Below are 48,041 nucleotides of genomic sequence, written 5' to 3'. Positions count from 1 at the left end.
CTATATCAAGACGGTGGGTGCGTGGGTCTACGGGGGGGGGGGCGTTAACACTACAAACCTGCCGATGGTAATGGGGGGCGCGCAACCCCGGCCCGGGCGGGGTGCGCGCACCCGGCCCGTCGTCGTGTCCGTCTCAGGCGACGGCCGCGGCCTTGAACGAGCCGTAGTATTCGGCGATCGCGTGGAACGACGCCTTCGGTTCGTACGTGTACGGCGACGCGGGGTCGGCGATGCGCTCCCGGATCGTCTTGACGATGCACAAACTCGCCGTGTCCAGGTCCAGCCGCGGGTCGTCCGGCGAGTGCGGGTGCGTCGGGTGGATGAAGTCGGTGACCGTCACCCCGCGGATGCCGGCCTCGTCGAAGATGCCGAACATCTTGGTGTGGAAGGCCGCCTGCGCCTCCTCGTCCCGCACGATCCCGTCGAGGATCTTCAGCTCGTCGAAGTCGCTGCGGTCGACCACGTCCCAGAAGAAGAACGCCTTCTCCTCCGCGCCGCGGTACGTGGCGGTGCCGAAGCCGGCGATGTCGATCGGCTTGCCCCAGCTGCGGTACCGGTCGATCTCCGCCGCGTGCTGCTCCGGCGTCAGGTACCGCGGCTGGTAGTAGTACATGAGCCCGATCGCGTCGAACGGCGTCCAGTCGACCTGCTCGAAGGGCGCCGCCGAGTAGCTGAGCTCGCCGTTGAAGACGCCGCGGGCCACCGTGGCCGCCTCGGAGAGGAAGGCGTTGAGCCGCGGCGCGGCGTCGGCGAGGTCGGCGGCGCTCTGCGGGCTCAGCAGGTAGTGGTCGTTGTCGGAGTAGATGTTGGCCATGCGCTGGTGGTAGTGCTCGCCAGGGGTGATGCCGCCGGTGAAGATGGTGTGCGCGGCGCCGACGGTCAGCGCGACGCTCGCACCCTCCAGGCGCAGGGTCTCCGCGAGCCGGCCGACGTCGGCCAGGTGCCGCAGGATCTCCTCGCGCGGGTGGTCGACCAGCCGCGGGTCCAGCAGGACGTGCAGGCCGTGCCCGATCGCCGCCCGGGCCGCGGTCTCGAGGCGGCCGAGGTCGGTGCCGTAGACGGTGACCGCGTTCGCGTTGAGCGCCTGCGCGATCATCGCGATCTGGGCGCGGATCTCGTCGTCGCCGACGGTCCGCGACAGTTCCCCCTGGCCGGTCGCGAAGTTGGAGCCGACGTCGTAGGCGACGCCACGGTAGGTGAACATGTCTGCGTCCTCTCTGGGGTTGCGGGTCAGGGGTTCAGCTCGTTGCGGCGGGGGCCGGTCGAGGTGAGGCTCCAGCCGGCGGTGAGCTGCCGGGTGTTCGGGCCCGGCAGCAGCCGCTCACCGGGCGCCGGCGGCAGCTGGGCGCTGCGCTGCTGGTCGGGGGTGAGGAAGACGTTGCGGGCCAGCTGGCTGCGCGGGATGTCGGTGTTGCGGGCGATGACGTCGCCCAGGCTCACCCGGTAGTCGATGCCGAAGAGGTTGCGCACCAGCGGCAGCAGCGGGTCGTTGGCGAAGAAGAACCGGTCGCCGTCGCGCAGCGCCTGGAACTGGTGCTTCCAGATCGCCAGCTGCAGCTCGCCGAACTCGGTGCCGGGCACGTGCTTCTCGGCGATCAGCCCGGTGAACGCGTCGACCTGGTCGACCGTGCCGTAGATCGCCTTGAGCCGCGCCGCCGTGGTGGTGCGCCGCACGCCGCGGACCGCGTTGTCGGCCTGGGCGGTCGTGGCGTGGCCGTTGATGTCGTACAGGGCGGTGTAGTCCATGATGTTCGGGTCGTTGATCTCGTTGCCGGCGGTGAGCAGCGGGTCGGCCGGGAACTCCTGCGTCGCCTCGCCGGTGATGGCGGTGAACGACGTCTTCGGCGGCAGCCCGTACGCGGCCCGCAGCTGGTTGTAGGTGCCCAGGCCGTGGTCGCGGCCGCGCTCGATGTCCACCGCGGCGAGGTCGTTGACGCCGGCGATGCAGGTCGGGCCCGACGGGTCCTCGGCGCAGCCGGGGTTGCCGGAGAAGTCGAACCTGCCGTTTCGCATCAGGTCGTTGATGATCTCGTCGTTCTTGTTCTGCGGGATCGAGCTCACCCCGCGCAGCACCGGGCCGAGCTGGAGCCGCTCGAGCAGGTCGGGGTTGAAGAACGTCTCCTCGCCGATCGGCACCGACAGCACGACCTGGTTGCCGGTCTTCTTGACGGTGACGCCGACGGAGGCGAAGTAGTCGAGGTCCGCCTGGCTCCACCGGCCGGGCTCGCCCTTCATCGTGTAGTGCGTGCCGATCATGCTGTGCGCGCGGTACCCGACGGTGGCGAACTCGTTGGTGACCCCGGCGTCGACGCCCGGCTTGTAGCCGCTGTAGGCGGGCAGCCGCACGCCGAGCGACGGCAGGAACTCCTGGTAGGTGATGTACTGCATCTCGGCGATGAGCACCGCGCGGGCGACCTGGAACTTGTCCTGCTCCGACATCCACGACGGCAGCTTCGACACGATCCGGTTGTGCTCGCGGTTGAACAGCGTGTGGGTGGCCAGCAGTCCGGGGTTCTCGTTGGCGCGCTGGTCACCGGCGACCGCGACGACCTCCGGGGTGGCGAACAGCGACCCGACGACCATCGGCGGCGCCGTCTCCCAGTTGCCGCGGCTGGCCGCGCGGGGCAGGTAGCCGCCCGGCATGAGCAGGCGCGCCCCGTTGTTGGCCGGGTTGCCGTCGACGGTGCCCTCGCGGATCCAGTCCAGGCGGGCGTCGGCGTTGCTGTAGACGGTCGCCGCGTCGATGTAGGAGCTGATCGCGTTGATCTGCTCGCGCGGCACCGTGACGCCGGTGCCCTCCTCGGCGATGGAGCGCTCGAAGAACAGGAACCCGAGGTCGTTGCGGGACGACTCCAGCGGGTCGGCGTTGTCGAACGGGATGTTCGCCTCCTCGCCGGACGGACCGGTCTGGCGCCGGCCGACCCGCTGGGCGATCGTGTGGTCCAGGAACTGGCCCCAGACGAAGCCCCACTGGCTGACCCCGCGCTCCGAGTACAGCTGCTGCGAGCCGCCGTTGATCACGCGGTTGCTGATGTACCGCGTGTTCGGGCCGCCCTGCGCCTGGTTGACCCCGTCGGCGTAGTGGTGGTCACCGACCCGCGGGTAGATGGTGTTCGTCCGTCCCCACTCGGGGTGCGACCGGTTGTTGGTCCCGCCGTCGAGGCCCTGCGCCTCGACGATGCCGAAGATGCCGCCGCCGGGCGCGGCGGCCTCGGCCGACGCGCCGGTGCCCATGACGCTCGCGGTCACGAACGCGAGGACCAACGCACCTCCTCGGCGGATCCGCTGCCCGCGGGCGCGACTGGACTGACCCATGGCTCTCCCCTCTCAGATGCACGGTTGGCGCCCGGCACCACGGTCCACATCGGACCCTCACCGCTGAGGACCGCTTCGGCGTGCCGGCGTCCGGACGTACCCGAGTCTTCACTGCATCAACGGTCATCGAGTTCTTGTTGCGTGCGGCCTCGCCCGCTTGGACCGGCGCTCCAGAGCCGCTCGATCCGTGGTCGATCCCTTACCTGACGCCGCGGATGGGGCGCACGAGCACGGCCGATCCGACGCCGACGACGGCGGCCAGCCAGAACAGCGTCGAGTAGCCGCCGAGGTGCAGGATCACCGGGCCGGACAGCGCCGGGGCGAGCAGCCCGGCGAGGGTGACGGCCAGGTTGATCAGGCCCATGTCCTTGCCCCGCCCGGCCGCCTCCGGCAGCACCTCGGTGACCAGCGCCTGGTCGACCGACATGTAGACGCCGAAGCCGAGGCCGAGCAGCACCGCGGCGATCAGCGCCGCCGTCCACGTCAGCGACACGGCCAGGGTTGCGCACGCGGCCGCCTGGAGCGCGGCGCTGACGATCGTCAGGTTCTTGCGCCGCAGCCGCCGGTCCGAGATCCGCCCCATCGGCACGCTGGCGAGCGACGCGACGATGACGTACACGGTGTTGAGCAGCAGGACACCGACGGCGGGGTCCGCGTAGTGGATCTCGTCCTGCAGGAAGAAGTACAGATAACCGGAGAACAGCCCGTTGGCGAGGAAGAACAGGAAGCGCCCGCTCATCGCCCACCAGAAGTCGGGGTGCTGCCGCGGGCTGACCCACAGCGAGCCGGTGAGCGCCCGCCACGTGAACGGCGCCCGCTGCGCGCGCGGCAGCGCCGTGCCCCGGGTGAACAGCGCGAAGGGCAGCACGCCCAGCACCATCAGCACGCCCATCGTCACGTAGCCGGCGGTGACGCCGGTGACCGCCACCGCGACCAGCGAGATGCACACCAGCAGGCCCAGCGAGCCGCCGACGCCGCCGCCCCAGGCCGACACGGTCGCCCGCTGCCGGACCGGCACGTCGTCGGGCACGACCGCGACGAGGCTCGTGCTGAGCACCGCGATCGCCACGCCCGCGGCGACGGCCGTCAGCAGGTAGCCGGCGACCGTGGTCTGGAACGCCTGCACGGCGAAGACCGCGCCGGTGCCCAGGGCGCCGGCCAGGATCCACGGGTGCCGGCGGCCGGAGCGGGCCGTGGTGCGGTCCGACAGCGCCCCGAACAGCGGGCTGAGGAGCAGGGCGACGAGCCCCGTCAGCACCCCGGCGAGGGCGAACATGCCGACCTTGCCGGCCGGGTCGACCCGCTCGGCCAGCTGCGGGCCGACGACCGAGGCAGCGCCGTACACGAGGCCGGACAGCATGAAGTTGGCCAGTGACCACAGCAGGATCCACCGTCCGGTGACGCGACGGGTCGGCTCCTCCAGCGCGGGGACGGCGGCAACGCCGGTCTGTTCCGAGGCCGCTTCGGAGATGGTCATCGTCGATCTCCTTTCATAGACGCACACCAGGGCGAGCCCGGGACCCTCCGTCACCGCTGCACCGCTCACACCGCACTGTCGCCGCAGCGGGGGCCGCCCGCATCTCCCGCCGTGCCGAGCCGTGACGCCCCCGGCGGCACGCATTTCAGGAGATGCGGCCCGCCGCGCGGCGGTGTGACGCTACTTGGACGAAATTGCCCGGCGATTGCAGGAGGTGACCCGCTGTGGCCGATCATGTCGGAGGCCGTGCCGTGGTGCTGGGCGGAGGCATGGGCGGGCTGCTCACCGCCCGCGTCCTGGCCGAGTCGTTCAGACAGGTGTCCATTGTGGACCGTGACGCGCTCATGGGCGTGGACCGGCCGCGCCGCGGCGTGCCCCACGCGCGGCACGCACACGCACTGCTGGCCCGCGGGCAGCAGATCCTGGAGGAGCTGTTCCCGGGGCTGCGCCAGGAGCTGATCGACGCGGGCATCCCGGCCGGCGACATCGCCGGCAACCTTCGCTGGTACTTCAACGGGCGCCGGCTCGCCCCGGGCAGCGCCGACCTGCTGAGCGTGTCGGCGACCCGGCCGCAGCTGGAGGCGCACGTTCGAGCGCGGGTCGCCGCGCTGTCCAATGTGGACTTCATGGAGCGGTTCTCCATCAACGGGCTCGTCACCGGCGCCGGCGGCCGCGTCACCGGGGTGCGGGTGCAGAGCGACGACTTCGGCATCGCGGCGACGCTCGACGCCGACCTCGTCGTGGACAGCACCGGCCGCGGCTCACGGACCCCGGCGTGGCTGGAGGAGCTCGGCTACGGGCGGCCGGCCGAGGACAAGGTCAAGGTGGACCTCGCGTACACCACCCGGCACTTCCGCCTGAAGAACGACCCCTACGGCACCGACCTGTCCATCAACCCGGTCGCCAGCCCGGCGAACCCGCGCGGCGCGTTCTTCCCGAAGCTGGCCGACGGCTCGTCACAGCTGTCGCTCACCGGCATCCTCGGCGACCACCCGCCGACCGACCCCGAGGGCTTCATGGCGTTCGCCAAGACGCTCGCCGCGCCGGAGATCTACGAGGCGATCCAGGACGCCGAGCCGCTCGACGACCCGGTGACGTTCAAGTTCCCCGCCAGCGTCCGGCGCCGGTACGAGCTGATGCGCGCCTTCCCCGCCGGCCTGCTCGTGCTCGGCGACGCCGTGTGCAGCTTCAACCCCGTCTACGGGCAGGGCATGACGGTCGCCGCGCTGGAGGCGTGGACGCTGCGCAACATGCTCGCGCACGGCTCGATGCCCGACGCGCGCCGCTTCTTCCGCGAGATCGCCAAGGTCGTCGACGCGTCCTGGACCATCTCGGCCGGCGCGGACCTGGGCTTCCCCGGCGTCGAGGGCGACCGCACCTTCCAGGTGCGGATGGGCAACGCGTACATGGCCCGGCTGCACGCCGCGGCCGTCACCGACCCCACCGTCACCGCCGCGTTCTTCCGGGTGGCCGGCCTCGTCGACCCGCCCACCGCGCTCATGCGCCCCACCATGATGCGCCGAGTCCTGGGCGCTCCCAAGCTCGCCCGCGCCGCCTAGGCGCTGCGCGTCTTCGCCCCCGCCGCCTAGCCCCACGAAGGAGTTCCCGATGCGAGTCCTGTTCACCCCGTACCCCTCGGTCGCGCACCTGCTGCCGATCGTGCCGCTGGCATGGGCGTTCCAAAGCGCCGGGCACGAGGTCCGGGTGGCGTCGCATGCCGGCTTCATGCCGCAGATCGCGGCGACCGGCCTGACCCCCGTGCCGCTCGGCGACCCTGACTCGCACGAGGCCCGGCTGCGCGACGACGCACGCCGGCCGGCCGAGGCCGCCGAGGTGCTGCGCTACGCCGACGTCATGGGCCTGGACGCCGTCGAGCGCGAACACTGGATCACCTTCTACCAGTACCTGCTCAACCCGATCGCCGACTACGTGCGCACCGACCTGCCGGAGTGCGCCGACCTGGTCGCCTTCGCCCGCGCGTGGAAGCCCGACCTGGTGCTGTGGGACGAGCTGTTCTACGCCGGCCCGGTGGCGGCGGCGGCCAGCGGCGCCGCGCACGCCCGCTTCATGCTCGGCCCGGACGAGATCGCGTGGAGCGTCGACCGGCTGGAGGAGCACGCCGCGGAGCTCGTGGCGGCCGGCCTGTCGGCCAACCCGCTCGCCGACGTCATGCGCCCGATCGCCGAGATCTACGGTCTCGAGGTCGACCGGGAGCTGATGCTGGGCCAGTGGACGCTCGACCCGATGCCGGAGCGCTTCGGGCCGCCGACCACCGAGAAGGTCGTGCGGATGCGGTACGAGCCCTACAGCGGCGCGCAGACCGTGCCGGCGTGGCTGAACGAGCCGCCGCGCCGCCCGCGGGTCGCGCTGACCCTCGGCGAGTCGACGCGCCGCTTCGTCCCCGGCGACTGGGACCGCACCCCGAAGATCCTCGAGGCGGTCGCCGGCCTGGACATCGAGGTCATCGCCACCCTCAACTCCCTGCAGCTGCAGGGCCTGGAGTCCATCCCGGACAACGTCGTGGTGGTCGACTGGCTGCCGCTGACGCAGCTCCTGCCGACCTGCTCGGCGATCATCCACCACGGCGGCATGGGCACCTTCGCGGCCAGCCGCGCCTTCCGGGTGCCGCAGCTCGTCTGCGACACCGAGGAGTCCGTGCTCATGCGGCAGGAGAAGGTCGAGGCGCCCACGTACACGATCGGCCGGGAGTTCGGCGTGCGCGAGGAGACCGAGGTCGAGACGACCCAGTGGATCGTGCCGGCGAAGAAGCTGGAGGCGACCTGGACGTCGGAGTACGTCATCACCAACCACGCCGGGGCCCGGCTCAACCACCGCACACTGACGGTCGAGGAGATCGGCAAGCTGATCCTCCAGGTCGCCGGCGAGGGCGTCTATCAGGACGGCGCCAACGACATCTACGAGACCTGGCTCGCCACCCCCGCGCCCGCGCAGGTCGTCAAGATCTTCGAGGGCCTCGTCTCCTTCCGAAAGGGCCGGTGAGCGATGCAGCCGCTGTTCGCTGAGCACCTCCACGTGGGCCGGCCGAACGTCGGTGACCGTGGCCGCTTCCTCGACCGGATCAACGGCGCCCTGGACCGCCTCTGGCTGGCCAACAACGGGCCGCTCGTGCAGGAGTTCGAGGCGCAGGTCGCGGCCGTCGCCCAGGCCCGCTACTGCGTCCCGGTCGCCAACGCGACCGTCGGCCTCCAGATCGCGGCGAAGGCGGCCGGGATCGGGCCCGGCGACGAGGTGATCGTGCCGTCGTTCACCTCGCCGGCCACCCCGCACGCCATGGAGTGGATCGGCGCGGTGCCCATCTTCGCCGACGTCGACACCGAGACCGTGACCCTCGACCCGCACCACGTCGAGCGGCTCATCTCCCCGCGCACCAAGGCCATCATCGGTGTGCACGTCTTCGGCCGCCCCTGCCACATCGACGAGCTCAGCGCCCTGGCCGACCAGCACGGCCTGATCCTGCTGTTCGACGCCGCGCAGGCACTCGGCTGCACCTACCACGGCCGGCCGATCGGCGGCTTCGGCGACGCGGAGATCTTCAGCTTCCACGCCACGAAGTACCTCAACAGCTTCGAGGGCGGCGCCATCGTCACCAACGACCCCGACCTAGCCGAGGCCGCCCGGGCGATGCGCAACCTGGGGCTGGACGAGCACCGCGAGCAGACGTACCTCGGCATCAACGGGCGCATGACGGAGGCGTCGGCCGCGATGGGCCTCACGTCCCTCGAGTCGATGCAGGACTTCATCGACGTGAACCGCCGCAACGCCATGCTCTACCAGGACGGCCTGGCCGGCGTCCCCGGCGTCACGCTGCGCCGGCAGGCCCCCGGCGAGCGGGCCAACCACCAGTACGTGGTCATCGAGACCGACGCCCGCGACGCCGTGCACGACCTGCTCCTGGAGCACAACGTCCTGTCCCGCAAGTACTTCTACCCCGGCTGCCACGACATCGAGCCGTACCGCTCGAAGCGGGCCCGCCACACGCCCCTGCCGCTCCCGCGGACCGAGGCACTGTGCGACCGCGTCCTGTCCCTGCCGACCGGCACCTCGATCGGCCCGGCGGAGATCGCCGGCATCTGCGACATCATCCGCACCGCCTGCCGCCCGCTGCGCCAACGCCTGGCCGCCTGACCGCTCCTCCCCTCCCCCCGAAGCCGCCCCGCCTCCCCCAGGCGGGGCGGCTTCGCCTGCCTTCCCCACCCACGAGCCTGCCCCGGCGTGCCAGCCCCTGCCCCCGGCTCAGCGTTGATCGAAGGACGCCCCTGGCCGCCCGGACGACCACCCCGCGCCTTGGATCACGCGGCACCGGCAACGCCCCGCAACGACGCCACATGCCAACACTGACGCGAAGCACCAGATGATGCCCTCGACGGCGCCGGACCAGGTGAACGGTGGCCGGGGAACAGCACCGCGACACCGGCACGGACCGCAACCAAGCCGCGCCGCGAACCGCGAAGATCGAAGGATGGTCCTGGCCGCCTGGACGACCACCCCGCGCCTTGGATCACACGGCGACGACCCACAACGGCGGCACAGGCCACGAACCCAACGGCGATGCGGAATCGCCGGCAGCAACCCGGCATGACTCCGCGGGCGCGAAGATCGAAGGACGGTCCTGGCCGCCCGGACGACCACCACGCGACTTGGATCACGGCCGCGGAACGGGGTCGGAGCGGCGAGCGGAGAAACGGGACAGGGCGGCCCGGCACTGGAGAGTGCCGGGCCGCCGTTCGGGACCGAAAACAGCGTCAGACGGGCTGGACCTTCTCGGTGTCGGGGGCGGGGGTGTCCTCGACCGTGTCGGCCGGGGCTCCGTGGCCGTGGCCGCCGCCCTGGCCTGCCATCGGGGGCACGCCGCGCAGGGTGGCCACCGACAGGACCGCCAGGCCGAGGAAGACGACGCCGCAGACCGCGGCCACCGTGTTGAGCTCCGTCGTGAAGGCCGTGCGGGCCGCGGCGACCAGCGCGTCGCCGACCGCGCCCGGCAGGGACTGCGCGACGAAGAGCGCGCCGTCCGCGGTCTCCGCCGCGGCGTCGCCGGCGGGGGTGCCGGCGATCTCCGGCGGGACGACCATCTCGCGGGAGTAGACGGCCGCGCCGATGCTGCCCATGGTGGCGATGCCGACCGCGACGCCCAGGTCGCCGCTGGTGGTCTGCAGCGACGACGCCGAGCCGGCCTTCTCCGGCGGGGCGGCCGGCACGACCAGCTGGCTGACCACCGGGCCGACCGGGCTGACGCCGAAGAAGACGATGCTGAAGCCGACGATGAGCATGGCCAGGCCGGCCGCGACGGTGAGCTGGCTGAGCACCGTCATGCCGATGGCGGCGATGACCGCGCCGCCGGCCACGACGTACGCGGGGCGGACCTTCTGCGCGATGCCCTGGCTCATGCCGATGCCGATCAGCAGCGCGAAGGTCGGCACCAGGATCCACAGGCCGCTGCTGAGCGGGCTGCGGCCCTCCACGACCTGCAGGAACTGGGCCAGGAAGAAGCCGGCGCCGCCCTGGACGGCACCGATGAGCAGGGCCAGGACCAGCGCGCCGCTGACCGCCTTGATCTTGAACAGGCGGACGTCGAGCAGCGGGTCGGCGAGCTTGCGCTGGCGCTGGACGAACAGGGTGCCGAACAGCAGGCCACCGACGAGCGTGACCACGGCGATGGCGGTCCAGCCGTGCGCGGCCAGCTCCTTGAACGCGTAGATGACCGGCAGGATCGCCAGCAGCGAGAGCGCGACGCTGAAGAGGTCGAGCCGGCCCGCGTTCGGGTCCTTGAACTCCGGCAGCAGCACCCGGGCGGTCGCGACGACCAGCAGCATGACCGGCGGGCCGATCAGGAACACCGAGCCCCACCAGAACCACTGCAGCAGGACGCCGCCGACGACGGGGCCGAGGGCGACGCCGAGCGTCAGCGCCGACGCCCACACCGCGATCGCGATGCCCATCTCCTTCGGGTTCTTGAACATCTGGGTGATCAGCGCGAGCGTCGACGGGATGAGCGTCGCGCCGGCGATGCCCAGCAGCGCGCGGCAGACGATGAGCATCTCCGGCGTGGTGGCGAACGCCGCCACGGCCGACACCAGGCCGAACGCGGTGGCGCCGATGACGAGCAGTTTTCGCCGGCCGATGCGGTCGCCGAGCGTGCCCATGGTGACCAGGAAGCCGGCGCTGAGGAAGCCGTAGATGTCACCGATCCACAGCTGCTGGCTGGCGCTCGCGTCGAGGTCGGCCGTCAGGTTCGGCAGCGCCAGGAAGAGCACGCTGATGTCGATCATGCCGAGCATCGACGGGAACCCCAGGACGGCGAGCCCGAGCCACTCGCGCCGGGTCGCCTTCACCTCCGGGCCTTGCGTATGTGTTGCCATGTCCCCTCCTCGTTCGAAGCCGCGTCACCGCAACGACGAGGCCCTCGCAGCCATTGTTCGGGGGGCACATGGACCGGACATCTTCACAAATGCGCTCTCTACGCCGCGGCTTCCAGCTGGCGGGCCACGTCGTACCGCCAAGAAGGGAACGTCGAGCAGAACTTCACGAAGTTGTTCAGCAGGTGCGCCCCGTTCTGCGTGCAGATGCTCTCGGGGTGGAACTGCACCGACTCGACCGGCAGCCACCGGTGCCGCATCGCCATGATGTAGCCGTCGTCGAGGGACCGCGCGCTGACCTCCAGGCATGAGGGCACCGTCTCCTCGACGACCACCAGCGAGTGGTACCGCGTGGCGTGGAAGTCGTCGGCCATGCCGCGGAAGAGCCGCCGCCCGTCGTGCCGGATCCGGCTGGTCTTGCCGTGCATGAGGTGCTCGGCGGGCACGACCGTCGCGCCGTAGGCGCGGCCGATCGCCTGGTGCCCCAGGCAGACGCCGAGGATCGGGACCTCCCCGGCGAAGGCCCGCACGATGTCCACGTGCCCCGAGTCGTCGGGGCTGCCGGGGCCCGGGCCGAGCAGGATCGAGTCGGGCCGCACCTCACGCACCTCGTCGAGCCGCAGCGCGTTGGAGCGCACCATGATCGGCTCGGCGCCGGCCGACATGAGGTACTGCCGGATGATGTAGACGAAGCTGTCGAACGCGTCGACGACGAGCACCCGCACGATGTCAGTCCTCCTGTAACAGTTCGCGGCCGGTGACCGCCCAGAAGGCGGCGCTGAGCTTCGCCAGCGTCTCGGTCCACTCCCGCCCGGCGTCGGAGTCGGCGACGACACCCGCCGAGGCCCGGGTGCGGTACTCGCCGTCGTGGTGGATCAGCGTGCGGATGCACAGGGCCATGTTCAGGTAGCCGCCCACGTCGATCAGGCCGAGGGCTCCCCCGTACAGGCCGCGCCGGCTGTGCTCCATCGCCTCGATGATCTCCATGGCGCGGATCTTCGGCGCGCCGGTCATCGTGCCGGCGGGGAACAGCGCCGGGATGATGTCGTAGCTGTCGACCTGCTCCTCCGCCTGCCCGGAGACGGTGGACACCAGGTGCTGCACGTGGGAGTACCGCTCGATGCTGAAGTGCTCCGGCACGTCCAGGGTGTCGCGCCGGCAGATCCGGCCGACGTCGTTGCGGCACAGGTCCACCAGCATCGTGTGCTCGGCGAGCTCCTTGGGGTCGGCGCGCAGCCGCCGGGCCGCCGCCTCGTCGCCGTCGGGGCCGCCGCGCGGGACGGTGCCCGCGATCGGCCGCATCAGCACGTTGCCGTCCTCGACCCGCACGAAGAGCTCCGGGCTCGCGCCGACGAGGGTGTGCCCGCCGAGCGCCGTCAGGTACATGAACGGCGACGCGTTGCGCTCCCGCAGCCGCTGGTAGGCGTCCAGCGGCGGGGTCGGCGTGCGGACCGTCAGCTCGTGGCCGATCTGCACCTGGTAGATGTCGCCGATCGCGATGTGCTTGAGGCACGCCTCGACGGTCGTGAGGTAGTCCTCGCGGGCGGTGTCGTCGCTCCACCCGGTCACCTCGGCGAGCCGGGGCGGGTCCACCGGCGGGGCGCCGGCCAGCAGCCCGGCGATGTCGTCGGGGAGCGCCGGCCAGGCGTCGCTGTCGAACAGCAGCAGCTCGGACTCGACGGCGCCGACCTCGTGGGTGAGGCAGCCGCGGTACAGCACGAGGTGGACGTCCGGCAGCGACGGCTCCTGCTCGATCAGGTACGGCAGCTCCTCGATGTACCGCACCGCGTCGTAGCCGAAGTAGGCGAGGAACCCGAAGCTGAACCGCGAGGCGGAGCCCTCCGCGTCGAACGTCCCCTGCACCGCGCGCAGGAACGGCCACAGGTCGGTCATGGCGGGCAGCCGCAGGGTGTCGCCGTCGGCGACCAGCAGGCCGCGCGTGCGGTCCAGCACCGCGTCGCGCAGCGCCGGGACGCCGCCGACGTGCACGGCGCCGCGGGTCACCGAGACGGTGAGCAGCTCGCCGAAGCCGATGAACTCGTGCCGGGCGTCCTGTCCCGGACCCGTCGCCGACTCCAGCAGGTAGACCTCGCCGGGACCGAAGCGCGCCGCGAGCGCGGACCACGCGGGCAGCGCGCCGGGCCTCAGGATCCGGTGCCGCCGGGTGTGTACGCGTACCTGATCAGACAAAGAAGGCATCGAAGTCCCCGTTCACGTCGTGATCGCGTAGCGGTGCGCAACCTCCCGGGCGGCCAGCACCGCGGCGTCCGGTGCCGTGCGGTTGTCCAGGATCCGTGCCGCCTTCCAGCTCACGAACGAGCCGGTGCTGGTGACCGGGTCGAGGTCGGCCTCCACGGTGAGGCCGGCCCGCACGCCGGTGCGCTCCCGCAGCCGGGCGGCGACGGCCGCGCCGATCGCCGGGGCGTCGCCGGCGAGCGCCGGCACCAGGTCCAGCCGGACGGTGACGGTGTCCTGGGTGCCGTCGTTGTCGAGCACGATCTGGTAGCCGAGGCAGCCCCGGACGTCCTCGAGGACGAGCGCCTCCAGCTCGGCGGGCTGCAGGTCCGCGGCGCCGACCCGGATCCGGTCGGCGGCGCGGCCGAGCACCTCCACCACCGGCCCCGGCAGCGGCGCGTCCGGCCGGCCGGGCCGGACCCTGACGAGGTCGCCGGTGCGGTACCGGATGAGCGGCTTGATCCCGTCGACCAGCATGGTCAGCACGAGCTCGCCCTCGCCGAACGGGCCCCGCGAGGCGCCGGTCCGCGGGTCGACGACCTCGGCGATGTAGTTGAGCCCGGCCAGGTGCATCTCGCCGGTGTGCGCCCCGGTCGCGATGCACAGCGCCTCCTGGGAGCCGTACAGCGTCGGGTACACGGTCGCGTCCGGCCACAGCGACGACACGTTCGCCCGCAGCTGCGGCGTGCAGATCTCGCCGAGCACGAGGAACATCTTGATCGGCAGGCGGCGCAGGTCGTACCCGTAGTGCAGGGCGGCCTTCGCCAGGCTCAGGCACAGCGCCGGCGCGCAGACGACGACCTCGACGCCGAGCTCCTCGATGAGCCGCAGCGCCTTGCGGAACCCGACCCGCGGCGACTCCGGCCAGATCTTGACGTGGCAGGCGCCGACGGACTCCGCGACGGCGGTGAACACGTCGCCGAACGCGTACAGCTCCGACGGACCCATGAGCCCGATGACCGGCATGCGGTCGCCGAAGCGGTGGCGCAGCAGCCGGCGCCACGACTGCTCGACGGCGCGGTTGCTGGTCAGGATGTCCTTCGGGCCGCGCGGGCAGGGCGTCGAGGCGCCGGTCGTGCCCGTCGTCTCGTAGTAGATGGCGGCCTCGGACATCGGGCCGGACAGCACCCCGTACATCTCCCGGCGCAGGTCCTCCTTCGTGGTGAAGGGCAGCGCGGCGAGGGTCGAGGTGGTGACGGCGTCGACGACGATCCCGGCGAGGTGCCTGCGGTAGAACGGCGAGCGGGTCGTGACGTGCTTGAGCACGGTCGTCAGCCGCTCGTCGTGCCAGGCGCGCAGGTCCGTCTCGGACAGCGCGCCGGCGTAGTACCGCACCGACAGGTCGTCGTAGCGGGCCCGGAAGCCGGCCGGCAGCCGGACCCCCGCGGTGGTGGTCGCGGCGGTCACAGGCTCGCCCTGAGCTCGTCGAGGGCCAGTCCGACCCGCTCGTTGCGGTCGCCGACGTCGAGCACGTCGGCCCGGCCGGTGAGCTCGCGGTAGTTGTTCAGCAGCTCGATCATGTCGACCATCCGCTCGACCATGCGGGTGACGTTGGTCAGGCCCTCCTCGTCGTTGGCGTAGTCGCCCTTGTGCAGCGCCTGCACCTCGGCGGGGAACCCGCTGCCGACGACGATCATCCGGTTGAGCAGGACGTTGGCCATGAGCTGACCGGTCACGTCGCTGTTGTTGTACCGGCGGGCGACGGCGATGACGCCCGCGACCTTGTTCGACAGCGGGCGGTCGAAGCGCAGGTAGCCCACGCCGGCCCGCTCGATGAAGGTCTGCATGAGGCTGGAGGTGCCGAACCCGTGCACGGGCGCGGCGTAGATGATCCCGTCGGCGGCGATCATCTTGTCCACGACGGCCGGGATGTCGTCGGTCTGCTCGCAGCGGATCGGCCGGTCGTTGCAGTCGCCGCACGGGCCGCACCGCAGCATCCGCAGGTCGCGCAGGTCGATCGTCTCGAACGCCGCGCCGCGGTTCGCGGCCACCGCGGCCGCGTGGCGCAGGACGCCGGCGGTGTTGCCGTCGCGCTCCGATCCGTTGATCGCGACGATCTTCGGCTCCATGGGTGGCGCCTCCTCGAAGTGGCACGGGACGTGGCTTCGAGCGTCGTTCGGGGCCGCCCGCCGCCGCATCTTGCAACGTGCGGTGATCGTCAAGCGCCGGCGTCCGCCGGGGACGGGCGCCCGCGACGAACGCGGCACGCAGCGAGATGCGCGCGCCGCCCGCGGCAAGGCGCGCACGCAGCAAGATGCACGGCCCGGCGCCGCGCCCAACGATGAACGATGAAGATCAATCGAGGGCGAGGGAGCCACCCATGGGAGGCGAATACTGGAACCGCAGGACCGAGACGATGCCCCGGCCGCAGTTGCGGGAGTGGCAGTGGCGCAAGCTGCAGGTCGCCCTGCAGCACGCCCAGCGCTCGGAGTTCTGGAGTGAGCGGATCCCGGCGGGCATCGGCTCGCTCGATGACTACTTCGCGCGGATGCCGCTGACGTACAAGAAGGACCTCATCGCCGCGCAGGAGGTGGCGCCGCCGTACGGGACGCTGCCGTCGACCGACCCGGCGCTGGCGATCCGGCACCACCAGACCAGCGGCACCAGCGGCAACCCGCCGGTGCGCTCGTTCGACACGATCCGCGACTGGACCTGGTGCGCGGACGTGTACGCCACGGCGCTGTACGCGCTCGGGGTCCGCGAGCACCACCGCGGCATGGTCGCGTTCGGCTACGGCATGTTCGTCGGGTTCTGGGGCATGCACTACGCCCTGGAGCGGATCGGGGCCACGGTCATCCCGGCCGGCGGCTTCGACTCGCAGGCCCGCATCAAGCTGATGATCGACCAGCGGGTGTCGGTGCTGGGCTGCACCCCCAGCTACGCGCTGCGGCTGATCGAGACGGCCAAGGAGATGGGCGTCGACCTGGCCCGCGACGCCAACGTGGAGATCATCATGGCGGGCGGCGAGGCCCGGTCCAAGGCGACCACCCAGGCGATCGCGCACGGCTTCGGCGCCGAGGTGTTCAACGCCGCCGGCACCACGGAGCTCGGCACCACCAACATGTTCGAGTGCCGGGCCAACCGCGGCGGCTGCCACAGCATGGAGTCCACCGTCATCGACGAGGTGCTCGACCCCGCGACGTTGCAGCCCGTCGCGTACGGCGAGCAGGGGGTCCGCGTCTCGACCGGGATCGGCCGGGAGGGCATGCAGCTGTTCCGGCACTGGACCGAGGACCTGGTGATCCGCCGGCCGTGGCACGAGTGTGCCTGCGGGCGCAGCTGGGACTGGTTCGACGGCGGCATCCTCGGCCGCGCCGACGACATGCGCAAGATCCGCGGCGTGTCGGTCGAGCCGGTCATGTTCGAGGAGGTGCTGCGGCGCTTCGACGAGGTCGGGGAGTTCCAGACGGTGCTGCGCACCGTCCGCGGGCTCGACACCGTCGTCCTGCGGGTCGAGCCCGCCGACGTGCCCGGCGCCGACGTGACGACGCTCGCGGCGCGCATCGCCGACACCGTCAAGCGTGAGTGCAGCATCCGGCCCGATGTCGAGATCGTCGAGCCCGGCAGCCTGCCGCGGTTCGAGCTGAAGGGAGCGAGGTTCCACGATGAGCGGTGAACTGACCGGACCGCAGGAGCAGCAGCTGCTGGAGTGCTACCGGACCCTGCACGGCCTCGCCGAGGTCGACGTGCCGGCGGTGCGGGCCGCGGTGCGCCGCGCCGTCGCCGAGCTCCAGGTCGCCCTGGAGGGGCAGGCGCTCGTCTTCGAGTTCTACTCCCACCAGTGGGACGAGGCGGCGCTGCCCGTCGCGGCCTAGCCCACACACCGTTCGTGCCCCGGCCCGTCTTCGGGCCGGGGCACGAACCTTCAGGTGGCACCGGCCGCCGAGGCCGACCGGCCCACCGAGTCCTCAGCGCAGGATCACCGCAGGGTCCGGGCGAACGTGCGGATGTCCGCGACGAGCGCCTCCGGCTGCTCCAGCGCCGCGAAGTGCCCGCCGTCCGGGTGCTCCGTCCACTGGGTCAGCGTCGGCAGGGCCTTCTCCGCGAAGGTCTTGATCGGGCGGGTCGCGTCGTGCGGGAACACCGCGACGGCGACCGGCATCGCCAGGTTCCACGGGCCGCCCCAGGTCGCCACGAAGTCGCCGGTGGTCGGCGTGGTCTCGTAGTAGATCTGCGCCGACGACCCGGCCGTCGCGGTCAGCCAGTACAGGGTGACGATCGACAGGATCGTGTCCCGGTCGATCACCTCCTCCGGCCGCTCGACCGCGCCGGTCCACTCATAGAACTTCTCGACGATCCAGGCGAGCTGGCCCACCGGGGAGTCGGTCAGCGCGTACGCCAGGGTCTGCGGCCGGGTCGACTGGATCTTCTGCCAGCCGATGCCGTCCTCGGCGAAGTGCGCGCCGTGGCCGAGCCGCTCCAGGTCGCCGGCGTCCAGCGACGCGACGGCGGCGGGGTCCGGCGGGAAGGTCACGAGCATGTTGATGTGCACCCCGGCGGCGTGCTCCGCGTCGGCGAGCCCGAGCTGCAGCGAGATGACCTTGCCCCAGTCGCCGCCCTGCGCGATGTACTGGTCGTAGCCCAGCGAGCGCATGAGGTCGGCCCACGCGCGGGCGACCCGGGTGACGCTCCAGCCGGGCTGGCCGGTCGGGCCCGAGAAGCCGAACCCGGGGATCGTCGGGATGACCACGTGGAACGCGTCCTCGGCGGTCCCGCCGTGCGCCTCCGGGTCGGTGAGCGGCCCGATGAGGTCGAGGAACTCCAGCACCGACCCCGGCCAGCCGTGGGTCAGGATGATGGGCGTCGCGCCGGCGTGCCGGGACCGCACGTGGATGAAGTGCACCGTGGCGCCGTCGATCTCGGTGACGAACTGCGGGTGCGCGTTGAGCTTCGCCTCCGCGGCCCGCCAGTCGAAGCCGGTCCGCCAGTACTCGGCGAGCTCCTGCAGGTATGCCAGCGGGACGCCGCGCGACCAGCCGGGGCCGGGCCCCGCGTCGGGCCACCGGGTGGCGGCCAGCCGGCCGCGCAGGTCGTCCAACTCGGACTCGGGTATGTCAACCTGGAACGGTCGCATCGGCGCACCACCTCGACTCGGTGTGATCTCCTGCTGTTGTCCGTAGCGTCGCACCCGGGCCCCGGCTGCCCCATCTCCTGTTGTGCCCAGGTGCATCCGGTGCGCACGGCATGAGATGCACGCCGCCGCGACCTCGGACGACAGTGATGCCATGACGGTGACCCATTCGACCGAGACCGATGTCGCGCCCGATGCGGCGCCGGCGTATCCGCTGCAGCGCGAATGCCCGTACAAGCCGTCGGCCGGCACGGCGAAGCTGCGCGAGCCCGGCCCGATCATCCGGGTCCGGCTGTACAACGGCCGCACCGCCTGGCTGGTGACCGGCCCCGCCGAGGTCCGCGCGCTGCTCGCCGACCCGGCGATGTCGAGCATGGCGACCTGGGATGACTACCCGGTCATCGACGAGAGCCACCTGCACATGCGGGCCAGCAAGGAGATGGCGCAGGAGGTCGAGGGCGGCTTCCCGGAGGTGCTGTTCGGGGTGGACCCGCCGGTGCACACCCGCCAGCGCAAGATGCTGCTGCCGAGCTTCACCAACCGCAAGGTGCAGACGCTGCGCCCGATCATCCAGCGCATCGTCGACGAGCGCCTCGACGCGATGCTCGCCAAGCCGCAGCCGGCGGACTTCCTCGCCGACTTCGCCGCGCCGGTGCCGATGATGGTGGTGTGCCTGTTCCTGGGCGTGCCCTACGCCGAGCGGGACTTCTTCGAAGGGCCCATGCACGACCTGGTGGTGCCGGAGAAGGCCGAGGCGGCGTGGGAGGAGTTCACCGTCTACCTGGAGCGGCTCGTCGACAAGAAGATGACCGAGCCGGGCGAGGGCCTCATCGACGACCTCATCGCGAGCCACGTGCGCAGCGGCGAGCTGTCCCGCGACGAGCTGGTCGCGTTCGCGATGGCCATCCTCATGGCCGGGACGGTCACGACCACCAGCGCCATCGCGCTCGGCACGCTCGCCCTGCTCGACCACGAGGGCCAGTACGAGGCGCTGGTCGCCGACCCGAGCCTGGTCCCGGGGGCGATCGAGGAGATCCTGCGCACGGTCAACCTCGTCGAGCAGCTGTCGCGGGTCGCGACCGCCGACGTCGAGATCGGCGGCGTCACCATCAAGGCCGGTGACGGCATCCTGCTCAGCTGCGCCGCGGCCAACCTCGACCCGAGCGTCACCTCGCACCCCGACGAGTTCGACATCACCCGCCCGCCGACCGGCGCCCTCGCCTTCAGCTACGGGCTGCACCACTGCATGGGGCACAACCTGGCGCGCCTGGAGCTCGAGGTGGTCCTGCGGACCCTCGCCGACCGCGTGCCGAAGCTGCGCCCGGCGGTGCCGACGGCCGAGATCCCCTGGTACTTCGACTTCACCGTCTCGCGCCTGACGTCCTTCCCCGTCACCTGGTAAGGGGCCGGTGCGATGGAGTCCCAGCCCGCAACCGGGCCCGCCGCAGAGCCAGACATGGAAGACCCGGCCGGCGACGCCCGCGTGACCCGGCCGTTCACCGGCGACGAGTACGTCGAGTCGCTGCGTGACGGCCGGGAGGTGTACCTGTACGGCGAGCGCGTCGCCGACGTGACCCGGCATCCCGCGTTCCGCAACCCGGTCCGGATGACGGCACGGCTCTACGACGCCCTGCACGACCCGGCGACGCACGACGTGCTCACCGCGCCGACCGACACCGGCAGCCGGGGCTACACCCACCGCTTCTTCCGGACGCCGCGCAGCGCGGAGGATCTCGTCGCCGACCAGCAGGCGATCGCCGCGTGGGCCAGGCTGAGCTACGGCTGGATGGGCCGCAGCCCCGACTACAAGGCGTCGTTCCTCGGCACCCTCGGCGCCAACGCCGACTACTACGAGCCGTTCGGCGACAACGCCCGGCGCTGGTACCGCGAGTCGCAGGAGAAGGTCCTGTACTGGAACCACGCGATCGTGCACCCGCCGGTCGACCGGTCCCGCCCGCCGGACGAGGTCGAGGACGTCTTCGTGCACGTGGAGCGGGAGACCGACGCCGGTCTCGTGGTGTCCGGCGCGAAGGTGGTCGCGACCGCGTCGGCGCTGACGCACTACAACTTCCTCGCGCACTACGGGGTGCCGGTGCGCAAGAAGGAGTTCGCGCTCATCGCGACGGTGCCGATGGACGCGCCCGGCATGAAGCTGCTGTGCCGCCCGTCCTACGCGGCGACGGCCGCGGTGATGGGCAGTCCGTTCGACTACCCGCTGTCCTCCCGCCTCGACGAGAACGACACGATCCTGGTCCTGGACAAGGTCCTCATCCCGTGGGAGAACGTGTTCGTCTACGGCGACCTCGGCAAGGTCCAGATGTTCTCCGGCCAGTCCGGGTTCACCGAACGCTTCACGTTCCACGGCTGCACCCGCCTGGCGGTCAAGCTCGAGTTCCTCGCCGGCCTGCTGCTGAAGGCCGTCGAGATCACCGGCACCGACAGCTTCCGCGGCGTGCAGAGCCGCCTCGGCGAGGTCCTCGCCTGGCGCAACCTCTTCTGGGGGCTGTCGGACGCCGCCGCCCGCAACCCGGTGCCGTGGAAGGACGGCGCGGTGCAGCCGAATCCCCAGTACGGCATGGCGTACCGCTGGTTCATGCAGATCGGCTACCCGCGCATCCGCGAGATCGCGCTGCAGGACATCGCCAGCGGGCTCATCTACGTCAACTCCAGCGCCGAGGACTTCAAGAACCCGGCCGTGCGCCCCTACCTGGACAAGTACCTGCGCGGTTCGAAGGGCGTCGACGCCGTCGACCGGGTGAAGGTCATGAAGCTGCTGTGGGACGCGTTCGGCTCCGAGTTCGGCGGTCGGCACGAGCTCTACGAGCGCAACTACTCCGGCAACCACGAGAACACCAGGGTGGAGCTGCTCAACGGGCAGATCGCCGGCGGCCAGACCGAGCAGTACAAGGCCTTCGCCGACGCCTGCCTGCGCGAGTACGACCTCGACGGCTGGACCGCGCCGGACCTCGCCTCCTTCGACGAGCTGCGCAAGCTCTCCTACGGCGGCCTCAACATCTGATCCTCCTTCCGCGCCCCGCCCCTCATCCTCCGAGGGGCGGGGCGTTTCCGTGTGCGGAAATTGGACAGCGGACATTCCCCATCGGCAATTACCACACAGCGTTACCGGATGACTACGAGAGCATTTTGAAAGAAGCTGGAGCGTCGCTGGAGTGCCAGTATTGAACCAGCAGAGAAATGGACGGAGGTGAATAGAATGAAGAAGATCGAGGTTCGCAAGCTGGAGGAGATCAAGACCAGCGCCAACATCACCGCGAACGCCGCGTGCCCCGGCACGGACCCCGTCTGAACAGGACGGTAACGGCATCAAACCAAGTGGGGGACCGGGAAAGTTCCGGTTCCCCACTATTGGTGTGCTGAAAAGTAATCGCAAGATTGGAGTGACCAGTGACCCAGCTCCGCGCCCCTTACAACGCCGACACGACCGTCGCCGTCCTGCCGTTCCAGCGCCGCCCGGAAGGGGACGAGGTCGTCATCGGCGACCCGTCCCGCGGCGCGTTTCTCGCACTGCCGAAAGACGGGGTCGACCTGCTCGACTGGCTCGCCGCCGGCGACACGGTCGGCGAGGCGGCCCGCCGCTACGAGTCCCGCTACCACGAGACCCCGGACATGGAGGACTTCCTCGCCGTCATGACCGCGGAGGGATTCATCGAGGGATTCGTCGAGGGGTCCATCGCCGGCGACCGCCCGCGGGAGGAGCCGCACCACCACGGGCCGAAGGGGCGCCGGCTGCGCAAGGTCAGCCTCGACTGGATCTCACCGGCCGTCGCCCGGCGGCTGACCAGCGCGCCGGTCCTGGCGGCCTGCCTGCTGCTCATCGGCGGCGCGACGGCGATCATGCTGGCCGACCTGTCGCTGTTCCCGAGCACCGAGGTGCTGCTGTACCCGCACGGCAACTTCGCCGTGCTGAGCCTCACCGTGCTCGCGCTCACGCTCGGCGCCACGTTCCTGCACGAGCTCGCGCACGCGACCGTCGCCCGCGCCGCCGGCGTGCCCGTGACGCTCGGCATCAGCAACCTGATGTACGTGATGGTGGCCCAGACCGACATCAGCGGGCTGCGGATGGCGTCGAAGGGGCGGCTGTTCCTGGCCTTCCTCGCCGGGTCGATCGTCGACCTGGTCTCCGCGTCGCTGCTGGTGCTGACGCTGTTCGCGGACCGGCACGGGGTCATCGCGATAGCGCCCGTCGGGCGCGAGTTCGTCGGCGCGCTGCTGCTGAGCTACGTCTTCCGGGTCTTCTTCCAGTGCTTCTTCTACCTGCGCACCGACCTGTACTACCTGGTGTCCACCGCGCTCAACTGCCGCAACCTCATGTCGGACACCGAGACGATGCTGCGCAACGGCGTCCTGCGGCTCATCGGCAAGCGCGCGCACGTGACCGACCAGTCCGGGATCTCCCGGCGCGAGCGCACCGCGATCCGCACCTACTCGGTCTTCTACATCGTCGGCCGCGGCTTCGCCGTCATGACGCTGCTGACCGTCTTCGTGCCCATCATGGCCACCGTCGTCACCGAGTTCGTCACCTGGACGTCCGGCGGGCGGAGCCACCTCACACCGCTCGACTTCGTGCTGATCCTGGTGCTGATGCTCGGGGTGTACGGCGTGGGCGTCGTCATGTGGGTCCGCGGCCTCATCCGCGGCCTGGTGAAGTTCGGCAGGACCGTCCGGGCATGAGCGAGGGCCGCTGCGGGATCCGCAGCGGCCCTCGTCTGTGTGTTCAGCCCCGCTCGACCTCGGTCCGCAGCACCTCACGGAGCCGCGTCATGATGTCCACGACGGTCGACTCGTCGAACATGTCGGTGTAGCCGACCCGCCCGCCGATGCCGCCCGCCGGGTGCAGCTCCGCGGAGACGAGCATCCCGTCGGGGATCTGCGACCCGGCCGCCGAGCTGATCGTGCGCCGGCGGATCGCCGCGAAGCGCAGGTCGGCGACCTGGTCCTCGCCGCGCATGAAGGGCGACTGGATGACCTGGAAGACCACGGGCGCGGCCCGGGGCGTGACGACCGAGGCCATCAGCTCCGGCGCCTCCCCGGCCAGCTGCAGGAACGGCAGCTCGTGCCGGTACGCGGCGAGGCAGGAGCGGCGGACCGCGGCGACCGCGTCGGTGAACGTCTCGCAGCCGGACAGGTCGACCCGCAGCGGGGTGAAGTTGTAGAACGTGCCGATGACGTCGGCGGTCCACGCCGGCCCGCGGCCCGGCATGAACGTCGGCACCACCAGGTCGGTCTCGCCGGTCCGCTCGCGCAGCACCGTCAGGAACGCCGCCATCAGCACCATGAACGGGGAGCTGCGGCTGGTCCGCGCGAACTCCTGCACCGCTGTGTCGAGCTCGTCGGAGAACATGTACCGGTGCCAGCCGGTGGTGTACGCGCCGGTGGCCCGGGGGCGGTCGTTGGCCAGCGGGGTCATCCGCGCGCCCGCCAGCTCCTCCCGCCAGAACGCCCGCGCCGCCCGCGACTGGGCGTCGTCGGCGTGCTCGAGCTGGTGGGCGACGAACTCGCGGTACTGGCGGGCCGGCGGCAGGTCGACCGGCCGGCCCTCCTTGCGGGCGGCGTAGAACGCGGCCAGGTCCCGCATCACCAGGTGCACCGAGTAGCCGTCCACCGCGGTGTGGTGCGCCATGTAGGCCAGCACCGAGTCCTTGGCGTCGAAGCGGCCGAGGTACACCCGAAGCCCCGGGATCTCGTCGATGCCGAGCTCGTCGTCCTCCTCGATGGCGTTGATGAACGCCTCGGCGACGGCGTCACGGTCCTCGGCCGAGGGGTCCAGGTCGCTGATCACGAGCCGCGGCGCCGACGGCGGGTGGATCTCCTGGTGCGGGTCGTCGGGGTCGAGCACCAGCCTGGTGCGCAGCGTCTCGTGCCGGGCGACCACGTCGTGCATCGCACCGTGCAGCGTGTCGAGGTCGATCTCGCCCTCGACCCGCCACCCGGCCACGACGGTGAAGCGGGGGCCGAACGGGCCCCATCCCCCACCGCCGTCCATGAGGCGCAGGAAGTCCAGCTGCAGCGACAGCGGCGCGCGCTCGACGCCACCGCTCTCGCCTGCGGAGATCTCGGTCATCGTCACGCCTCCTTCGGCGTCGGGAGCGACCAGTGCATGCCGTCCGCCGACGGCACCAGCCCGCCGTCGCGCACGGGCGGCGTGGGGCGGTCGCTGCGGCCGAGCGCCGCCTGGATCTGGATCTGGTGGCCCTCCTTGACGATCGACCGGACCAGCGAGGTGTTGAGGATCTCCTGGTTGCCCGCGCCCTCGACCCTGCGGTCGATCGCCGCGGACAGCTCCTGCGCCGCCTCCGCCCGAGCGGTGTACGTCTCGGGGTCGACGAGCGCGCCCTCCTGCGAGGCGCCGCCGCCGACGAGGTTGACGAACGACTCCGCCGCCGGGGTCGTCTCGGCCGTCACCTTCTTCGCCTTCCAGAAGTACGACTCCTCGTCCTGGTGCATGTCGTAGAACGCGACCAGGAAGTCGTGGAACCGGCTGTACTCGGCGCGGTAGCGGTGCTCGAACTCGCTGAAGACGGTCTCCTCGGGGATGTCCGTCCCCTCGCTCAGCGCCGTGTTCAGCGACCTGGCGGCGAGCAGCGCCCCGTACGTCGCCAGGTGCACGCCCTGGGAGAAGACCGGGTCGATGAAGCAGGCCGCGTCGCCGGCGAGCACCAGACCCGGCTTCCAGAAGCGCTCCTGGAGGTAGGAGTAGTCCTTGCGGACCCGGATGTCGCCGTAGACGCCGGTCGTGACGCGGGTCGCGTCGGACAGCATGTCCGCGATGAGCGGGCACTGCTCGATCAGCCCGAGCAGCGCCTTCTCCTTGTCGCCCTGGACGCGCTCCAGCTCCTCCGGCAGCAGCACCGCACCGACACTGGTCAGGGTGTCGCTGAGCGGGATGTACCAGAACCAGCCGGCCTCGAAGGCGACCGCGAGGATGTTGCCCGAGTACGGCGGGTCGAGGCGCTTGCCGCCCTCGAAGTAGCCGAACAGCGCCAGGTTGCGGAAGAAGTCGGAGTAGACCCGCTTGCCGCCGCTGTGGCCGTGGATCCGGCTGGTGTTGCCGGAGGCGTCCACGACGTACCGGCTGCGCACCTCGTGCCGCTCGCCGGCGGCGTCGGTGTAGCGCACCCCGCGGGCCCGGCCGTCCTCCTCGATGACGTCGACGACCGTCGACTCCTCCCGCACCTCGACGCCCTTGGCCCGGGCGTTGTCGAGCAGGATCTTGTCGAACTTCATCCGCTCGACCTGGTAGCCGGTGGAGGAGTCGCCGGCGAAGTTCTGCGACAGCGAGAAGTCGAACGTCCACGGCTCGGGGTTGCTGCCCCAGCGGAACGTCCCGCCGTGCTTGATCGGGAAGCCGGCCGCGGCCAGTTCCTCGGTCACCCCGAGGAGCTTGCAGATGCCGTGCACGGTCGAGGGCAGCAGCGACTCGCCGATCTGGTACCGGGGGAACCGCTCGCGCTCCAGCACGAGCACGCGGTGACCCTGCTGCGCCACCAGGGTGGAGACGGTGGAGCCGCACGGCCCGCCGCCGACCACCACGACGTCGAAGGTTTCAGAGGTCATGATCGTTGCCCTTCTAGCGCAGCTCGACGTCGGCGGCCGCGACCGCGGCGACGAACTCGCCACGGGCCAGCGCCGCGGCGACCGTCTCGATGTCGTCGGACATGTAGCGGTCGTGGTCCAGGGTCGGCACGAGCGAGCGGACGTGGTCGTAGGTCGCCTTCGCCGCGGGGCTGAGCCCGTCGTAGCGCTTGGAGATGTCGACCGCCTGCGCCGCCGCGAGGTACTCCACGGCCAGGATCTTCTCGTTGTTCTGCAGCACCCGGCGGGCGTTGCGGGCGGAGATCAGGCCCATGCTGACGACGTCCTGGTTGTCGCCGTTGGACGGCACGCTCTGCGTGCTGGCGGGGCCGATGGTGCGGTTCTCGGCGATGAGCGCGGTCGCCGGGTACTGCGCGCCCGCGAAGCCGCTGTTGAGCCCCGGGTCGCCGGCGACCAGGAACTCCGGCAGGCCGTAGGACAGGTGCCGGTTGAACAGCCGGTTGGACTGCCGCTCGGACAGCACCCCGAGCTGGGTGAGCGCGATCGTGACGAAGTCCATCACGAACGCGATCGGCTGGCCGTGGAAGTTGGCGCCGTGGAAGATCTCCTGGCCCTCGAAGAACAACGGGTTGTCGTTCGCCGAGTTCAGCTCGATGTCCAGCTTGTTCGTCGCGTGGTACAGGGTGTCGCGCACCGAGCCGAGGATCTGCGGGATCGCCCGCAGCGAGTACGCCTTCTGCAGGTAGATCTTCGTGCGCTGCACCCCGTCGGTGTGCAGCTTGCCCTCGCCGGCGGCCTTCTCGCCCGCGTCGGCGACCTGGCGGCGCAGGTCGGCGTGCTCGACGGTGAGCCGGCTGCCGGCCATCAGCGCGCGCATGTTGGCGGCCGTGTCGATCTGCCCCTGGTGCGGGCGGGCGATGTCGTGCCCGGCCGGCAGGAACGGGCTCGTGGAGCCCTGCAGCGTCTCGATGACCAGCGCGGTCACCAGCTCGTGCTGGCGCACCTGGGTCATCGCCCGGCCCACGACGAGCGCGCCGAGGCCGGTCATGCCGGAGGTGCCGTTGATGAGCGCGAGGCCCTCCTTGAACTGCAGCTGCAGCGGCTCGATCCCGCGCTCGCGCAGGACCGGCCCGGTCGGGACCTTCTTGCCGTCCTGCAGCAGGTAGCCCTCGCCGATGACGGTGCTCGCGATGTGCGACAGCGTCGCCAGGTCGCCGCTGGCGCCGAGCGAGCCGATCTCCGGGATCGCCGGCGTGAGGCCGAGGTTGAGGTACAGCGCGAGCCGCTCCAGCACGTCGGGGCGCACCGCGGAGTAGCCCTTGGCGAGGGCGTTGAGCCGGGCGGAGAGGATGGCGCGGGCCTCGTCCTCGGCGAACAGCGGGCCGACGCCGGCGCTGTGGCTGCGCACCAGGTTGGTCTGCAGCTCGGTCTCGTTCGAGGTGGACACCAGCATGTAGATCATCTCGCCGTAGCCGGTCGTCACCCCGTAGATGGGGATCTCCTGCGCGACGATGTCCTCGAACATCTTGCGGCTCTTGGTGGCCCGCTCCAGCGACGAGGCGGCGACCTGGACCGGCGCGTGCTGCTCGGCGACCCGCCTGACACCCGGGATGTCGAGGGTCTCGCCGTCGAACACGACGGCCTGTTCAGTCTGCTGATTCAACGCACTCTCCTTCGGTTCGGTGTGGCCGCGGCGGCAGGTGCCCGGCCGCGACGTCCTGGCGGGCGCCAGCGGCCACGATCGCGGTGGCCAGTCCGGTCAGCGTGGGATTGGTGAGGCACTGTTGCAGCGGCACGTCGGCGCCGAACCGCTTGCGGATCAGCCCGGCGAGCCGCAGCGCGTCCAGGGAGCCGGCGCCCGCGGCGGTGAACGACGCGCCGGGGCCGGCGGGCGGGGCCCCGAGCACGTCCTGCCACAGCTGCGCCACCGCGGTCTCCGCCCACGTCCACGGGCGGTCCGCGGCTGCTTCCCGGCCACCCGGCCCTTGCCGGGCGGGCAGCCGGGACCGGTCGACCTTGCCGGCGACGTTGCGCGGCAGGGGGCCGGTCATCGGTTCGAACTGCACCAGCACGAGCGCGGCGCCGAAGCGCCGGCGCAGGTGCGCGCGCCAGGCGGCGACGGCCGGGTCCGCCCCGGGCGCCGGCACCACGTGGGCGACCAGGCCGACGACGAGGCCGTCGCCGTCGGTGGCCGGCACGACCGCGCACTCGGCCACCGACTCGTGCTGGGCCAGGGCCTCCTCGACCTCGGCCACCTCGATCCGGTTGCCGAGCAGCTTCACCTGGAAGTCCTTGCGGCCGCGGAACTCCAGCCGCCCGTCGTGCCGGCGCCGGGCGAGGTCGCCGGTCCGGTACACCCCGGTCCCGGGATCCATCCCCTCCAGCGGGCGGAACGCCGGGCCCGGCGGCAGGCCGACGTAGCCGTCCGCCACGTACGGGCTGCGGATCACGACCTCGCCGGTGACGCCGTCCGGGCAGGGCCGGTCGGCCTCGTCGAGCACCAGCACCTCGCGGCCGGGGATGGCCCGCCCGATCGGGGCCATGCCGCGGACCGGCGCGTCGATCGCCGCCCACGTCGCCGCGACCGTCTCCGTCGGTCCGTACACATTGGACAGACGCAGCCCGGGCAGCGCGGCGCGCAGCCCGTCGGCGAGGGCTGCCGGCAGCGCCTCGCCCATGAGCACCAGGTGCCGCAGCGCCCCGAGCCGCCCGGCCGCGGCGGTCATCGGCGCCAGCAGCTCCTTGGCGAAGCTCGGCACCGTCTGCAGGAACGTGATCCGCTCGGCGGCGAGCCAGTCGGTGAACCGTTCGGGGTGCACGCGGACCCGCTGCGGCACGGGGCACAGGGTGGCGCCGGCGGTCAGCGTGGCGAACGCCTCGTAGAGGCTCGGGTCGTGCTCCGGGGCCACCCAGTGCGCGACCCGGGCGCCGGGGCGCAGGTCGAACGTCGTGGCCATCCACGCGGCGAACTGCGCGAACGCGCCGTGGGTCTGCGCGATGCCCTTCGGCTTGCCGGTGGAGCCCGACGTGTAGGCGACGTAGGCGATCGCGTCCCGCCGCACCACCGGGGCGGCGGGGGCGCCGGGCGGCGGGTCCGCCGTCAGGGAGCCGACGTCCAGGACGAGGCCGTGGATCTCGGCGCGGTACCAGCCGGCGAGGGCGTCGGTCTCGGCGCCGCCGTCGACCAGCAGGCACGCGGGGCGCAGCTCGCGCAGCGCGGTGCGGCCGCGCTCGCCCGCGTCGCCGGTCCCGAACCACAGCAGGTGCCCCCCGGCGCGCAGCGCGGCGAGCGACGCGACGATCTGGCGCGGGCCGGGCGCCATGCGCACGGCGACGGCCCGCCCGCCGGCCCCGGCCGCGCGCAGGTGCGCCGCGACGACGGCGACGGAGCGCTCCAGGTCGCCGTACCCGAGGGACGAGCCCTCGGTCGCGACCGCGACCGTGGCCGGGATGCGGTCCGAGACGGCGCGCACCGCCTCGTGCACGAAGGGCGCGTCCGCGAACCGGTCGGCCGGGGCCGGCGCGCCGGGCACCGCCGCCGGACCGGGCACCGCGGGCGGGTCCGACGCGGCCGGCGAGGCGAGCGGGCCGGGCGTCGCGGCGTCCATCGGCAGGGTCGCGGCGTCGGCGTCGGGGTCCGCGATCGCGGCCAGCAGCAGGGTGCGCAGCTGCTCGAGCACCGCGGCCGCGGCGGCCCGCTGCTCCTCGCCTCGGAAGCCGAGCGTGCCGGCGAGCCCGGCGGCCGGGTCGACGGTCGCGGTCAGCGTCAGGTCGCACGTCGCCCAGCCGGTGTCCGCCGGCGCCGGGCGGACCTCGGCGCCGGGCAGGCGCAGCACCGCCTCCGGTGCCTCCCGCACGGCCAGGACCGCGTCGCACAGGGGCACGGGGCGGGCGTCGCCGTAGGCGTCCAGGGCCCGCAGCAGCTCGCCGTAGGGCAGCTCGCGGCGCGCCAGGCAGGCGTCCGTGGTGGCGGCGGCGCGCAGGACCCGCGCCCGGAAGGTGTCCGCGCCGGCCAGGTCGCCGGGGAGCACGAGCAGGTTGTCGAACGCTCCGGCGACCCGCGGGGCACCGGCGGGGCGGACGCTGACCGGCGTGCCGACCGTGACCAGGTCGCCGCCGTCGTAGCGGCACAGCAGCGACTGCAGCGCCGCGAGGAGCACGGCGAACGGGGTCGTGCCGGTGGCGCGGGCGAATCCCGTGACGGCGGCCGCGGCCTCAGGCCCCCAGTCGAAGCCGACGGCGCCGCCCGGCACGACCGGGGTGGTGTCGCGGTCCGGGCCGAGCGGGTGGCTCACCGGCGGCGTGGGGCGGACCGTGTCCTGCCACCAGCGCCGCGTGCCGGAGTCCCACCCGGGGTGGGGCGCCGCGCGCGGAGGCGGCGGGGCCTCGCCGGCCAGGCGCTGCGACAGCTCCTCGACGACGAGGTCCATCGTGTCGTCGTCGGCGACCGTCCGGTGCAGCACGACCGTCACGCGGTGCCGGCCCGGCGCGGTGCGCGTCAGGGTCAGGCGGGCCGGGAATCCGTCCCAGGCGGGCGTTGCGGGCGCGTCGAGCACCGCGAACGAGGCGGGGTCGGCGGCGGCGGTCACCGGTACCGGTGACGCATCGACATCGGTCACAGTGGTGCGCAACGGCTCGTGCGCGGACAACACCGCGAGCCAGGCGGCGCGCAGCGCGTCGACGTCCACGGGCCCGCTCACGTCGAAGCCGCGGCAGACGCGCGGTGCGGCGGTGCCCGGCGCGAGGTGCTCCAGCACCCACCAGCGGGCAGGCGATCCGTTCATCGCGTCCTCCTTACGACGGACGAATCGTCACACGCAGCGGACATCGATTGCTTCTCAAGGAATGCGGCGCACACAGCGCATTTCGAAGGATGCGCGTCGATGGCCGCGGTGCCGACGATGAGCGGGGAGTCACCTGCCTGGAAGGAGCACGTCCCATGGTGCAGAACACTGGCGCGGCAGATCCGTCCGTCGTCGAGCAGCGCGTCGAAGAGGTGTGGCGGGACGTTCTCGGCATGCCCGAGGGCGGGCAGCACCTGACCTTCTTCGAGCTGCACGGCCAGTCCATCTCGGCGGTCCGCATCGTCGGCCGGCTGGAGGACGAGCTCGGCGTCACCGTCGACTTCGGGCTGCTGTTCGAGGACCCGGACCTGGCCACGTTCACGAAGGCCGTCGTCGCGCTGACGAGCTGAGCGGCGTCCACAAGCGACAGACACCGACGGCGACACGAAACGGCGTGCACACCACCGGGTGTGCACGCCGTTCGTCGTCCCGCTACCGCCTGCGCGCGATCGTCAGCCCGTCGGCGAGCGGCAGCATCACGGCGTCGAGGCGCTCGTCGGCGGCGAGCGCGGCGTTGAAGGCGCGCAGGGTCTCGGCGCACCGCCGCTGCGCGGGGGTGTCGGCCCGGGACGGGTCGACGACCCAGCCGTCGAGCAGCACGTTGTCGGCGACGAGCAGCCCGCCCGGGCGCAGCAGCGGCACCGCGAGCGCGTGGTAGCGCGGGTAGCTCATCTTGTCCGCGTCGACGAAGACCAGGTCGACGCTGCCGGGCTCGAACCCGGCGAGGGTCCGACCGGCGGCGCCGAGCCGGAAGTCGATGCGGTCCGCGACCCCGGCCTGCTCCCAGTGTTCGCGCGCCAGGGGCAGCCACCGGTCGGACACGTCGCAGGTGACGACCCGGCCGCCGGCGCCGACACCTTCGGCGAGGGCGAGCGCGGACAGCCCGGTGAAGGTGCCGATGTCGACGGCCAGCCGCGCCGGCACCAGCCGGGCGAGCATCGTCAGCAGCGTCGCCTGCGCGGCGGTCGCCATCATCCCGGCCTCGTCGCCGAGCTCGCCGGCGCGGGCGATGAGCCCCGTGACGGCCTGCCCCGGCGGTGTCGTGCAGGCCGCCACGTAGTCGCCGACGTCCTGACCGGCGAGCAGATGCTTGGTGTCCTGGATCCCGGTGGTCATGCCAACCATCGTCCGGCGTCCAGGTCCGTGGCCGCATCCTTGGCTGTGCGGTCCTCTGTGGACACTAGTCGTCCGCTTTTCGCTCCACAGTAGACTGTGCAGGGCCGGACCGCGCGGCGTTGACCGGGGTGAGGCCGTTCCACGTGTCGTGGTCGATCTCGCGCAGGCGCTCGTCCTCGGTGCCGGCGATGCGGTTCATGGCGTGCCGCAGCAGCGGCGGCGCGACGACCGACGTGACGATCGCGACCAGCACGATCACCGTGTAGCCGGCGGTGTCGAGCACCTTGAGGCGCAGCCCGGTCAGCGCCACGATCACCTCGATGACGCCGCGGGAGTTCATCCCGGCGCCGAGGGCGAGGGCCTCCCAGCGGGTGAGCTTGCGCAGCCGCGCACCGAGGTACGCGCCGGCGAACTTGCCCACGATCGCCACCGCCAGCACCACCGCGGCCGTCAGGGCCACCTGCGGGCGGGCCAGCGCCGTCAGGTCCATCCGCAGCCCCGCGGTGGCCAGGAACAGCGGGGCGAGGACCCCGGTGACGACGGTGCGCAGCCCGGCCAGCTTCGGCTGGGCGGTGCGGGCCCCGGTGATCAGCAGGCCGGCCACGAACGCCCCGAAGACCGGCTCCATGCCCAGGGCGAGGGTGGTCGCGGCGCCGAACAGCACCAGGATGACCGCCGTCGCGACCGTCGGGGTGTCCGCGGGCCGGTCCGCGATGGCCGTCATCACCTTGCGCACCAGCACCCGGCCGAGGGTCGCAGCGAAGAGGAGGAAGCCCACCAGGTACAGCACCGAGGCCGTCACGGTGCCGGCGCTGACCCCGGCCGTCGCGGCGGCCGCGACCACCGACAGCAGCAGCCAGCCGAGGGCGTCGTCGATGAACGCGGCGGCGAGCGTGAGCTGCCCGATGTTGCGGTGCAGCAGGCGCATGTCGGTGAGGGTCTTGGCGATCACCGGGATCGCCGACACGCACATCGCGACGCCGAGGAACAGCGCGAACACGGTGCGGTCGCCGGGGCCGCCCGGCACGACGGGCACCGGCAGCACGTATCCGAGCGCGATGCCGGCGGCGAGGGGCAGCAGCAGCCCGCCGAGGCTGACGGTGACCGCCGTGGCACGGACCCGCCGCAGCAGCGACGGGTCCAGGTGCGTGCCGGTGACGGCGACGAGCAGCAGCACGCCGACCTGACCGACGGCGTCGATGAGGTGCATCTGCTCCGGCGAGCCGGTGAAGAGCCGCCCGGTGACGCCCGGCGCGAGGTGGCCGAGCACCGACGGGCCGATGAGGACGCCGGCGGTGAGCTCACCGACCACCGCCGGCATCCGGCACCGCTCGGCGAGCCGGCCGAGCAGCCACGCGGTCAGCAGCAGCACCCCCAGCCCGACGATGAACCCCACCATCACGTGCGAGGTCAGGGGGGCGACGAAGGTCACGGCGCCTGCCCTACTTGCGCACGCCGGCGAACAGGCCGGGCGCGTTGTGCGGGTCGGTGCCGAGCCGCCACGGGATGTCGAGGAACTCCACCGCGCAGCCCGCCTTCTCGAACGCGGCGGTGTACTCCTCGCGGGTGAACAGGTTCATGTAGAAGTAGTCGGTCCACTCCTTGATGCCGCCCTCGGACGTGGCGACGGTGAAGCGGATCTCGACCCGGGTGGCGAGGCCCTCCCGGGTCGAGTGGGTGACCCGGGAGATGACCCGGCCGGGCTCGCGGACCAGGTGCCCGCCGACGTAGCCGTCGAGGAACTGCTCGGGGAACCAGCCGGGCTCCACGATCAGGACCCCGCCGGGCTGCACGTGCGCGGCCATGCGGGCGATCGCGGTGTCGAGCTCGGCGGTGGAGGCCATGCACGCGACCGAGTTGCCGAGGCACACGACCGCGTCGAACGTGCGGCCGAGGTCGAAGTCGCGCATGTCGCCGGCGTGCACCGCGACGCCGGGCAGCTTGCGCTGGGCGACGACGCGCATCGCGGGGGCCAGCTCGACGCCCTCGACGTGCTCGAACAGCTGGGCGTAGCGCACCAGGTGCGAGCCGGTGCCGCTGGCGACGTCGAGCAGGGTGGTGGCGCCCGGGTGGCGGGCGCGCACGTGCGCGGCGATGTCGTCGGCCTCGGCCTCGAAGCTCTTGCCGCGGCTGCGGAAGACGAGATCGTAGATCTCGGTGTGGTCCTGGCTCCACCCGGCATGGGTCTGCGTCCGGTCCTGCTCGAATGCCATTGCAACCTCCGTGGATGAGCGGATCTGCACCTATTCTTCGATTCCGGGGTCACGCTGGCTTCCGCTGCTGTGCGGACCTGAGCCTCACGGTTTGGCGTTGTTCGGCATGTGTACGACGCGCAGGAACGACCGCAGCCGCCACGGACGCGGTCCGCCGACGACCACGTCCCGGCCGGCGGCGGCGCGCAGGGCGCTGATGCGGCCGAAGAGCATGAGGTTGAACCGCGCCGGGCGGAAGGTCAGGCTGACGTCGTAGGGGTCGCCGGGCGGCGCGACGCTCACCCGGCCCTCGTGCAGCTGCAGGATGGCCGTCGGGGTGTGCACCGAGCGGAACTCGACGGCGATGCGGTGCCGCGGCATGCGGACCGACTCGTTGAGCAGCGCGCCGTACGAGTTGCGGATCATGTCGACGAGGAACAGCTCGAAGAACAGGGCGGCGTCGGCGTCGGGCATCGGCCACGGCAGGCGGGCCGCGCGCGCCATGTCCCAGCCGTGCACCAGCATCTCGTTGACGAGGTGGGCGAGCACGCCGGCGACGGTGACCTGGGCGTCGCCCAGCCACGTGACGGTCGAGGCCGGGTCGGCGTCGCGGGTGACGAGCAGGATGCGCTCGATCGCGGTGCGCAGGTCGCGCGTGACGACCCTCGGGTCGCGCTCGGTGAGGTGGCGCATGACGTGGGAGTTGGTGTCCGCCACGGTGTCCACGTTGGTGCCGGAGAGCAGCTCGCGCAGGCCCGGCACGGGCGGCGGCGGCGCGTCGGGGTCCAGCAGCAGCAGGCACAGCTTGGCGATGGACAGCACGTGGGCGGCGGAGTCGGCGATGGACCACTCCGCGGTCGCCATCGCCGCGGGGTCGGGGGCCCAGTTGACCAGCGACTCGAAGCGCCGGCCCGTGTCCGCGACGGCGGTGCGGGTCTGCTGCCAGCGGTCCTGGAGCACGACGACGGTCATGGGTCACCATCCGCGGAAGTCGTATTCGGGGCCGCGGACGCGACCCCGAGTGCACGAAGGGACGTGAGAGGTCAGGCGTTGTACCACATGGTGGGGAACCATCCGATGCCGAACATCGCCGGCAGGCGGACGTCCCAGTAGACGACGTTGAACACGCCGAGCGCGACGAGCAGGCTGCCCGTCACCACGGCGGCCCGCCGCGGGCTCGCGCCGAGCCACGACAGGAAGCGCCCCCGGGTGAGGAGCACGACGACGGCGAAGAGGGCCGCGACGAACACGACGTTGCCCACCGACTGCAGCACGAAGGCGAGCGAGCCGTAGAGCGGGTTGTCGGTGTCCGCCGCGTAGTGGAAGAGCTTGTTGAACAACGGGTACGGCCGGCCGATGAGGAAGCCGCCGACGAGGCCGCCGAGGACGACGACGCGGGCGGTGGGCCGGTCGCGGAACAGGTCCGGCAGGACGCCGAGCGCGGCCAGGCCCAGGTAGATCAGGGCGAGGCCGATGAGGCCGAAGACGACCGAGGACTGCAGGAGCCGGACCGGCACGTCGCCGACCTTGTCGGTGGACAGCTGCGGCAGCCGGTCGCCGAGCAGGACGCCGACGAAGCCGTACACCGCCGACACCGCCACCATGCCGACGGTGAGCCACCCGAGCGGGCGCAGGAGCCGCCGCAGCGGGCCGCCGCGCTGGCCGGCGCCGGCCTGTGACAGCGGGCCGACGGACGCCGCCATAGCGATGTTGCAGGCGGTGAAGGTGCCGGCGAGCCCGGACACGAACGCGAAGACCAGGCCGGCGGTGGTGCCGGCGATGGCGGTCTTCTTCGCGTCGTGGCCGAGCAGGTTGTTGGCGACGTTGTCGCCGATGACCGAGTCGACGAACTCGTAGGACCAGAGCACCGCCAGTGCGATGCCGGCCAGGATGCTGAACAGGACGACCCGGCCGTTGCGGGCGCGTCGGGGGGTGAGGTGCGGGCCCGGCGTGACGCCGGTCCGCAGCTGGGTGGTTGCCACGGATCCTCCACTGTGGACGACATGGGAACGCGGCCGGTGCGGGGACACCGTTGTCCCCGCACCGGCCGGCGTGCTGCCTCAGGTGGTGATGACGGCCGTCCGGCGCTCCCGCAGCCACTTCGCCCACCAGAACAGGCCGCGGGCGGCACAGACGATGGTTACGGCGAAGAACAGCGTGTAGACCACGTTGGCCAGCAGCAGCGCGCCGTAGACGAACGCGACGCTGGAGCCGAACATGAACTGCGCCTTGCCCGACGTCGGGGTGGTGCCCGGGTCGGTGATCATGTAGTTAGTGAAGAGGATGAACGCGACGCCCGTCATCGGGCCGAGCGCCGCCCACAGCGCGACGTCCCACACGTAGTGCCGGATCAGCGCCTGGATGACGAACGCGCCGACCCAGCCGACGATGAGCGCGACCCGCTTGGTCAGCAGCGAGTTGAGGATCGTGCCGGCGGTGAGGATGACGGTCGGCACCACGATGCGGATCACGTCCGGGACGTGCTCGGTGAAGTGGTACGGCGGCGCCACGTTGACCCAGCCGAACAGCACCAGCGTGACGGTGATGCCGAAGTTCGACGGGTTCATGAAGTGCCGCAGCCGGCCCTTGATCGGGGCCCGGAACAGCACCTTCTGCCCGACGGCCACGACGACGGCGAAGGCGATCGGCCAGTACACGTCGTTGGCGTACAGCAGCATGTTCGCCGCGAGCGCGGTGATGTGCGACGGCAGCAGGAACGTGTAGAGGCCCCAGCCGCCGTGACCGGAGTAGCCGGGGGCGCGCCGCTCCGCCTTCGCCGCGATCCACTCCACGACGAGCTCCGTCGAGTAGCCGATGGCGAGGGAGAACAGCGGCCACGTCCACGGCTGCTCGAAGCCGAGCACGGTGTAGCCGAGGATGTTGAAGATGCTCATGGAGATCGCGAAGTTGCGCAGTGCGAGGTACCGCGGGTCGCGGCCGTCCACGCGCGGCGGCGCGCCCGACGGGGTCGACACCGTCACCGTCGCCTTGGTGGGAACCGCTACGGCCGGCGAGACCGGCGCCTCGGTCGGGAGCTTGACGCGGGGCTGCACGTCGGTCATGACGGCTGCACCTCCTGGGCTTGCGTGGTCAACATGAGGGTGTGCTGGCCGGGGCTCAGCTGCAGCGTCTGCATGTGCATGGCGCCGGTGTTGTCCAGCCAGCACACCTCGGCCGAGACCGGCTTGCCGTTGTTGGCGCCGAGCCCGAAGTGCTGCTGGAAGCCGCGCTTGCCGGAGTGCCCGCCGCCGCCGTCGAGCTGCGACACCTGGGTGCGGCCGTCGGCGGTGGTGACGCGCACCTGGGCGCCGTAGGCGGGCGCGCCGGGCAGGCCGCCGGTCGCGGAGACGCCACCGGTCGCCGGGCGGTACAGGTTGAGGCTGAGGTACTCGCCGCTGCCAGCCTTGGTGTTGCGGTAGTAGGACGGGGCGCCCCACTGCCGGGCGATGGCGAAGTCCTGGGCGCCGTCACCGTCGACGTCGGCGACCGCGACGCCGCGGCTCGGGATGTCGGACGTCATGCCGAGTTCCTTGGCGACGTTCACGTACCGGCCGTTGGGCTCCTTGGCCCAGAACGCGAACGGCTGCGAGCCGGCGATGTCGTCACCGGGCTTCGCGTTCGGCCACATCTGCGGCTCCTGCAGCAGCAGGTCGTTGGTCATCGCCAGCTCCTGCAGCCACGACCAGCGGTTGATCTCGCCCTTGACGAAGCCGGTGGTCTGCACCAGCGACAGCCGGCCGCTGTTGTCGAAGTCGGCGGCCTTCGCGTCCCAGCCCCAGCCGACCCAGGCGATGTTCGCCGAGGCGGCCTTGTTCTCGAACGGCGCCCGGCCGTCCTTCAGCACCGCCGCGGCCTTCGCCGGGTTCGCCGCGGTGTTCTGGTAGTAGAGGTTGCTCTCCTCCAGCCCCCAGCTGGTGGTGATGTTGCTGATGAACATGTCGAACTGCCCGTCGCCGGACAGGTCGCTGAACTCGATCGACATGCCCTTGAAGGAGTCGTGCCCGACGACGAGGGACTTCGGCGTGAAGGCGCCGCGCTCCCCCTCGGCGAGGGCGAACTTGATCTGCCCCGGGGTGGAGACGTTGCGGAAGAAGCGGTCCCGGCCGAAGTCGTTGGCGAGGTACAGCTCCGGGCGCAGGTCGCCGTCGAGGTCCGCAGAGCCGGCCCCGAGCGTCCAGCCGGTCGCCGCCGACGGCGGGATCGCCTTCTGCTCCACGTACGTGACGCTGGGCTCGTCGCCGCTGCTGGCGGCCTCCCAGTGCAGCACGTGCGCGCCGCCGGCGTTCTCCGCCCGCGACATCGAGTGGTTCATCTGCACGTTGGGGTCACCCTGCGGGTCGAGCACCTGGGTGTCGGGGAAGTAGTTGAACACGCCGATGTCCACGTGGCCGTCGCCGTCGAAGTCGGCGACGTTCACCGCGTTGGTGTTCCACAGCGGGCCGCCGTAGCCGCCTGCCGCGGTGTTCGACGCGGCGATCAGCTCGGTGGGACGGAACGCGGCCATCTCCAGCGCGGTGGCACCGGGCTTGTGCATGTACAGCACCGGCGTGCGGCCCCAGTAGTAGACGAGCAGGTCGGTCCAGCCGTCGGCGTTGTAGTCGCCGGGCACGCAGCCCATCGGCGCCATCGTGGCGCTGGTCGGCAGCGGCGCCGGGTTCAGCACGAACGGCGCGTAGGTCGCCCCGCCCTGCGGCGCCGGCGTCACGATCGCCGAGTCGCTGCGGGTGTCGACGAGACACAGGTCGTTGGACCGGCCGTTGCCGTCGATGTCGTTGACCGCGACGGCGGCACCGACCGAGGAGATCCAGGCCCTGATGTGCTCGTACTTCGGGTTGACCTGGCGCACCGTGTGCTGCGGCAGGCCCGGCGGCAGCGCGATCTGCAGCTCGGTGAACGCGTAACGGTTGGCGATGGCGTTGCGTGTCGCCGCCGACGCCTCGGGCAGCTGGGCCGCCACGTACAACGCGGCGACGAGCACCAGGACGAAGGCGCCTGGGATGAGCCGGCGCAGGGCGCCGACAGGTTGCGGTGGCACAGTTCCCCCTTGAGGTCGACGGCATGTCGCCCGCGGATGCGCGGCCGGACACCTGCCTGATTGACCGGCGGAGATCCCGCAGGCTGGTCGAGGACCGCCGCTCCCGCGGCTCGATCCATCGAACTATCGCTATCGTTGCGGCGGGCCGGAGCAAAGTCTTCTCGGCAAGTGCTCAACGGCGTTCGTCGATCTCCCACCCTAGCCACGCCCTAGTGGGACGCTATCGGCGCACCCCTCACGCACAGCGAAACGCCCGCCGGAGCAACGGCTCCGGCGGGCGTCCACATTGGACATACGGTCAGCGCGTGGTGGTCACCGTCATCGGCAGACCGCCGCGGATGCGCAGCGACAGCATCGGCTCGGGGACCACCCGGTGGCCGGGCACCTTCTCCAGCTTCAGGTCCCGGCACAGCAGCGCGAGCACGAACGCCGCCTCCATCATGCCGAGGTGGTTGCCGACGCAGAATCGCGGCCCGGCGCCGAACGGGATGTACGCGTAGCGGGGCCGCTCCGCCGTGCCGGTCGGGCGCTGCGGGTCGAAGCGCTCCGGGTCGAAGCGCTCCGGCTCCGGCCAGAAGTCCGGGTGCCGGTGCAGCGTGAACGGGGACACGAGCACGTCGGCGCCGGCCGGCACCCGGTAGCCGCCGACCTCGTCGGCCGCGAGGGCCTTGCGCGGCAGCAGCCACACCGGCGGGTAGAGCCGCATGACCTCCTCGAGGACCATCGAGGTGTACCGCAGCTGGTGCAGGTCCTCGAAGACCGGCAGCCGGTCGCCGAGCACCGCGACCGCCTCCTCGTGCAGCCGCTGCCGCACCTGCGGGTGCTCGCCGATGAGGTACAGCGCCCAGCTGAGCGTGCTGGCGGTCGTCTCGTGCCCGGCGAGCAGCAGCGTGACGAGCTCGTCGCGCAGCCGCTCGCGGCCGACGGCCGGGTCCGGCTCGGCGTCCGCCGAGACGATGAGCCGCGACAGCACGTCGTCGCGGTCCTCGGTGCGGGCCCGCCGGCCGCCGACCAGCTCGTCGACGATGGCCTCCAGGCTCCGGCGGGCCCGGCGGAAGCGCAGCTGCCGGGGCAGCGGCACCCAGGTCGGCACCGCGCTGAGCGTCTCCAGCTCGAACATCGCCTGGTCCTGCACGGCGGCGAACGAGTCGCCGATCCCGCCGAACCGGCTGAGGTCGGCGTCCAGCAGCGTCCGGCCGAGCACGCCGAGGGTCAGCGTGGTCATCTCGTCCGGGACGTTGACCGGACCGGTCCCGGCCCGCCGGCGCAGCCGCTCGACGAGCTTGGCGCCCTCCTCCGCGACCGCCCCGGCCTGCGCCGCGATCCGCCGGCTCTGGAACGCCGGCTGGATCACCTTGCGCTGCTTGCGCCACAGCTCGCCCTCGCTGGTGAGCAGGCCGTCGCCGAGCGCCCGGCGGGCGTGGACCAGGCCGATGCCCTTCTGGTAGTTGCCGGCGTTGTCGGCGAGCACGTGCTTGGCGTGGTCGGGGTGGTTGAAGAAGTACAGCGTCTTGTGCCCGACCGCGAGCCGGGACGCGTCGCCGTAGTCCTTCGCCGCGTCGGTCATCATGCCGATCCGGTCGCGGGTCATCTTCACGAGCATGCCCATCGCGGTGATCCGCGGGCTGCTGGGCGGGTACAGCGGCCCGGCGGCCCGCCGGCGGTCGAGCGTCGTCACGTCGTCACCTCGGTGCGTTCCTGGCTCAGGTGGTGGAATTTGCCGGAGTGGAACAGCAGCGCCTCGTCGTCGACGCTGCGGTGCATCGACAGGACCTTGCCGATGAAGATGGTGTGGTCCCCGCCGTCGTACGTGCGCCACAGCTCGCACTCGAAGTGGGCCAGGGCGCCGCCGACGAGCGGCGCCCCCGTGTTCGGTGCCGGGGCCCAGTCGACGACGTCGAACTGCTGCCAGCCCAGCGGCCGGCGGCGGTCGGCGAAGTACCGGGCCAGGCTCTCCTGCTCCGAGGAGAGCACCGACACGGCGAACGCGCCGACCTCGCCGAGCGTGCCGTGCATGACCGCCTGCCGCCCGACGCAGATCGACACCAGCGGCGGGTCGAGCGACACCGGGGTGAAGGAGTTGGCGGTCATGCCGTGCGGTGTGCTGCCGCCGACGGTCACCACGGTGACGCCGGTGGCGAACGCCCCCAGGGCCCGCCGCAACGATTTCGGATCGGTCACCGCGTTGAGCGGCGGCCTTGGCTGGACGTCCACGCGCACCTCCTGCTCGCGCAGGCCCTCAGACCCGGGCCATCGACGTGTACGGCTCCAGCGCCCGGGCGAGCGCCTCCGGCACACGGGCCGGCACCGTCCTGGTGTTCGGCCCGCGCATGCAGGCCACCCGCTGGCCGCCCCGGGCGACGAGCAGCTCGCCGCCGTCGCCGACCCGCACGTAGTCGAAGCTGAACTCGATCTGGGTCTGCGCCAGCTCCACCAGCCGCATCCGGATCGACAGCTCGTCGAACGCGGTGATCTCGGCGAAGAACTCGCAGCCGACCCGCAGCGTGAAGAGCTTCAGGTCGTCCTGCAGGTCCGCGAGGACCTCGGGCGCCTTCGTCTTGAGGAACAGCTCCCGGCAGCGGCCCTGCCAGCGCAGGTAGTTGACGTAGTACACGTTGCCGACGAGGTTGGTCTCCTCGAAGCCGACCGTGTGCTGGTACTCGAAGTACGACTCCATCACTGCTCCCCTCCGGTCAGGACCGCGAAGACGACCGGCCCGTCGACGCCGCGCACGGTGGTGGCGAAGGTGGCCACGCACGCGTCCCCGGCCGAGTAGACGACCCAGCCGGCCCGCGACGACGGCATCAGGCTCAGCGGCCCGAGCGTCGAGCGGCCCGCCTTCTGCACGCACTCCACGGCCGCCCACACCCGCGTCGCCGCGGTGTCGGCGTCCTCGCCGGTCAGGTCGGCGGCGAGGTCCGCCAGCCCGGCGTGCTGGCCGAGCAGCCCACGCCACTCCTGCGCCGTGCGGGCGGTGACCGCCTCGAGGTCGCAGCCGAGCACGCCGGTGGCGGCGGTGCAGAGCGTCAGCCCCGCGCCGTGCGCCGCGGAGATCGTGCGCGGGTCGTCGACCTCCGGCTTGCCGTCGGGCCGATACCGCACCTCGACGGCGCGGCCGAAGACCCGCCCGGCGGCCAGTGCGGTGCGGGCCCGCCGCTGCTCGACGTGGTCCTCACCGCCGGCGGCACCTTCGGGACCGTCCGGCTCGACCGCGACCGCGACCCTGGTGCCGACGAGGTCCTCGAGGGTGCGCTCCAGGTAGGAGCCCAGCAGCGGCGCCACCCACGGTCCCCGGCCGTCCAGCTTGCGCACGGCCCGCAGGTGCAGGCCGTCCCACCGCTCGAGCACGGTGCCGGCGGCGTCGCGCAGCGCGATGTCGTAGATGTACAGGTCGCCGTCGTGGCTGCGCTCGGTGGCGCAGTACCGCAGCCCGGTCGCCGACGTGAGCCCCTCCCCCGCCGGGTAGATGCGCTCCACACCCGCCGGCAGCAGGGTCGCGTCGGGGACGCAGACCTGGTTGCCGTGCATGAGCGCGTCCCGCACGCCGGGGTCGCCGAGCAGCAGGCGGTCCGGCAGGTACCCGGCGAACCACCGGGTGTCCGGGTCGGCGGCCAGATCGGCGTCGACGTCGCGGGCCGCGACCCGGTGGTAGGAGCGCAGCCGCTGGAACCGGCCGCCCTGGAACAGCACCCCGTCGTAGAGCTCGGTGCGCGGGTCCAGCGGCACCGCCGGCATGGCGTCTGCCTGCACGGGCGGGCCGTCGGGGGCCTCGCCGCGGTCCAGCCGCAGCCGTGCCCGGAAGTGCTCGGCGGCGAACTGCGTCTCGGCGCTGCGGATGACGACCTCGACGGTGTCGTCGGCGGTGACGACCGCGGCGACCCGGATGACCGTGCTGCCGTCCGGCGGCACCACGATCGGCCGCAGGAAGCGCGCGTCCTCGATGACCGGCCCGCCCTCGTGGCCGGTGACGGCGGCCGCGACCTGGGCCATCGCCTCCATGCCGAACACCGCCGGGAAGAGCAGGTTGCCGTCGAGGAGGTGGTCGGCGAGGTACAGGTCGCTGCCGGCACTCAGCTCGGTCTCGCAGACCAGCTCGACGCCGTGGTAGCGCACCAGCGGCCGGTCCACGAAGCGCAGCAGCGGCAGCTCCGGCTTGTCGTAGCGGACCGTGTCGATGCCCGTCGTACGGCCGCTGATGACGACGACCGACGGGGCCTCCGGGTCGGCGAGGAGCCGGCGCAGGATGGCGATGCCCTGGTCGGGGGTGACGGGGACGACGCCCTCGCGGGTCAGCGACTCCACCACCGACAGGCGCTCGCCCATGCCGACGCCGGACCACACCGACCACTCCATGCAGATGCTGCGGCAGTTCGGGAAGTCCCGGCCGGTCTGCACGGTGAGGTCGGCGAGCCACTCGTTGGCGGTGGCGTAGTGCGCCTCGCCGCGCAGGCCGGCCCGGCCGATGATGCTGCCGAGCGTCACCAGCAGCTTCAGCCCGGACGGGTCGACCGCGTCGAGGACCGCGCGCAGCCCGTCGATCTTCGGGGCGAACGTGCGCCGGAACGCGGCCATGTCGAGGCTGGTCACCGAGGCCGGCTCGTTGCGCCCGGCGCCGTGCAGCACGGCGGTGACCGGGCCCAGCTCCGCGGTGAGCTCGGCGACGGCCCGGCGGACCGCGGCGGCGTCGGTGACGTCGGCCTGCGCGTACCGGACGGTGATGCCGTGCTCGGTCATGCGGCGCAGGTTCGCCGACAGCTCCGCGTCCTGCGCCGGGTCGGACCGGCCGAGCAGGGCCAGCGCGGCCCCGCTGTCGCTGGCCATGGCGAGGGCGCACTCGGCGGTGATGCCCTTGCCGCCGCCGGTGACGAGCAGCACGTCGGTGCGCGCGAGGGGCACGTGCGTGATGGCCGGCTCGACCGGCATCGCCCGCAGCGTCGGCACCCGCCGCACGCCGCCGAGGTCGTAGTACGCCTCCGCGAAGCCGTTCGTCGCGGCGACCTCGGCGACGACCCAGCCGACCGCGGCGGGGACCGCCGGCACGTGCACGACCGTCGTGGTGAGGTGCGGCGCCTCCAGCCGGACCGTCTTGGCCAGGCCGGCCGCGCCGCGGCCGTGCTGCACGAGCACGAACCGCTTGGCCGTGCCCTGACCCTGGTCCCGGCCGGTCACCGCCGCCTTGGCGCCGTGCAGCGCGAACTGCAGCTGCTCCTCGGTGCACTGCTCGGGCAGGCAGACCAGCAGCCCGGCGCCGACCCCGGCGCGCTCCAGCTCGCGGCGCAGCGGCTCGGCGAGCGGGTTGCCGGCGTCGGCGTAGACCTGCCAGGCACCGTTGTCCTGCGGCGCGGTGCGCGGCGGCAGCGGCAGCTCGTCGAGGTCCAGCGACCACGGCCGGGCCCACGGTGCCGCACCGGCCACCTGGGCGGCCGCGGACGCGGCACCGTCGCCGTGCTGGGCGGTCGCGGCGAGCGTGTCGAGCGCCTCGGCCAGCTCCTCGATGGTCGCGGTGGCGAGGTTCGTCGGCAGCTGCGCCACCGGCAGGTTCATCTGCTGGGCGACCTGGTTGAGCACCTGGCCGACGGTGATCGAGCTCAGGTGCAGGTCGTCCAGCAGGCGGCTGCTCGTGCCGACCAGCTCGATCGGCAGCTCGGCCCGGTCGGCGGCGAAGCGCCGCAGCAGCTCGACGCTGGACTCCGCCGGCCGGTCCTCGGGGGCCCGCACGTCGCCGCCGGCCGGCGTGACCGGCTCGGCCGCCGGCTGCGGCACCACCGTGAGGGCGGCCCTGCGGCGGACCACCGGCGCCGTCGGCGCCTGCTCGCAGGGGCTGGCGAAGAACGAGAACGTCGCGCCGACCGAGACCGGCCGGATGAGCCGGCCGTGGAACAGCGCGCTGTCGACCGGTGCGGCACCCACGATGTACGCGGCCGCGACGGCCCGCAGCACGCCCGCGAGGGACTCGTCGTCGGTGTCCAGCGCCACGGTCGGCACGTCGGTCACCGACGCCGCCAGGTGGCTGAGCACCCGGCCGGGGCCGACCTCGATGAACAGGTCGATGTCCTTGGCGGCCAGCTCGACCGCCTGGTTGAACAGCACCGGGTCGGTGATCTGGCGATGCAGCAGCGTGGCGACGTCGGTGTCGCGGGTGAGCACGTCGCCGGTGACGGTGGAGACGACCCGCCGGCCGACCGGGGAGAAGTCCTCCTCGGCCAGGGCGGCGCCGAACGCCGCCGCGGCCGGGGCGACCAGCGGGGAGTGGAAGGCGTGCGACACGTGCAGCCGGGACCACTGCACGGCGGCGGCCGCGGCCCGCTCGCACACGGTCTGCACCGCGTCGACCGGCCCGGCCACGACGGTCTGGTTGGGCCCGTTGTAGCCGGCGATGACGACCGGCAGCCCGGCGACGAGGGTCTCGACGGCCTCCGGCCCGGCGGCGATGCCGGCCATCGTGCCCGACGCGCTGTGCTGCGACATGGTGCGCCCGCGCAGGGCGGCGACCCGCAGCAGCGCGGCCTCGTCCATCACGCCGGCCCACTGCAGCGCGGCGAGCTCGCCGAGGCTGTGCCCGACGGCGACGGTCGCCTCGATGCCCAGCGTCGACATGACCCGCAGGCCGGCCATCGAGCCGGTGACGATGCGCGGCTGGGCCACCTCGGTGGCGACGACGTCGCCGGTCACCGGCAGCGCCGCGTCGACGTACACCTCCTCGGCCTCGGCGAACCGGCGGCGCAGTGCCCCGCCGGAGACGCCGCGGCCGGAGCCCTGGCCGGGGAACAGGAACCCGATCTTGCCGGGCCCGCTGGCGTGGCCGAGGAAGCTGCGGCCGTCGGCGGCGAAGTGGGTGGTCTCCCCCGCGTCGAGGATCTCGCACAGCCGGCGCAGGCTCTGCACGGCGTTGTCCGGCGAGGAGGCGATGACGGCGGCACGGTAGGGCAGGTCGCGCAGCCCGTTGTGCAGCGTGGCGGACAGGTCCGACAGCTGCGCGTAGGAGAGCTTCGGCACGAAGTGCACGAGCTCGTCGAGCTTCTCCCGCAGCTCCTGCGCGGAGGCCGCGTCGGCCAGCAGCAGCTCGACGTCCTGCAGCGAGGACGCGAGCGCCTTGGTGCGGCTGTCCAGCGGCACCCGGCGGCGCGGCGCGGTGTTCTCCAGCACGATGTGGGTGTTGATCCCGCCGAAGCCCATGGCGGTGACGCCGACGCGCACCGGCGTCTCCCGCGGCCAGGCCTCGGCCTTGCGCAGCACCCGCAGGGCGGGCGCGTCGCCGGTCAGCACCTCGTGCGGGTCGCGGGTGCCGATCGCCGGGGGCAGCACCTGGTGGTACGCGGCCAGGGACGCCTTGATGAGCCCGGCGACGCCGGCGGCGGCCTTGGTGTGGCCGATCATGCCCTTGATCGAGCTGATCGCGGCCGGCGCGCCGTCCGGGTCCGCCTCGCGGCGGGCCTCCGACAGGGCGGTGAGCTCGGTGGCGTCGCCGACCTTCGTGCCGGTGCCGTGCCCCTCGAACAGCGCGACGGTCTCGATGCCGAAGCCGGCCCGCTCGTACGCGCGGCGCAGGGCCAGCTTGTAGCCGTTGGCCTCCGGCCGGGTCATGCCGCCCTTGCCGTCGGAGGAGATGCCCCAGCCGGCGATGGACGCGTAGATGCGGTGCCCGGCGGCGACCGCCTCCGGCTCGCGCATGAGCACGACCATGCCGCAGCCCTCGCCGGGCCAGAAGCCGTTGGAGCCGCGGTCGTAGACGCGCATCTCGCCGGTGGCGAGCGCGCCCGTCTTGGCGAAGCCGATGATCTCGAACGGGTCGATGGACAGGTCGACGCCGCCGGCGACGGCGACGTCGGCCTCGCCGTCGATGAGCGCCTTGCACGCGGTCGCGACGGACAGTAGCGACGAGGAGCAGGCCCCGTCGACGGTGTACCCGCCGCCCTTGAGGTCGAAGTGGTTGCAGATCCGGCCGGCGATCGTGTTGGACAGCGCGCCGGCGAGGGTGTCCTCGTCGATCTCCGGGAACGGCGACTTGTACGCGTCCTCGAAGTCGGCCAGGAAGTTCTGCAGCTGGTCGTCGTCCCAGTCCTGGGCCTTGAGCGCGGCGGTCACCATGCGGCTCACGTACGGCCAGCGCAGCCGCATCTGGTTGGCCCGGGCGAACTCGCCGGTGAGGCTGTTGCCGACGATGACGGCGGTGCGCTCGCGCGGCAGGCCCTCCGCCATCGGGAAGCCGGCGTCGGCGAGCGCGAGCGCGGCGATGTCCAGGGCGAGCCAGTGGGTGAGGTCGGTCGCGCGGTACGTGCTGCCGGCGATCTTGTAGGCGATCCGGTCGAACTCGTAGCCGTCGATGACGGCGGCGAGCCGGGCGTAGAAGCGGTCCCGGGCCTTGGGGTCGGCGTCGAAGTAGTCGTCCAGCCGCATGCGTTCGTCGGGCAGCTGGCGGAACGCGCGGCGCCCCGCGAGCGCGTTCTCCCACAGCTCCCGGGGGGACGTGGCGTCCGGGTATCGGCACGCCATGCCCACCACGGCGATGTTGGTCATGTCAGGTCACCTTTCCGTGGCCGGCACGAGCGCGTGCTTGATGCGCTCCCGCCAGATCTCGTAGGCGGGGATCTCGTCGTCGAAGGGCAGCCCGATGAGTGCCTCGTCGGTCACCTTGGCCGCGGCGGCGGCGGACTGCTCGCAGAACACCCTGGTCGCGACCTCGTTGTGGGTCACGACGAGCCCGGCCCGGAGGCGGGCGGCGGCGGCGAACGCCGAGCCCTGCGCCACGTCCGCGGCGTACTGGCCGGCGGCGTCGCGGAACCAGGTCAGCTCGGCCTCGTCGGCGCCGCCTGCGTACGTGGCGGCCA

Annotated in this window: 34 protein-coding genes (1 of these 34 only partly in view); 9 read left to right on the top strand and 25 right to left on the bottom strand. The window is 72.2% G+C overall.

Annotated features, from left to right (window positions below; all coding sequences use genetic code 11):
• Positions 1–133 precede the first annotated feature (133 nt).
• The 3 genes from AB0I21_RS29300 to AB0I21_RS29290 form a co-directional block, all read right to left on the bottom strand.
• Positions 134–1,204: an abortive infection protein gene (locus AB0I21_RS29300; RefSeq protein ID WP_360565939.1), complete on the bottom strand. Its 1,071-nt coding sequence runs from the start codon at positions 1,202–1,204 to the stop codon at positions 134–136.
• A gap of 26 nt (positions 1,205–1,230) precedes the next feature.
• Complete coding sequence (locus AB0I21_RS29295) at positions 1,231–3,264, bottom strand: peroxidase family protein (RefSeq protein WP_360565937.1); 2,034 nt, start codon at positions 3,262–3,264, stop codon at positions 1,231–1,233.
• Between the two features lie 250 nt (positions 3,265–3,514).
• Entirely contained in the window at positions 3,515–4,792 is a 1,278-nt protein-coding gene (locus tag AB0I21_RS29290) for an MFS transporter (protein WP_344508653.1), read from the bottom strand.
• Between the two features lie 269 nt (positions 4,793–5,061).
• Between AB0I21_RS29290 and AB0I21_RS29285 the strand changes: the two genes are divergently transcribed.
• The 3 genes from AB0I21_RS29285 to AB0I21_RS29275 are packed head-to-tail and all read left to right on the top strand — an operon-like array spanning position 5,062 to position 8,938.
• The gene (locus AB0I21_RS29285; RefSeq protein ID WP_360565949.1) at positions 5,062–6,351 is read left to right on the top strand and encodes an FAD-binding monooxygenase; all 1,290 of its coding nucleotides are present in this window, start codon (positions 5,062–5,064) and stop codon (positions 6,349–6,351) included.
• 49 nt (positions 6,352–6,400) lie between these two features.
• Positions 6,401–7,792, top strand: coding sequence for a nucleotide disphospho-sugar-binding domain-containing protein (locus tag AB0I21_RS29280; protein WP_344508655.1), 1,392 nt, complete (start codon positions 6,401–6,403; stop codon positions 7,790–7,792).
• Positions 7,793–7,795: 3 nt separating this feature from the next.
• Positions 7,796–8,938, top strand: a complete 1,143-nt coding sequence (locus tag AB0I21_RS29275) for an aminotransferase class I/II-fold pyridoxal phosphate-dependent enzyme (RefSeq protein ID WP_360565935.1) — start codon at positions 7,796–7,798, stop codon at positions 8,936–8,938.
• A gap of 617 nt (positions 8,939–9,555) precedes the next feature.
• Here the strand turns inward: AB0I21_RS29275 and AB0I21_RS29270 are convergent.
• The 5 genes from AB0I21_RS29270 to AB0I21_RS29250 all read right to left on the bottom strand — a co-directional run bounded on the left by AB0I21_RS29270 (position 9,556) and on the right by AB0I21_RS29250 (position 15,470).
• A complete protein-coding gene (locus AB0I21_RS29270) occupies positions 9,556–11,169 on the bottom strand; it encodes an MFS transporter (RefSeq protein ID WP_360565933.1) in 1,614 nt (537 codons plus the stop codon).
• A 98-nt stretch (positions 11,170–11,267) separates the two neighbouring features.
• A complete protein-coding gene (locus tag AB0I21_RS29265) occupies positions 11,268–11,891 on the bottom strand; it encodes an aminodeoxychorismate/anthranilate synthase component II (RefSeq protein WP_344508662.1) in 624 nt (207 codons plus the stop codon).
• A gap of 4 nt (positions 11,892–11,895) precedes the next feature.
• Entirely contained in the window at positions 11,896–13,356 is a 1,461-nt protein-coding gene (locus tag AB0I21_RS29260; RefSeq protein ID WP_360565932.1) for an anthranilate synthase component I family protein, read from the bottom strand.
• Positions 13,357–13,377: 21 nt separating this feature from the next.
• Positions 13,378–14,808: an AMP-binding protein gene (locus AB0I21_RS29255; RefSeq protein WP_354903850.1), complete on the bottom strand. Its 1,431-nt coding sequence runs from the start codon at positions 14,806–14,808 to the stop codon at positions 13,378–13,380.
• Positions 14,805–15,470: a flavodoxin family protein gene (locus AB0I21_RS29250; RefSeq protein ID WP_360565930.1), complete on the bottom strand. Its 666-nt coding sequence runs from the start codon at positions 15,468–15,470 to the stop codon at positions 14,805–14,807. Before AB0I21_RS29250 ends, AB0I21_RS29255 begins: the two co-directional genes overlap by 4 nt.
• A 251-nt stretch (positions 15,471–15,721) precedes the next feature.
• On the opposite strand from AB0I21_RS29250, the gene AB0I21_RS29245 reads away from it, so the two are divergent.
• Positions 15,722–17,017 (top strand): hypothetical protein, encoded by a 1,296-nt coding sequence (locus tag AB0I21_RS29245; RefSeq protein ID WP_360565928.1) that lies wholly within the window; start codon positions 15,722–15,724, stop codon positions 17,015–17,017.
• Positions 17,007–17,216, top strand: a complete 210-nt coding sequence (locus AB0I21_RS29240) for a DUF6052 family protein (RefSeq protein ID WP_344508672.1) — start codon at positions 17,007–17,009, stop codon at positions 17,214–17,216. Before AB0I21_RS29245 ends, AB0I21_RS29240 begins: the two co-directional genes overlap by 11 nt.
• 104 nt (positions 17,217–17,320) lie before the next feature.
• Here the strand turns inward: AB0I21_RS29240 and AB0I21_RS29235 are convergent, their stop codons facing one another.
• Complete coding sequence (locus tag AB0I21_RS29235) at positions 17,321–18,475, bottom strand: epoxide hydrolase family protein (protein ID WP_360565927.1); 1,155 nt, start codon at positions 18,473–18,475, stop codon at positions 17,321–17,323.
• A gap of 151 nt (positions 18,476–18,626) precedes the next feature.
• Here AB0I21_RS29235 and AB0I21_RS29230 point away from each other — a divergent pair, with 151 nt between their 5' ends.
• From AB0I21_RS29230 to AB0I21_RS29220, 3 genes are all read left to right on the top strand, one after another.
• The gene (locus tag AB0I21_RS29230) at positions 18,627–19,874 is read left to right on the top strand and encodes a cytochrome P450 (protein WP_344508676.1); all 1,248 of its coding nucleotides are present in this window, start codon (positions 18,627–18,629) and stop codon (positions 19,872–19,874) included.
• 54 nt (positions 19,875–19,928) lie between these two features.
• Positions 19,929–21,491 carry a 4-hydroxyphenylacetate 3-hydroxylase N-terminal domain-containing protein gene (locus tag AB0I21_RS29225; RefSeq protein WP_360565925.1) on the top strand — a complete coding sequence of 521 codons (1,563 nt, stop codon included), beginning with the start codon at positions 19,929–19,931 and terminating at the stop codon, positions 21,489–21,491.
• Between the two features lie 386 nt (positions 21,492–21,877).
• Entirely contained in the window at positions 21,878–23,164 is a 1,287-nt protein-coding gene (locus tag AB0I21_RS29220; protein WP_360565924.1) for a hypothetical protein, read from the top strand.
• 43 nt (positions 23,165–23,207) lie between these two features.
• Here the strand turns inward: AB0I21_RS29220 and AB0I21_RS29215 are convergent, their stop codons facing one another.
• The 4 genes from AB0I21_RS29215 to AB0I21_RS29200 are packed head-to-tail and all read right to left on the bottom strand — an operon-like array spanning position 23,208 to position 30,810.
• Complete coding sequence (locus tag AB0I21_RS29215; protein WP_360565922.1) at positions 23,208–24,554, bottom strand: condensation domain-containing protein; 1,347 nt, start codon at positions 24,552–24,554, stop codon at positions 23,208–23,210.
• 2 nt (positions 24,555–24,556) lie between these two features.
• Positions 24,557–26,047, bottom strand: a complete 1,491-nt coding sequence (locus AB0I21_RS29210; protein WP_360565920.1) for a tryptophan 7-halogenase — start codon at positions 26,045–26,047, stop codon at positions 24,557–24,559.
• A gap of 13 nt (positions 26,048–26,060) precedes the next feature.
• The gene (cmdF, locus tag AB0I21_RS29205; RefSeq protein WP_360565918.1) at positions 26,061–27,689 is read right to left on the bottom strand and encodes a tyrosine 2,3-aminomutase; all 1,629 of its coding nucleotides are present in this window, start codon (positions 27,687–27,689) and stop codon (positions 26,061–26,063) included.
• Positions 27,673–30,810 carry an AMP-binding protein gene (locus tag AB0I21_RS29200; RefSeq protein WP_360565916.1) on the bottom strand — a complete coding sequence of 1,046 codons (3,138 nt, stop codon included), beginning with the start codon at positions 30,808–30,810 and terminating at the stop codon, positions 27,673–27,675. The genes cmdF and AB0I21_RS29200 overlap by 17 nt, the downstream gene beginning before the upstream one ends.
• 155 nt (positions 30,811–30,965) lie before the next feature.
• Between AB0I21_RS29200 and AB0I21_RS29195 the strand changes: the two genes are divergently transcribed.
• A complete protein-coding gene (locus tag AB0I21_RS29195; protein ID WP_344508689.1) occupies positions 30,966–31,220 on the top strand; it encodes a phosphopantetheine-binding protein in 255 nt (84 codons plus the stop codon).
• A gap of 82 nt (positions 31,221–31,302) precedes the next feature.
• Here the strand turns inward: AB0I21_RS29195 and AB0I21_RS29190 are convergent, their stop codons facing one another.
• The 12 genes from AB0I21_RS29190 to AB0I21_RS29135 all read right to left on the bottom strand — a co-directional run.
• Entirely contained in the window at positions 31,303–31,986 is a 684-nt protein-coding gene (locus AB0I21_RS29190; protein WP_360565914.1) for an O-methyltransferase, read from the bottom strand.
• A gap of 64 nt (positions 31,987–32,050) precedes the next feature.
• Complete coding sequence (locus tag AB0I21_RS29185; RefSeq protein WP_360565912.1) at positions 32,051–33,418, bottom strand: cation:proton antiporter; 1,368 nt, start codon at positions 33,416–33,418, stop codon at positions 32,051–32,053.
• A gap of 10 nt (positions 33,419–33,428) precedes the next feature.
• The gene (locus tag AB0I21_RS29180) at positions 33,429–34,199 is read right to left on the bottom strand and encodes a class I SAM-dependent methyltransferase (RefSeq protein WP_360565910.1); all 771 of its coding nucleotides are present in this window, start codon (positions 34,197–34,199) and stop codon (positions 33,429–33,431) included.
• 84 nt (positions 34,200–34,283) lie between these two features.
• A complete protein-coding gene (locus tag AB0I21_RS29175; RefSeq protein WP_360565908.1) occupies positions 34,284–35,150 on the bottom strand; it encodes a maleylpyruvate isomerase N-terminal domain-containing protein in 867 nt (288 codons plus the stop codon).
• A gap of 71 nt (positions 35,151–35,221) precedes the next feature.
• Complete coding sequence (locus AB0I21_RS29170) at positions 35,222–36,160, bottom strand: hypothetical protein (RefSeq protein ID WP_360565906.1); 939 nt, start codon at positions 36,158–36,160, stop codon at positions 35,222–35,224.
• Positions 36,161–36,238: 78 nt separating this feature from the next.
• Positions 36,239–37,240 (bottom strand): enediyne biosynthesis protein, encoded by a 1,002-nt coding sequence (locus tag AB0I21_RS29165; RefSeq protein WP_360565905.1) that lies wholly within the window; start codon positions 37,238–37,240, stop codon positions 36,239–36,241.
• Positions 37,237–39,213, bottom strand: a complete 1,977-nt coding sequence (locus AB0I21_RS29160) for a CRTAC1 family protein (RefSeq protein WP_360565904.1) — start codon at positions 39,211–39,213, stop codon at positions 37,237–37,239. Before AB0I21_RS29160 ends, AB0I21_RS29165 begins: the two co-directional genes overlap by 4 nt.
• A 298-nt stretch (positions 39,214–39,511) precedes the next feature.
• Entirely contained in the window at positions 39,512–40,855 is a 1,344-nt protein-coding gene (locus AB0I21_RS29155; protein ID WP_360565947.1) for a cytochrome P450, read from the bottom strand.
• Positions 40,856–40,887: 32 nt separating this feature from the next.
• Complete coding sequence (locus AB0I21_RS29150; RefSeq protein ID WP_344508702.1) at positions 40,888–41,427, bottom strand: flavin reductase family protein; 540 nt, start codon at positions 41,425–41,427, stop codon at positions 40,888–40,890.
• 25 nt (positions 41,428–41,452) lie between these two features.
• Positions 41,453–41,890: an acyl-CoA thioesterase gene (locus tag AB0I21_RS29145; protein WP_360565902.1), complete on the bottom strand. Its 438-nt coding sequence runs from the start codon at positions 41,888–41,890 to the stop codon at positions 41,453–41,455.
• The gene (locus AB0I21_RS29140; protein WP_360565900.1) at positions 41,890–47,730 is read right to left on the bottom strand and encodes a type I polyketide synthase; all 5,841 of its coding nucleotides are present in this window, start codon (positions 47,728–47,730) and stop codon (positions 41,890–41,892) included. The genes AB0I21_RS29145 and AB0I21_RS29140 overlap by 1 nt, the downstream gene beginning before the upstream one ends.
• Before the next feature lie 6 nt (positions 47,731–47,736).
• Positions 47,737–48,041 carry the final stretch of a DUF1702 family protein gene (locus AB0I21_RS29135; RefSeq protein WP_360565899.1) on the bottom strand. 667 nt of this gene lie beyond the right edge of the window, so only the last 305 of its 972 coding nucleotides appear in the window; its start codon lies beyond the right edge, outside the window — the gene reads right to left on this strand; its stop codon occupies positions 47,737–47,739.

Origin of the sequence: Dactylosporangium sp. NPDC050588, from assembly GCF_040654975.1 — a bacterium.
GTDB classification, from domain to species: domain Bacteria; phylum Actinomycetota; class Actinomycetes; order Mycobacteriales; family Micromonosporaceae; genus Dactylosporangium; species Dactylosporangium maewongense.
This window is presented reverse-complemented; position numbering and strand designations above follow the sequence as displayed.

Excerpts from the sequence above, each read along its gene's own strand:
- AB0I21_RS29280 (WP_344508655.1), top strand. The coding sequence starts at position 6,401 with ATGCGAGTCCTGTTCACCCCGTACCCCTCGGTCGCGCACCTGCTGCCG.
- AB0I21_RS29215 (WP_360565922.1), bottom strand. The coding sequence starts at position 24,554 with ATGACCGAGATCTCCGCAGGCGAGAGCGGTGGCGTCGAGCGCGCGCCG.
- AB0I21_RS29195 (WP_344508689.1), top strand. The coding sequence starts at position 30,966 with ATGGTGCAGAACACTGGCGCGGCAGATCCGTCCGTCGTCGAGCAGCGC.
- AB0I21_RS29230 (WP_344508676.1), top strand. The coding sequence starts at position 18,627 with ATGACGGTGACCCATTCGACCGAGACCGATGTCGCGCCCGATGCGGCG.
- AB0I21_RS29285 (WP_360565949.1), top strand. The coding sequence starts at position 5,062 with ATGGGCGGGCTGCTCACCGCCCGCGTCCTGGCCGAGTCGTTCAGACAG.
- AB0I21_RS29140 (WP_360565900.1), bottom strand. The coding sequence starts at position 47,730 with ATGACCAACATCGCCGTGGTGGGCATGGCGTGCCGATACCCGGACGCC.
- AB0I21_RS29300 (WP_360565939.1), bottom strand. The coding sequence starts at position 1,204 with ATGTTCACCTACCGTGGCGTCGCCTACGACGTCGGCTCCAACTTCGCG.
- AB0I21_RS29210 (WP_360565920.1), bottom strand. The coding sequence starts at position 26,047 with ATGACCTCTGAAACCTTCGACGTCGTGGTGGTCGGCGGCGGGCCGTGC.
- AB0I21_RS29270 (WP_360565933.1), bottom strand. The coding sequence starts at position 11,169 with ATGGCAACACATACGCAAGGCCCGGAGGTGAAGGCGACCCGGCGCGAG.
- AB0I21_RS29180 (WP_360565910.1), bottom strand. The coding sequence starts at position 34,199 with ATGGCATTCGAGCAGGACCGGACGCAGACCCATGCCGGGTGGAGCCAG.
- AB0I21_RS29145 (WP_360565902.1), bottom strand. The coding sequence starts at position 41,890 with ATGGAGTCGTACTTCGAGTACCAGCACACGGTCGGCTTCGAGGAGACC.
- AB0I21_RS29175 (WP_360565908.1), bottom strand. The coding sequence starts at position 35,150 with ATGACCGTCGTCGTGCTCCAGGACCGCTGGCAGCAGACCCGCACCGCC.
- AB0I21_RS29190 (WP_360565914.1), bottom strand. The coding sequence starts at position 31,986 with ATGACCACCGGGATCCAGGACACCAAGCATCTGCTCGCCGGTCAGGAC.
- AB0I21_RS29245 (WP_360565928.1), top strand. The coding sequence starts at position 15,722 with ATGGGAGGCGAATACTGGAACCGCAGGACCGAGACGATGCCCCGGCCG.
- AB0I21_RS29290 (WP_344508653.1), bottom strand. The coding sequence starts at position 4,792 with ATGACCATCTCCGAAGCGGCCTCGGAACAGACCGGCGTTGCCGCCGTC.
- AB0I21_RS29275 (WP_360565935.1), top strand. The coding sequence starts at position 7,796 with ATGCAGCCGCTGTTCGCTGAGCACCTCCACGTGGGCCGGCCGAACGTC.
- AB0I21_RS29200 (WP_360565916.1), bottom strand. The coding sequence starts at position 30,810 with ATGAACGGATCGCCTGCCCGCTGGTGGGTGCTGGAGCACCTCGCGCCG.
- AB0I21_RS29225 (WP_360565925.1), top strand. The coding sequence starts at position 19,929 with ATGGAAGACCCGGCCGGCGACGCCCGCGTGACCCGGCCGTTCACCGGC.
- AB0I21_RS29165 (WP_360565905.1), bottom strand. The coding sequence starts at position 37,240 with ATGACCGACGTGCAGCCCCGCGTCAAGCTCCCGACCGAGGCGCCGGTC.
- AB0I21_RS29250 (WP_360565930.1), bottom strand. The coding sequence starts at position 15,470 with ATGGAGCCGAAGATCGTCGCGATCAACGGATCGGAGCGCGACGGCAAC.
- AB0I21_RS29240 (WP_344508672.1), top strand. The coding sequence starts at position 17,007 with ATGAGCGGTGAACTGACCGGACCGCAGGAGCAGCAGCTGCTGGAGTGC.
- AB0I21_RS29235 (WP_360565927.1), bottom strand. The coding sequence starts at position 18,475 with ATGCGACCGTTCCAGGTTGACATACCCGAGTCCGAGTTGGACGACCTG.